General features: G+C 34.8%; 32 protein-coding genes and 1 pseudogene (1 of these 33 running past the window's edge). 22 read left to right on the forward strand and 11 right to left on the reverse strand.

Going from position 1 to position 57,671, the window contains the following annotated elements; translation table 11 throughout:
- From ACP7AV_RS16085 to ACP7AV_RS16095, 3 genes and pseudogenes are all read right to left on the reverse strand, one after another.
- Positions 1-169, reverse strand: a 169-nt coding sequence (locus tag ACP7AV_RS16085; protein ID WP_426092854.1) for a helix-turn-helix domain-containing protein, incomplete at its 3' end; no start/stop codon positions are given.
- 119 nt (positions 170-288) lie between these two features.
- A pseudogene (locus ACP7AV_RS16090) lies at positions 289-516 on the reverse strand (transposase); the annotation flags it as partial.
- A 1,622-nt stretch (positions 517-2,138) separates the two neighbouring features.
- On the reverse strand, positions 2,139-2,336 hold the full coding sequence (locus ACP7AV_RS16095; protein WP_426092817.1) for a hypothetical protein: 198 nt from the start codon (positions 2,334-2,336) through the stop codon (positions 2,139-2,141).
- Positions 2,337-2,965: 629 nt separating this feature from the next.
- On the opposite strand from ACP7AV_RS16095, the gene ACP7AV_RS16100 reads away from it, so the two are divergent.
- The 3 genes from ACP7AV_RS16100 to ACP7AV_RS16110 all read left to right on the forward strand — a co-directional run bounded on the left by ACP7AV_RS16100 (position 2,966) and on the right by ACP7AV_RS16110 (position 12,123).
- Positions 2,966-9,262: a gliding motility-associated C-terminal domain-containing protein gene (locus ACP7AV_RS16100; RefSeq protein WP_426092818.1), complete on the forward strand. Its 6,297-nt coding sequence runs from the start codon at positions 2,966-2,968 to the stop codon at positions 9,260-9,262.
- 61 nt (positions 9,263-9,323) lie between these two features.
- Complete coding sequence (locus ACP7AV_RS16105) at positions 9,324-10,241, forward strand: PorP/SprF family type IX secretion system membrane protein (RefSeq protein ID WP_426063368.1); 918 nt, start codon at positions 9,324-9,326, stop codon at positions 10,239-10,241.
- 19 nt (positions 10,242-10,260) lie between these two features.
- Complete coding sequence (locus ACP7AV_RS16110; RefSeq protein WP_426092819.1) at positions 10,261-12,123, forward strand: OmpA family protein; 1,863 nt, start codon at positions 10,261-10,263, stop codon at positions 12,121-12,123.
- Between the two features lie 77 nt (positions 12,124-12,200).
- Here ACP7AV_RS16110 and ACP7AV_RS16115 read toward each other — a convergent pair whose 3' ends face one another.
- On the reverse strand, positions 12,201-12,782 hold the full coding sequence (locus ACP7AV_RS16115; protein WP_099713544.1) for a tRNA-(ms[2]io[6]A)-hydroxylase: 582 nt from the start codon (positions 12,780-12,782) through the stop codon (positions 12,201-12,203).
- A gap of 110 nt (positions 12,783-12,892) precedes the next feature.
- Here ACP7AV_RS16115 and ACP7AV_RS16120 point away from each other — a divergent pair, with 110 nt between their 5' ends.
- On the forward strand, positions 12,893-14,152 hold the full coding sequence (locus ACP7AV_RS16120; protein ID WP_426092820.1) for a glycosyltransferase: 1,260 nt from the start codon (positions 12,893-12,895) through the stop codon (positions 14,150-14,152).
- Between the two features lie 35 nt (positions 14,153-14,187).
- On the opposite strand, the gene ACP7AV_RS16125 is transcribed toward ACP7AV_RS16120, so the two are convergent.
- From ACP7AV_RS16125 to porU, 5 genes are all read right to left on the reverse strand, one after another.
- Positions 14,188-15,843 (reverse strand): 2-oxo acid dehydrogenase subunit E2, encoded by a 1,656-nt coding sequence (locus ACP7AV_RS16125; protein ID WP_426092821.1) that lies wholly within the window; start codon positions 15,841-15,843, stop codon positions 14,188-14,190.
- A 7-nt stretch (positions 15,844-15,850) separates the two neighbouring features.
- On the reverse strand, positions 15,851-16,849 hold the full coding sequence (pdhA, locus tag ACP7AV_RS16130; RefSeq protein ID WP_091203731.1) for a pyruvate dehydrogenase (acetyl-transferring) E1 component subunit alpha: 999 nt from the start codon (positions 16,847-16,849) through the stop codon (positions 15,851-15,853).
- Positions 16,850-17,005: 156 nt separating this feature from the next.
- A complete protein-coding gene (cdd, locus tag ACP7AV_RS16135; RefSeq protein ID WP_426092822.1) occupies positions 17,006-17,488 on the reverse strand; it encodes a cytidine deaminase in 483 nt (160 codons plus the stop codon).
- 82 nt (positions 17,489-17,570) lie between these two features.
- Positions 17,571-18,740 (reverse strand): type IX secretion system outer membrane channel protein PorV, encoded by a 1,170-nt coding sequence (gene porV / locus ACP7AV_RS16140; RefSeq protein ID WP_426092823.1) that lies wholly within the window; start codon positions 18,738-18,740, stop codon positions 17,571-17,573.
- Between the two features lie 38 nt (positions 18,741-18,778).
- Positions 18,779-22,609, reverse strand: a complete 3,831-nt coding sequence (porU, locus tag ACP7AV_RS16145; RefSeq protein ID WP_426092824.1) for a type IX secretion system sortase PorU — start codon at positions 22,607-22,609, stop codon at positions 18,779-18,781.
- A 208-nt stretch (positions 22,610-22,817) separates the two neighbouring features.
- On the opposite strand from porU, the gene gldJ reads away from it, so the two are divergent.
- Both gldJ and ACP7AV_RS16155 read left to right on the forward strand, forming a co-directional pair.
- Positions 22,818-24,503 (forward strand): gliding motility lipoprotein GldJ, encoded by a 1,686-nt coding sequence (gene gldJ, locus ACP7AV_RS16150; RefSeq protein WP_426092825.1) that lies wholly within the window; start codon positions 22,818-22,820, stop codon positions 24,501-24,503.
- A gap of 67 nt (positions 24,504-24,570) precedes the next feature.
- A complete protein-coding gene (locus tag ACP7AV_RS16155) occupies positions 24,571-25,857 on the forward strand; it encodes a UDP-N-acetylmuramoyl-tripeptide--D-alanyl-D-alanine ligase (RefSeq protein WP_426092826.1) in 1,287 nt (428 codons plus the stop codon).
- 64 nt (positions 25,858-25,921) lie between these two features.
- On the opposite strand, the gene ACP7AV_RS16160 is transcribed toward ACP7AV_RS16155, so the two are convergent.
- Complete coding sequence (locus tag ACP7AV_RS16160; RefSeq protein WP_426092827.1) at positions 25,922-28,792, reverse strand: triple tyrosine motif-containing protein; 2,871 nt, start codon at positions 28,790-28,792, stop codon at positions 25,922-25,924.
- A gap of 347 nt (positions 28,793-29,139) precedes the next feature.
- On the opposite strand from ACP7AV_RS16160, the gene ACP7AV_RS16165 reads away from it, so the two are divergent.
- The 9 genes from ACP7AV_RS16165 to ACP7AV_RS16205 all read left to right on the forward strand — a co-directional run bounded on the left by ACP7AV_RS16165 (position 29,140) and on the right by ACP7AV_RS16205 (position 44,544).
- Complete coding sequence (locus ACP7AV_RS16165; protein ID WP_426092828.1) at positions 29,140-32,250, forward strand: SusC/RagA family TonB-linked outer membrane protein; 3,111 nt, start codon at positions 29,140-29,142, stop codon at positions 32,248-32,250.
- A 14-nt stretch (positions 32,251-32,264) separates the two neighbouring features.
- On the forward strand, positions 32,265-33,773 hold the full coding sequence (locus ACP7AV_RS16170; RefSeq protein ID WP_426092829.1) for a RagB/SusD family nutrient uptake outer membrane protein: 1,509 nt from the start codon (positions 32,265-32,267) through the stop codon (positions 33,771-33,773).
- A gap of 14 nt (positions 33,774-33,787) precedes the next feature.
- Positions 33,788-34,885: a hypothetical protein gene (locus tag ACP7AV_RS16175; RefSeq protein ID WP_426092830.1), complete on the forward strand. Its 1,098-nt coding sequence runs from the start codon at positions 33,788-33,790 to the stop codon at positions 34,883-34,885.
- Between the two features lie 7 nt (positions 34,886-34,892).
- Complete coding sequence (locus ACP7AV_RS16180; protein WP_426092831.1) at positions 34,893-35,849, forward strand: hypothetical protein; 957 nt, start codon at positions 34,893-34,895, stop codon at positions 35,847-35,849.
- A gap of 79 nt (positions 35,850-35,928) precedes the next feature.
- A complete protein-coding gene (locus ACP7AV_RS16185) occupies positions 35,929-37,017 on the forward strand; it encodes a family 16 glycosylhydrolase (protein ID WP_426092833.1) in 1,089 nt (362 codons plus the stop codon).
- Between the two features lie 522 nt (positions 37,018-37,539).
- The gene (locus tag ACP7AV_RS16190; RefSeq protein WP_426092834.1) at positions 37,540-38,982 is read left to right on the forward strand and encodes a glycoside hydrolase family 30 protein; all 1,443 of its coding nucleotides are present in this window, start codon (positions 37,540-37,542) and stop codon (positions 38,980-38,982) included.
- 27 nt (positions 38,983-39,009) lie between these two features.
- Positions 39,010-40,467 carry a glycoside hydrolase family 30 protein gene (locus ACP7AV_RS16195; RefSeq protein ID WP_426092835.1) on the forward strand — a complete coding sequence of 486 codons (1,458 nt, stop codon included), beginning with the start codon at positions 39,010-39,012 and terminating at the stop codon, positions 40,465-40,467.
- A gap of 16 nt (positions 40,468-40,483) precedes the next feature.
- A complete protein-coding gene (locus ACP7AV_RS16200) occupies positions 40,484-42,232 on the forward strand; it encodes a cellulase family glycosylhydrolase (RefSeq protein WP_426092836.1) in 1,749 nt (582 codons plus the stop codon).
- 68 nt (positions 42,233-42,300) lie between these two features.
- The gene (locus tag ACP7AV_RS16205) at positions 42,301-44,544 is read left to right on the forward strand and encodes a glycoside hydrolase family 3 N-terminal domain-containing protein (protein WP_426092837.1); all 2,244 of its coding nucleotides are present in this window, start codon (positions 42,301-42,303) and stop codon (positions 44,542-44,544) included.
- A gap of 99 nt (positions 44,545-44,643) precedes the next feature.
- Here the strand turns inward: ACP7AV_RS16205 and ACP7AV_RS16210 are convergent, their stop codons facing one another.
- Positions 44,644-44,892: a hypothetical protein gene (locus ACP7AV_RS16210; RefSeq protein ID WP_426092838.1), complete on the reverse strand. Its 249-nt coding sequence runs from the start codon at positions 44,890-44,892 to the stop codon at positions 44,644-44,646.
- A gap of 393 nt (positions 44,893-45,285) precedes the next feature.
- Here ACP7AV_RS16210 and ACP7AV_RS16215 point away from each other — a divergent pair, with 393 nt between their 5' ends.
- The 7 genes from ACP7AV_RS16215 to ACP7AV_RS16245 form a co-directional block, all read left to right on the forward strand.
- A complete protein-coding gene (locus tag ACP7AV_RS16215; RefSeq protein ID WP_426092839.1) occupies positions 45,286-46,041 on the forward strand; it encodes an NUDIX hydrolase in 756 nt (251 codons plus the stop codon).
- Positions 46,042-46,705: 664 nt separating this feature from the next.
- Entirely contained in the window at positions 46,706-49,417 is a 2,712-nt protein-coding gene (locus ACP7AV_RS16220) for a substrate-binding domain-containing protein (protein ID WP_426092840.1), read from the forward strand.
- A 230-nt stretch (positions 49,418-49,647) separates the two neighbouring features.
- Positions 49,648-51,006 (forward strand): sugar porter family MFS transporter, encoded by a 1,359-nt coding sequence (locus tag ACP7AV_RS16225; protein ID WP_426092841.1) that lies wholly within the window; start codon positions 49,648-49,650, stop codon positions 51,004-51,006.
- Positions 50,969-52,585, forward strand: a complete 1,617-nt coding sequence (locus ACP7AV_RS16230) for a glycoside hydrolase family 32 protein (RefSeq protein ID WP_426092842.1) — start codon at positions 50,969-50,971, stop codon at positions 52,583-52,585. The genes ACP7AV_RS16225 and ACP7AV_RS16230 overlap by 38 nt, the downstream gene beginning before the upstream one ends.
- A gap of 2 nt (positions 52,586-52,587) precedes the next feature.
- Positions 52,588-55,692 carry a SusC/RagA family TonB-linked outer membrane protein gene (locus ACP7AV_RS16235; protein WP_426092843.1) on the forward strand — a complete coding sequence of 1,035 codons (3,105 nt, stop codon included), beginning with the start codon at positions 52,588-52,590 and terminating at the stop codon, positions 55,690-55,692.
- Between the two features lie 21 nt (positions 55,693-55,713).
- Positions 55,714-57,405: a RagB/SusD family nutrient uptake outer membrane protein gene (locus ACP7AV_RS16240; protein ID WP_426092844.1), complete on the forward strand. Its 1,692-nt coding sequence runs from the start codon at positions 55,714-55,716 to the stop codon at positions 57,403-57,405.
- A gap of 20 nt (positions 57,406-57,425) precedes the next feature.
- Positions 57,426-57,671 carry the start of a DUF4960 domain-containing protein gene (locus ACP7AV_RS16245; RefSeq protein WP_426092845.1) on the forward strand. The gene runs 1,152 nt beyond the window's last position, so the window shows 246 of its 1,398 coding nt (coding positions 1-246); the start codon lies at positions 57,426-57,428; the stop codon falls past the right edge of the window.

Consider the following 57,671-nt stretch of genomic DNA (forward strand, 5'->3'; position numbering starts at 1 on the left):
GCGCTAATTCAGAACTGTATTTACCACTGCGTAAATCGCAATTGCGTTTTAATTCACGTGTTATAACAGATTTGTCCTTATTTATAAGAATTGCTATTTCACTTTTATTGTAGTTTTGACCTAATAATACACCGATTGTGTATCTTTGTTCGCTGGTTAAGTGGCCCATTATTTACAACTTTGGTCAGGAGCAAATAAAGAACATTTATTCCATTCGAGAGAGAGGGCTTTTTAAAAGTCCTCTCTTTTGAAAAAATGTCTTTATCTCCCCCCTAAAAGTTGCATTAATTAGTTGAATCTAGTAGCATAAATATTAGTTAGTCTAAAAAGGAAGAATTCTATTTTTCTAACTCCTCTAAATTGCGATCTAAATGCTTTTATTTTGGCATTGAAACATTCGGCCGAAGCATTTGTACTTCTGTTATCAAAATAGTTCAATATGGTTTGATAATGATTCATTATAGATCTTGAGATTGTATTGAAAGACTTAAACCCAGATTGATTTACTTTCTCGTGCCATTTGGCTAACCTTTAAAGTTCAATAATTTTATCGGTTGTTTTCCCAAAGAAATTTTTTACATCCTTTGCTACATTGTATGCTTTTTCGATATCGGGATACAATTCAAATAATAATGCGTCACGGTCTATTTGGTTTTACTCACATTTTTATTTGAATTTTGGTCTTCGTGATGTGCTTCGCAGTTCTGACCATTTTGATTTGTTTTTACACAGAAAGTATCGGCTTCTAGCCCTTAATTGTAACTATTGTCGGCAAATTGGAAAGTATAGAATGATTATTTCATCAAAGTATTTTTTGGGAATTAAATTGTGGTGACGATTTTCTATAGGAATTAAATTGATCTCTTTTAAGTGAAGATGAAGTGTCTCTATTCCTTTTTTGTAAATGATTATTTCGAAGTAATCAACAATAAGTTCTGGTTATAATAATTTTATAAGTTCATCAAAAGAATCTACTTCGAATGGTTGTATATAAATTTAAATATCCCTTATTTAATATTTCTCTACAACTTTTAGAACTGTTTCAGTAGTACTCAAAAAGATTAAATAATTGGAATAATAAAAAATAAATTTTTAGAACAACTCAAGATACCGATTTAAAAGTTTTGATTTTAGAATTGAAAGATATAGTTTGATCATTAATGCTTTGATAGTCAAAGTAATTTAATTTTGATGGATAATTAATCATTGTTGTGTTAAGGACACTATCAAAGCTCTTTAATTTTGATTTATTTACAATTCTTAATTAGTGCGCTAATTTTAGCATAGCCATATTTTATCATCATATGAATTGTGAATATTTCGTAATTTATGTGATAATTTGTTTACAGTTCTTACAGCAGTATATAACTCAAATAAAAGATGAGCTCTTTCTTCTTGCTTAATTGGTTCACTTATCTTAATTTATAATGTAAATAGCGAATTGTATCTAATTATAGTTGTGCAGTATCGCCTTTATTCAATAGTTGAGTGGTATGTAGTTCATTTTCGGATTTTGCCGGTAATATTAAGTGATTCTTGATGTTCATAGTGTTTAATCGCTGTTTCATCGTAATTTCTTTGAAAGCTATATAGTTAATTTTTGTGTAAGTATATGTTTGGTTTCTTGTATTGGTTTCGGAAAACATTTTCTATGTATTAACTTCACAGAATTACCTATTTTTACCATAACTTTTATAAAGGCTTGTCTTTTTTTAAATCAATTTTCCTGACTTTCGCAATAACTTGTTTATTGGTAGTTCTAGTAGAAATAGCCGGTTACTACCGTTTTTACCTTTTTATATTTATTGATAACAATAGTGTAAAGTTATCATTTAACAAGTGCTACTTCATCAATCGGTAAATGAGTTCCATGTTTTTGGGTAAATAATTACTAGGTGAACATGTTCTGTAGTTTCCCAAGTATTAAATGAACTGTTGTGTTGTTTGGATTGTCATTGGAACGTTTAACCATTAGTACCAAAGAAACTTTGAATAGTGTGTAAGTCAGTTGCTGTATTATCCCTTAGTATTTTTAAAAAAGATAGAAGTTCTCGCGTCATAGGTGGTTTTTATCAACGAACTACAAATGTTTTTTGATGATTTCCTCGATAATTTTATATTTCTAAAGACAACGTTTACTACAAAAAATATACAGTCTTACGTTGAAGAGTGAAATCTTGGATATTAATTTCATCTAAAAAGGCTGTAAATACAAATTCTGGAATATCAAACTTTTTTGTTGCTGTGACTTTTTCTTCGAAATATAGCTGTAGGTTTTCTTCAGAACTAATAGCAGAAACTTTTTCAAAGTCGTTTATTAAAAAATGAGTAAGCATAAATTTTTATAGTTCTATGGGAATTCTATCCACATTATTACAATAATAAATATCTTCTTTTTTATCAAATCCTCCATAGGTTTTGCTCCTTATCGTTAAATAATAATTTAATGTAAAATCAAAAACCAATAGTGTGATTAAATTTCCTATTTCTATAATTTTTTTAAAAATTTAAATTTTATCGGAACAGTTTTAAATCATTTTCTTTCTAATTTAACAAGCAATTAGTATCTATTTGATGTTCGCAAATTATTGCTTTCTCAGAATTATTAAGTTAATTTCTTAATTTTGTTTTAAGATTTTTAAAGACTGTAAAAATTCTCCTTTTGCTTTAATATTTTATTCCTGAGTAATTACTTCTTGTGATGTTAGTAGTCATATAAATTAAAATTTTCTTTAAATACTTGTTTTAGTTTAAATTTATCAATAAAATGTCATTGACATTATGCTGGTTTACATTGTTTATGTATATGATTAACAGTTGTTTAAATATGTTGTTATAAAATAGTTAATTTTTTATTAAAATTTGATTTGTTCAATGGAAATAAAATTATACTTTTATTTTTTTAAATTATTAGTCATTTATTTTAAATTACAAGTAATATTATATTAATTACAAAATTGGGTTTATGAAGAAAAAATTACTTTTATTTTTACTGTTTAGTTTATTATTTGGTTTCTTTTTAAGTTCGAAGAATATTAATAATGATATAAATTTTTACCAGCGAGGTTTTAAGGTTTCTACGAAATCATTACATTCGGATACAATAAAAAAGCAGAAAAAGAATTCAAGAAGTTTAAAAAATTCAAGAATTCTGGCTGTTTTGCCTTCTCCTTTAATAACTGCAGGGAGTTCCTGTAGCGATGGTGTGAATCCGGTACAAGTCAATGTTTATGCTTTTGGAGTAAATGGTAATGAGACTATTGAGTGGTATACTTCTCAATCATCAGGTATTCCTATATATACCGGGAGTGTTTACAGTCCAAGTATTAGTGCTACGAGAACCTATTACGTACAGAGTAGATCTGGAGGAGATACCAGCATTCGAGTACCTGTTGTTGCGTCTGTTTACATTGTTCCTCCTGCAGTCTTCTTGACAGTTTCTCCAGCTAATAGTACTTCTTCTCCTTTGTGCATAGGTACATCAGTCACTTTCACGGCTACTGGAGGAGGTGATTTATTTGAATTTTCAGTAGATGGTGTTGTTAAGCAAGTTATGTCAACAAACAAAATTTTTGTAACTAATGATTTAACAGATGGTCAAGTAGTAAGGGTGCGTACTAGATATGCCGTAAATTTTGATGGAAATGTTACAGAAAAAGCGTGGGGAACGGGTTCTTTAGAAGATAATTTTCTGTCAGTTCCGTTATCTTCCACTGCTTCAACTGGATACATTAATTCTTTAAAAATAAGCTCAACAGAAGATAAATTAATATTTGGCATACTTGGAAAGTCACTTAGTAACAGAAGAATTTTGTTATTTCTTGACACAAAAACCGGAGGGTTCAATATTTCTAATTATGGAGATGAAGCTGGGTCGATTCCTACCGTTAATGCCTTTAATTATTTTAATAATAACCCAAGTACGTTTGACTCTTATTTTCAAGCAGATTATTGCCTTGCTATTGGAACAGATTCAGGTGAAACTAATTATAGTGCGGATATAATTGAATTAAGAACTGGAACCTCAATTAAAACAAATTTAGGAATAGCAGCCACAGGAATTCCTTCTTCTGTAATGGGAGTGAATAAAAATAACGCTGGAATAAAGGACTACAGTTTAGGCTTTGAAGTCGAAATTTTAAAATCACTCTTAGGATATACAACTGGGGATATTAAATTTTTTGCTATGACTTTGGCTGATCAGGATGAAGCGAATTATTTGGTTACAAATTCTTTTTTAAGTCCAGAGAGAAGTGGTAATTTAGATTATGGAAATGGAGCTGTGGATTATAATTTGAAAGACCCAAATCCTGTCGTAGTTGCAGCATCTGCATTGACACCGTGTTACTCAGAGGCTAATATTACAATGAGTTTTGCTGAGAAGCCAACGGTTGCTACTGTTGGCGGAAACCAGTCCAAGTGTATTCTGACAAGTGATCCTTTGGGTGGTAATACACCGTCAGTTGGAACGGGTTCTTGGTCAAAAAAATCTGGACCGGGAACGGTTGCTTTTAGTGATAGTACAAATGGATCTTCAACAGCTTCAGTTAGTGTTGAAGGAGTTTATGTGTTTACTTGGACCATTACAAATGGCCAATGTACTCCATCGTCAGCTGATATCAGTGTAGAATTCAATGTAACACCTTCTCCAGTAATCGATGCAATAACGCAGCCAACTTGTTCTGATAATTCAGGTAGTGTTTTATTGAGGGGATTACCATTAGTAGGTACTTGGATTATAACACCGTCTTCAGGTAGCCCTGTATCTGGATCTGGCAGCACTTATTTATTTGGGAACTTATTAGCATCCACGAGTTATACTTTTACAGTTACGGGAGTAAATAATTGTACTTCTGTTCCATCGTCACCAATATCCATTAATGCGATTCCAACTCCTCCGGTTGTTCCGACAACAACGAGTGTCATACAACCAACTTGTGCGACTCCATCGGGAAGTATCTCAATCACCACACAATCTGGAGTGGAATACAGTTTGAATGGAACAACGTATCAATCTTCGAATATATTTTCAGGATTGGCACCAAATACTTATACTTTGTATGTAAGAAATACAGCGGATAATACTTGTGTAACCCCATCTTCAGCTGCAGTCACGATTAATGCGATTCCAAATCCTCCGGTTGTACCAACAACGGCGAGTGTGATTCAACCAACGTGTGCGACTCCATCGGGAAGTATTTCAATCACCACACAAACAGGGGTAGAATACAGTTTGAATGGAACAACGTATCAAACTTCGAATACATTTTCAGGATTGGCACCAAATACTTATACTTTGTATGTAAGAGATACAGCGGATAATACTTGTGTAACCCCATCTTCAGCTGCAGTCACGATTAATGCGATTCCAACTCCTCCGGTTGTTCCGACAACTTCAAGTGTAATACAACCAACGTGTGCGACTCCATCGGGAAGTATTTCAATCACCACACAAACAGGAGTAGAATACAGTTTGAATGGAACAACGTATCAAACTTCAAATACATTTTCAGGATTGGCACCAAATACTTATACTTTGTATGTAAGAAATACAGCGGATAATACATGTGTAACGCCATCTTCGGGTGCAATCACGATTAATTCGATTCCAACTATTCCGATTGTTCCGACAACAACGAGTGTAATACAACCAACGTGTGCGACTCCATCGGGAAGCATTTCAATCACCACACAAACAGGCGTAGAATACAGTTTGAATGGAACGACGTATCAATCTTCCAATATATTTTCAGGATTGGCACCAAATACTTATACTTTGTATGTAAGAAATACAGCGGATAATACTTGTGTAACCCCATCTTCAGCTGCGATTACGATTAATGCGATTCCAACTCCTCCGGTTGTACCAACAACGGCGAGTGTGATTCAGCCAACGTGTGCGACTCCATCGGGAAGCATTTCAATCACCACGCAATCTAATGTAGAATACAGTTTGAATGGAACAACGTATCAAACTTCGAATGTATTTTCAGGATTGGCACCAAATACTTATACTTTGTATGTAAGAAATACAGCGGATAACACTTGTGTAACGCCATCTTCGGGTGCAGTCACAATTAATGCGATTCCAAATCCTCCGGTTGTACCAACAACGGCGAGTGTGATTCAACCAACGTGTGCGACTCCATCGGGAAGTGTTTCAATTGCCACACAATCTGGAGTGGAATACAGTTTGAATGGAACAACGTATCAAACTTCGAATGTATTTTCAGGATTGGCACCAAATACTTATACTTTGTATGTAAGAAACACAGCGGATAATACATGTGTAACGCCATCTTCGGGTGCAATCACGATTAATGCGATTCCAACTCCTCCGGTTGCACCAACAACGGCGAGTGTGATTCAGCCAACGTGTGCGACTCCATCGGGAAGTATTTCAATTACCACTCAATCTGGTGTAGAATACAGTTTGAATGGAACAACGTATCAATCTTCGAATGTATTTTCAGGATTGGCACCAAATAATTATACTTTGTATGTAAGAAATACAGCGGATAACACTTGTGTAACACCATCTTCAGCTGCGATTACGATTAATGCGATCAAGGTAATTCTTACACCAACTGCTGAAAGTGTTGTTCAGCCTACATGTGCGACTCCATCGGGAAGTATTTCAATCACCACGCAATCTGGAGTGGAATACAGTTTGAATGGAACAATCTATCAAACTTCGAATACATTTTCAGGACTGGCAACAAATACTTATACTTTGTATGTACGAAATACAGCGGATAATACATGTGTAACTCCATCTTCGGGTACAATCACAATTAATGCGATTCCAACTCCTCCTGTTGTTCCGACAACTTCAAGTGTCATGCAACCAAGTTGTTCGACTCCATCGGGAAGCATTTCAATCACCACGCAATCTGGTGTAGAATACAGTTTGAATGGAACAACGTATCAATCTTCAAATACATTTTCAGGATTGGCACCAAATACTTATACTTTGTACGTACGAAATACAGCGGATAACACTTGTGTAACCCCATCTTCAGCTGCAGTCACGATTAATGCGATTCCAACTCCTCCGGTTGTACCAACAAATGTGAGTGTGATTCAACCAACGTGTGCGACTCCATCGGGAAGTATTTCAATCACCACACAAACAGGAGTAGAATACAGTTTAAATGGAACGACGTATCAAACTTCGAATGCATTTTCAGGATTGGCACCAAATACTTATACTTTGTATGTAAGAAATACAGCGGATAATACATGTGTAACGCCATCTTCGGGTACAATCACAATTAATGCGATTCCAAATCCTCCGGTTGTACCAACAACGGTTAGTGTGATTCAGCCAACTTGTGCGACTCCATCGGGAAGTATTTCAATCACCACGCAATCTGGTGTAGAATACAGTTTGAATGGAACAACGTATCAATCTTCGAATGTATTTTCAGGATTGGCACCAAATAATTATACTTTGTATGTAAGAAATACAGCGGATAACACTTGTGTAACACCATCTTCAACTGCGATTACGATTAATGCGATTCCAACTCCTCCGGTTGTTCCGACAACGGCGAGTGTGATTCAACCAACTTGCGCTACTCCATCGGGAAGTATTTCAATCACCACACAATCTGGAGTGGAATACAGTTTGAATGGAACGACGTATCAATCTTCGAATGTATTTTCAGGATTGGCACCAAATACTTATACTTTGTATGTAAGAAATACAGCGGATAACACTTGTGTAACACCATCTTCAGCTGCGATTACGATTAATGCGATTCCAAATCCTCCGGTTGTTCCGACAACTTCAAGTGTTATACAACCAACTTGTGCGACTCCATCGGGAAGTATTTCAATTACCACTCAATCTGGTGTAGAATACAGTTTGAATGGAACAACGTATCAATTTTCGAATGTATTTTCAGGATTGGCACCAAATAATTATACTTTGTATGTAAGAAATACAGCGGATAATACTTGTGTAACGCCATCTTCTGGTGCAGTCACGATTAATGCAATACAAGTAATTCTTATACCAACTGCTGCAAGTGTAGTTCAGCCTACATGTGCCACTCCATCGGGAAGCATTTCAATCACCACACAAACAGGAGTGGAATATAGTTTGAATGGAACAACATATCAATCTTCGAATGTATTTTCAGGGTTGGCACCAAATAATTATACTTTGTATGTAAGAAGTACAGCAGATAATACTTGTTTGAAGTCATCGGCAACAATGATAACAATAAACGCAGTTCCAACTCCTCCGGTTGTTGCAACAACGGCTAGTGTAGTTCAGCCAACGTGTGCAGTACCGTCGGGAACAATTTCGATAACTCCTCAATCTGGAGTACAATATAGCTTGAATGGTACAACTTATCAAACATCAAATACTTTTACAGGATTGGCTCCCAATAATTATATTTTATATGTGAGAAATAGTGCTGACAATACATGTTCCGTACAAAGTACAGGAAGTGTAACTGTTAATCCACTTCCTTTATTGCCATCAACACCAACTCTGGTGCGGGTTACGCAACCAACTTGTTTTGTACCATCAGGAAGTATCGAGATTGCTACCCAAGCAAATGTTCAGTACAGTATAGGTAGTGGTTATCAAAACAGTGCTGTTTTTAATAATTTGGCTCCTGGAAAATATACAATGAGCGTACGATTTACAAATAGTATTGCGTGTATAACTCTAGGTTCTGAAACAATTATAAACGCTATTCCTCCACAAATTCAATTTGAAACCATAGCAGACTGTGAAAACAAAGAATATACTTTAACTGCTAATCCACTATTACGTTCATATGATCCAAACAATGTGTCTTATCAATGGAAAGATAAAGCAGGAAATTTAGTAGGTACTAATTCAAATGTGCTAAATGTAACTGATGTGATTGCGTCGAATCCAAGCGGACAAGTAGTTTTTCCAGTAACATATACGCTTACTGTCACTTCTTTAAACACCGGTTGTGAAACATCAAGTGATGTAATTGTTGAGTCTGTTTATTGTAACATGCAAAAAGGAATTTCTCCTGATGGAAATGGTTCGAATGACTTCTTCGATTTAAGATTGATGGATGTCAAGAAACTGGAAATCTTCAACAGATATGGCATTAAGGTTTACAGTCAGAATAATTATTCCGACCAATGGAATGGTCAGTCAAGCAAAGGAGAAGATCTTCCAAGTGCTACCTATTATTATGTTATAGAATTCAACAGTGGTGAGCCCAAAACAGGTTGGATTTATCTGATCAGAGAAAAACAGTAATTAATATATTTATTAGTCCACAACTATTTTTAGTTGACTTATAAACAGAAAAAATACAGATATGAACAAAATACTATTGATGTCTCTTTTAACTCTCTTCACATGTATAGATGTAAAAGCGCAACAAAATCCACATTATACACAATACATGTATAATATGAATGTTATCAATCCGGCCTATGCAGGTTCAAAAGAGAGTGTTTCTTTTGGTCTTTTATACAGAAAACAATGGGTCAATATTGAAGATTCACCTGCTTCATTTACTTTTTCAGGACATGCGCCAGCAGGAAAAAATGTTGGTATTGGTATCTCTTTCATATCAGATAAAATTGGACCGGTAACAGAGCAAAATGTATTTGGAGATTTCTCTTATACGTTGAAACTAGGAGATACACAACGATTGGCATTTGGTGTAAAAGGGGGAGTTTCTTTTCACAAAGTAGGACTTCGAGACATTCAATCGAGCCTGCCGGACCCCTCGGAAGGTATCTTTGGTGAAGATATTAACGACACATCATTAAATTTAGGAACAGGTTTGTTTTACTATACAGACAAATATTATGTAGCATTATCGCTTCCCAATATGATCAGATCAGCGCATTTAGATTATAATGGACGAGAATATGGCTCAGATGTTTCACATTATTTCCTTACTGCAGGTTATGTTTTCGATGTTAATTATGAGCTTAAATTCAAGCCTTCTTTAATGTTGAAGTCAGCCTTTAATGTAACGCCTTCTTTAGATCTGTCAGCTAATTTTTTATATCAGGAAAAGTTCGAAATTGGAGCAACTTACAGGTTGCAAGACAGTTTTGGCGGAATGATAAATTTTGCAGTGACTCCTGAGTTAAGAATCGGATATGCATATGATCATATCGTCTCAGATTTAAAAGTAACTGCTCCTTCGTCACATGAATTTATATTGTTATATGATTTATTTGAATCGAAAAAAGTGTCCCGTTCTCCTAGATTTTTCTAAAATTTAATTACTCAACGTAATGAAAAAAAATACAATATTACTGTTTTTTGTGCTAGCTAGTTTTTCACTTAGCGCACAAAACAAAGAGACTAAAAATGCTGATAAATTATTTGAAAGCTATGATTATGTTGAAGCTGCCCAAGAATATATCGCATTAGTCGAAAATGGGAATTCCGATACGTATGTGAGCAAGCAACTCGGAAATAGTTATTTTTATACACACAATACTGTAGAATCTGAAAAATGGTATGCTAAAGCAATACAATCTCAGCAAGATGCGGAAACCTATTATAGATATGCTCAAATGTTAAAATCTAATGGCAAATATGCGGAATCAAATACTCAAATGAAAACGTTTGTCAATTTGATGCCTAATGATCAACGTGCCGTAGCATTTACTAACAATCCAAATTTCCTCTCGGATTTAAATGCTATAGAAAATCGATTTGAGGTTGATAGAATTTCAGTAAATTCAGAACAATCGGATTTTGGTGCCGTTCTTTATGGCGATGTGCTTTATTTTGCGAGCGCCAGAAATGAAAGCAGTAAAATGTATGGCTGGAATAATGAGCCGTATTTGGATATTTACCAGTCTACATATAATGCTGATGGAAGTTATGCTGAGCCAATTTCTACTAATGAATTAAATAGCAGGTTTCATGAAGGCCCGTTGACGATGACCAAAGATGGCACTGTTATTTACTTTTCAAGTGAAAGTTTCAAAGATAAATTATTCGAGAGAGATAAAGCACATAAGCTGAAGTTTGGTCAGGTTAATTTGTATAAAGCAGTTAAAGAAATCGGAAAATGGAGTTCTATAACTCCGTTGCCTTTCAACAGTAAAAGTTATTCTACCGGCAATCCATCCATCGATAGGGATGGTAAAGTGCTTTATTTTGCTTCGAATATGCCTGGATCTGTAGGAGGAACTGATATTTGGAAAGTAATGGTGAACGATGATGGAACATTTGGTACACCAGAAAATTTAGGAACTAAAATTAACACAGTTGGTGATGAAAATTTTCCTTTTGTAACTGATGATTCCATTTTGTACTTTTCATCAAATGGATTGATAGGTTTTGGCGGTTTAGACGTTTTTTCTATTGATTTAAAAAAAGATGCGGAACCATCCAATGTAGGAAAACCAGTAAATACGGAGAAAGATGATTTCGCTTTTAGTTTTAACACAGATAAAAATTTGGGATATGTGTCTAGTAACCGCTCAGGGAAAGATCATATTTACAGTGCGAGTCCAATCTGCAATGCTCAAATTTTAGTTGCAGTCAAAAGTGCTATAACTGGAGAAATACTTGCCAATTCCAAAGTCGTAATTTTGGATGCTACTAAAACTATTTTAGAAACCCAAATGTCTGATAATAATGGGGAAGTTCTTTATAATGCAGAATGTAAAAAGCCATACACGATAGAAGTTTTTAAAGATGGTTATGTTACTAAATCATTTTCAGCGTCAAGTAAGCAAGGCAAAATAAGTTTTGAAGCTGCAATTGAGCCAATCGCTGTAATTGTTACAGAAACAGAAATTATATTAAATCCTATTTATTTTAATTCTAATAAAAGCGATATTACGGAACGTGGTGCTGCAGAACTTGATAAATTAGTTTATGTGATGTCGCAAAATGATGCGCTCAAGATTAATGTTAAAGCGCACACTGATTCTAGAGGAACCGATGAATACAATGTGGATTTATCAAGCAGAAGAGCTAAATCAACTGTTGAGTATATTATCTCAAAAGGAATTAATGTTGACAGGTTATCAGGAAATGGATATGGAGAATCTGAGCCTAAAATTAATTGTCAAGATCAATGCACGGAATTAGAATATGCCTTAAACAGACGTTCCGAATTTATAATTTTAAAATAAATTACGTAGTTTAAACAATAAAAAACAGGATGCCCTTAAGCATCCTGTTTTAGTTTAATATGACATTTCATTTTTATCTAACCGTGGATTGTTTCTTGTTTGCCATAATTAGTGATAATCGAAGTTTCAAATTCAATCCATTCCTTCCAGCGTTTGTCTACATCTATATTGTCGGCATATTTTCGTGCAAATCCCAGAAAAGTAGTGTAATGACCAGCTTCGGAAATCATTAAATCTCTGTAAAAAGTAGCCAGTTCAACATCTTTTATGTTTTCTGATAAAACTTTAAACCGTTCACAACTTCTGGCTTCAATCATTGCCGAAAATAGCAATCGGTCACAAAGAGCATCTTTTCGGCTACCGTCTTTTTTCATGAATTTGAAAAGTTCATTTACATAATGGTCTTTTCTTTCCCTACCTAAAGTCAGTCCTTTACTTTTTATTAAATTATGAACCAATTGCAAATGATCTAATTCTTCTTTTGCAATGATTAACATTTCCGTTACTAATTCTTCTAATTCAGAATTATAAGTAACTAAACTTATCGCATTGGAAGCAGCTTTTTGCTCACACCAAGCGTGATCCGTCAAGATTTCTTCTATATTTGATTCAACTATATTTACCCAACGCGGGTCTGTGGCTAATTTTAATCCTAACATAATAATGGAATTTATTTGCAACAAAATTAGTGTTTTATAATCTATTTTTGTTCAAATGAGCGGATTGAACTCAAAATAGCATTATTTTGCATTTGAAATTTTATAATAATATGAATCAAGTTCAAAAGCTTTTAATTATTGGTTTTGTTTGGCCAGAACCTAATTCGTCTGCAGCGGGAGGAAGGATGATGCAATTGATTTCACTTTTTAAAGCGCAAGGTTTTAGCATTACTTTTGCTAGTCCTGCGCAAGACAGTGATTTTATGGTTGATTTACAAGAGTACAAAGTGGAGAAAAAATCAATAGCCCTTAATAATTCCAGTTTTGATGTTTTTATAAAAGAATTAAATCCCTCGGTAGTTCTGTTTGATCGTTTTATGATGGAAGAACAATTTGGTTGGCGCGTTTCGGAAAATTGTCCGAATGCGTTACGATTGTTGGATACTGAAGATTTACATTGTCTGAGATTAGCTCGTCAGAAAGCGTTCAAAGAAAACCGTCCTTTCAATACAACTGATCTGTTTGTTGAAGAGGTAGCAAAAAGGGAAATAGCCAGTATTTTGCGGTGTGATTTGTCTTTGATGATTTCCGAATTTGAAATGGATCTATTAGAATCTGCATTTAAAATAGATAAAGCTTTACTGTATTATTTGCCTTTTTTATTGGAACCAATTGACGATATGCAATTACACGAGCTGCCGTCTTTTGAAGATAGGAAAGATTTTATTTTTATCGGAAATTTTCTGCATGAACCCAATTGGAATGCTGTTAAGTATTTAAAAGAAACCATTTGGCCTTTAATTAAAAAACAATTACCAGAGGCTGTTTTAAATGTGTATGGCGCTTATCCTTCGCAGAAAGTACTGCAATTACATAATAAGAAAGATGGATTTTTAATTAGGGGACGAGCTAGTGATGCACAAGAAGTAGTGAAGGAAGCACGAGTTGTTTTGGCTCCCTTGCGTTTTGGAGCTGGTATTAAAGGAAAGTTATTAGAAGCGATGCAGTGTGGCACACCAAGTGTAACGACTTTAATTGGTTCGGAGTCCATGCATGGTGAGTTACCGTGGAACGGTTTCATCAGAGATGATGTTGTTGGTTTTGTAGATCTGGCAGTACAATTATATCAAGACCAAACAATTTGGCTGCAAGCCCAACAAAATGGCGTGAAAATTATTAATCAGCGATATCTGAAAGATTTGTTCGAAAACAACTTTAAAACTAAAATAGAATTTTTACTTTCTAATTGGCAACAACATCGATTGAATAATTTTATGGGAGCTATGTTGCAACATCATACTTTGAAAAGCACTAAATATATGTCAAGATGGATTGAAGAGAAAAATAAAAAAAATCCCGTCAAGTTTTAGAAACAAGACGGGATTACTATTTTAAAACCGAGTTATTACGCAAGCATCGTAACTGGATTTTCTATAAATTGTTTCAATGTTTGTAAAAATTGAGCTCCAGTTGCGCCATCAATTGTTCTGTGGTCGCAAGCTAAAGATAACATCATCGTATTTCCAACTACAATTTGACCGTCTTTTACAATCGGTTTTTCTACAATAGCTCCTACAGACAGGATAGCAGAATTGGGTTGGTTAATGATTGAATTAAATTCGGTAATACCAAACATTCCAAGATTAGAAACTGTAAAAGTACTTCCTTCCATTTCTGTAGGTAATAATTTCTTGTTTTTTGCTCTTCCTGCAAGATCTCTTATGCTTCCGCCAATTTGAGATAAACTCATAGCATCTGTAAAACGTACTACAGGAACTACTAATCCGTCTTCAACAGCTACAGCAACTCCAATATTTACGTGATGATTAATAAGAATTGAATCTTCTCTCCACTGTGAATTTATTTTTGGATGTTTTTTCAAAGCCATTGCACATGCTTTTATCACCATATCGTTAAAAGATACTTTTGTATCTGGAATACTGTTAATGATAACTCTTGATTTCATTGCTTCATCCATAGTCACTTCAATTACTAAGTTGTAATGCGGTGCCGTGAATAAAGATTCTGCTAAACGTTTCGCAATGATTTTTCGCATTTGCGAATTCTTGATTTCTTCTGTGAAAACTTCTCCTGCTGGAACAAATGGTTTTGCAACGTCTACAGTTTCTGTTTTCGTCGATGCAGTTTCAGATGCCGCTGCCGGAGCAGCTGTAGTTTGTGGGGTAAAGTTTTCGATATCGCTTTTTACAATACGTCCGTTTTCACCAGAACCTTTTACTTGTGTCAATTGAATTCCTTTATCACTTGCAATTTTCTTTGCCAATGGTGATGCTAAAATTCGTTGACCGTCAGTTGATGGTTCTTGAACGATTGGTTCCGAAGCTTTTTCTGTTGAAGCAGCTTCTTTTTCTTCTACTGCATTAGGAGCCGCTTGTGGTGCTCCACCAGTTTTATAATTTTCAGCAATTCCACTGATATCAGTTCCTGCAGGCCCAATGATTGCCAAAAGGCTATCAACAGGTGCAGTATTGCCTTCTTCAATTCCTACATATAATAAAGTTCCTTCGTTAAAAGATTCGAATTCCATCGTTGCTTTATCGGTTTCGATTTCAGCAAGAATATCACCTTCAGCAACAGCATCTCCTACTTTTTTTAACCAAGTAGCTACAGTTCCTTCCGTCATGGTATCGCTCAAACGAGGCATCGTGATAACTACAACTCCTTTTGGTAATGAAGTTGTTGCGGGTGCTGCAGCTTTTGTAATTTCAGGGCTCGTTATTGTTTCTTCTGTAGCTTTAGTTTCTTCTTTAACTGGAGCTGCATCAGCTGGTTTTCCTGCTAGTAAGGCCGAAATATCCTCGCCTTCAGTTCCTATAATTGCTAATAAAGAGTCTACCGGTGCAGTTTCACCTGCAGGTATTCCTATATGTAAAAGTGTTCCTTCATTGAAAGACTCAAATTCCATTGTTGCTTTGTCAGTTTCAATTTCTGCAAGGATATCTCCTTCGCTTACTTTATCACCTACTTTTTTTAGCCAAGTCGCTACCGTTCCTTCCGTCATCGTATCGCTCAAACGAGGCATTGTAATTATTGTTGCCATAATTGATTTATAGTTTATGAGGTAAAAATGGATAGTTCTCTTGTTCGTATACTACATCGTAAAGTTGTTGAATAGGTGGGTATTCAGATTCTTCGGCAAATTTTACACATTCTTCCACTAAATCTTTTACCCTTTGATCAATAGCTTCGATTTCCTCTTCTGTAGCATACTTTTGATCTTTAATTACATCTAAAACTTGAGTAATTGGATCTATTTTTTTGTATTCTTCTACTTCTTCTTTCGAACGGTATAACTGCGCATCTGACATAGAGTGACCTCTGTAACGGTATGTTTTCATTTCAAGGAAAGTTGGTCCGTCTCCACGACGTGCTCTGTCAATTGCTTCAGTCATTGCTTCAGCAACTTTTACAGGATTCATTCCGTCAACTGGTCCGCAAGGCATTTCGTAACCTAAACCTAATTTCCAGATATCAGTATGGTTGGCTGTTCTTTCTACAGAAGTTCCCATTGCATATCCATTATTTTCAACAATAAAAACAACTGGAAGTTTCCACAACATAGCCATATTAAAAGCTTCATGTAAAGATCCTTGACGTGCTGCTCCATCACCAAAATAAGTCATAGTAACACCGCCAGTTTCAAAATATTTATCGGCAAAAGCTAATCCTGCACCTACAGGAATTTGTCCTCCTACAATTCCGTGACCGCCATAAAAACGGTGCTCTTTTGAAAAGATGTGCATGGAACCACCCATCCCTTTTGAAGTTCCGGTAACTTTTCCTAAAAGTTCTGCCATTACGCGTCTAGGATCAACTCCCATACCTATTGGTTGAACGTGGTTTCTGTAAGCAGTAATCATTTTGTCTTTTGTCAAGTCCATTGCGTGCAATGCGCCAGCTAATACTGCCTCTTGACCATTGTATAAATGTAGAAAACCTCTAACTTTTTGTTGGATGTATAATGCTGCAAGTTTGTCCTCAAACTTTCTCCAAAGCAGCATATCTTCATACCACTTTAAATATACTTCTTTTGTAACTTCTTTCATCTGAATTTTTCTTTTGCTAAAGTGTTATTGTATTATCAATTTGTACCTATAACGCAAAACAGTTTCCTCCCACAAATTTGCGCCCCGAAGGGTCGGGATGCAAAAATAAGACATTCCAAGTAAGAACTAAAATTTAATAGGCAATTTTTGGATTTTTTACAAGAATTTTTTATCAAACATAAATGGGAGTAAATTTTTCAGGGATTCCGATTTGTAAATTGTACCTATTTCTCCCATAAAATAAATTTCTATTGGGGTCTTTTGTCGAATTTCATATTCGGCAATTGATTGTCTGCAAGAACCGCAAGGTGGAATTGGAGCTGTAGTTTGGTTTGTGTCCGAAGCAGCGGTAATTGCCATTTTTAAAACCTTGGCATCAGGGTACATGGAGCCGGCATAAAATATGGCGACACGTTCTGCACAAAGTCCAGAAGGATATGCTGCGTTTTCTTGGTTGGAACCTACAACAATTTTACCGTTGTCTAAAACTAATGCAACGCCAACTCTGAATTTTGAATAAGGTGCATACGCATTTTTTCTTATTGTCACTGCTTGTTCCATTAAATCCTGAACATCATTTGGTAAATCAGTGGTGGAATCAAATACTTTAAATTGTGTTGTAATTGTTATTTCTTTCATGCTTTTAAAGGAAAAAAAATCCAAATTTCATCACGAAGCCTCGGATTGAAATTTGGATTGTTAATTATGATTTAATTTAAATTTAATATTCGTCATACTTTTCACCAAAATTGAATGTTAATGAAAAACGAAGTGTATTTTCTAATGGATTTTTTACTTTAGACGCTGAAAATAAATAAGAAACATCTACTTTGACTACGTTGTATTTGAAACCTACTCCAAGAGAGAAAAATTGTTTAGCACCTTTTACAGGACTTTCGTGAAAGTAACCCAAACGCATTGCAAAGGAATTTTGGTACAAATATTCTGCTCCTACAGCATAGGTAACTTCTTTTGCCTCTTCTCCTAATCCATCAGGAGCATCACCAAATGATCTGAAAACACCGGATGTCCAGCCGATAGATCGGTAATCATCATTGTTTTGATTGCGTTCTTCGGATGTTACTGTTCCATCGCCGTTTAAATCTGGATCTTGTGGTGTTGGAACTAATAACTTATTAAATTCAACATTTAAGGCAACCTTATTATAGTCATCTAAAATAAAATCAAAACCAGTTCCTATTTTTAAATTTGCAGGGATGAAGTTATTGTTTAAAATATCATTATCATAGCTAATCTTTGGACCTAAATTTTGGATGTTAAATCCCGCTCTCCATCTTCCGTTGAATTCGTTATACGCTATTTCTTCCGACTGATAAAAACCGGCAACATCAACCGCAAATGTACTTGCTGATGAGGCGTCGTTATTATCAGAAGCTACTTTTAAATTTGAATTTATAAAACGTCCCGCGATCGCCATAGAAAATTTCTCGCTCAATTTTAAGGAATACGATCCGTCAATAGCAAATTCGTTTGGAGAAACTGTTGGAAAGTCTTCTAGAGGATCGCCTGTTTGACGTAATTCAATATCTCCAAAACCAAAGTAGCGAAGGCTTCCTGCAAATGCACTTCGGTCATTCAATTTTTGATAATAGGTTAATTGTCCTAATGAAATATCATTTGCTATATCAGTAAGATAAGGCGTATAGCTGATGGAAAATCCTTGTGCATCAGTTGCAAAAGCATATTTTGATGGATTCCATTGTTGAGAAAAAGCATCTGCAGAAGTGGCAACCCCAATATCAGCCATACCTGCTGCTCTTGCATCAGCTGTGACTAATAAAAAAGGAACCCCTGGATTTATTACCCTTTCTTGTGCGTTAGCAGAAGTAATTATAAATAAAAGGATAAAAAGTGGTATTATTTTTCTCATTTTGATGCAAATATTTATTAAACAAATATAGTATAATATTAAAGTATTACAAGTTTTTCAAATTTTTCAGATTTCTTATTGGTCAAGCTTGATTTTACAGTGAGTTTATACACATAGACGCCTTTTCCTATTCGGTCGCCAAAATCATCTTTACCGTTCCAAGTTATTTCTTTGGATAAAAAGCCTTCTGTTGTGATAATTTGATTTTTTGTCCAAACTATTTTCCCAGTTATTGTCATTACTTGCACCTGAACTTCTAATGGTTCATAAGGTCTGTTGTGGGTAAACCAAAACTCAGTGTAACTAACGAAAGGATTGGGATAATTTAGAACATGTGACAATGTTATCGTTAGATCGCCCACTACAATAAATTGTATTTCCGCAGTTATGGGGTTGTTGTAAACATCCCATGCTTTGAATGTTATAGTGTGTAATCCAGGAGCTAAATTGCGCAACGGAAACCGAAGTGTTCCACTTGTAAAATCATCCAGATTTGTTTGATAATAATCATTTAAAACAAAAGGATTGGTCACATCTCCATCTAAAACGGCAACAATATCATGACCTATTCCACTGGCTGTATTGATGCCGTTTTCATCTTCGAGATGCGCAACCAGAAAGGGAGATTCATTTGTTATGCCTCCCGAAACAAAAGTCTCGTCGTTCATATATAACTTAACTCTTGGGCTAATATTGTCTGCTGTAGCGTTTTCGTTTATTCCGCCTATTTTTATGCTGGAGTCGAAACCAGTTTCATTTTGCAATGATTGATTTTTTTTAGCATAAAAACTAATTCTTCCGTTTGCCAATGGGACTCTAATATCTCTTGGTACAACAAAACTAAATTCAAATTTTCCATTAGTAACTGATGCGTTTCCCCTGAATATTGTTTCTCCTAAAACATTAAAGTTAATTACTGGACTGTTGCCATCATTATTATAGGTAGCTCTGGAGACTGTTTTGTCAAAAATAGTGGTGGAAATTTCGCCATTATAATTGGTCAATGGATTATTATTTTCGTCCGTAACTTCTCCTGTCAGTTTGATTTTTGCCAATGATTTGAAGTCGTCCATAGTTTGGGTAACGGGAACGTCATTTACCTTTGTCAGTCTGATTTTTGGTTTGGCTACTGCAAGCATTATGGCTGGGTCACCAATGTAAAAAACAACATTGGTCGCTGAATTTGGATTGCTGTTTTTGGAAATTCTCAGCGCTTCTGCGATTGATGTGTATTGGTTTGAACCATACGACAACAGATTTTTGGTGAAAGCATCGTTGAAATTTTCTGCGCTAAACTGACCAATGGAGCGTATTGTGGTAATCATTGAAATTGCTCCGCCTTTTGGATTCCAATAGGTATATTCGCCAGCTGTTGGTCTAAACGGATTGTCAAAACGCGAGAACTCACACGTAATGGTTATAAACAAAGGATATTTGAATTGATTACTCAAGTTTTGTCCATCTAATTTTTCCCAAATTCGTTCTGCAGATAAGCCGTCTTCACCACCATGTCCCAAATAATTAAATACCAGAGCACCTTTTTCGAAAGCATTAAAAAAGTCAGTTCGAGCTTTCGGATATCTGGAACCTCCTGCAGAGGCTTCTTGAGCGTAGGAATCTAAAAAAATTTTATTTACATTCAAGAACTGTTTTTGCGAAGCAATTGTGTTTGCAAGACTATTTTGTCTGCTTTGCAAAGTGGCATCTGAAGGAATATCGGAATCATCAGAAACGAGTACAAAGTTATTTCTCCAGCTGCCGTAAGATTTTAAATCATGGTATTCAATTACTTTATTGACCATTTCATCAGCCTGTTTGGTGTCATTAACCAGCATTCTTCCCACCGCAATATCGATTCCGCCAAAATAAGAAACCACATTTCCTTCCGATGGATCCATTAACCCAAAAAAATCATCGGAGGCAAAAGAGGATTCGCCTGTAGTGTTACTGTTTAAGGAATGGTATATAGGTACAACATTTGTATTGTTTATGATCCGGTTTTTGAAATCGTAAGAGGCGTCGCCAAATAGGTTGATAAATCGTACTCTTTTATCCGGTGTTGAAGCATTTTCATAAATGTACTTGATACAGTTTCTTATGGCGGCAACGTCTTGTTTTCCGGAAGAAAACTCTTGATAGATCGATTCTAATGGAATTACTTTTACGTTTAAATGAGAATACGTACGATGAAAACTGGCTAATTTCTCCGCTTGTGAGGTTAAAAAAGAGGGGGAAATAATTACATAATCAATATCTTGAAATTGACCTTGGCTGTTTTTAAAAAGTGTGCCTTTCAGGTTTTGATTCGCAATTTTTGATTTGCTGTCTTTTAATGGTATATAATAATCCGCTGGATCTAATGCGATGTATTTTCTCAGTTCGCCAAGATTTGCTTTAAAATTAAAGGTGTTCTGGTTAGAATTCGCCACATTTCGGATGCTATAAATGTCGGTAACATCCCAAATTTGAGAAATTCCCGTTGCATTTGAAATTTCATAATTTACAATTCCAAGATTAGAAACAGATTGATCGTATTGAAAATGAAATTGTTTTCCGTAGCCTAAAAGTTTTCTTTTGGCGATAAGCCTAATATTGTCCAAGAAACCTTTGGAGCCTGGAACGCCATTGTTATTGTATTTTAATTTTATTTTGATGTTTTCCGCTCCACTGAAATTGCTGTTATTCGGTAAAAATCCAACGATAAATTCGGTTCCTGAATTGCTTTTTAACGCTGGAAATGAAATGGTGCCAGCCGCATTTCCATTTGCGGTAACATTAAAAGAGGTTGGCGTAAAAGCGGCGGCGGCGGCTGTCAGCATGATTTTTACAGGGGTTGAGGAATCGAAATTTGGAAAAACAAAATCAAATTCCTGCTCATTCTTTACCTCAAATGATTCGCCAAACCATTGACGACCCAAACGGGCGATATTTACAATATCCTCTTCATGGAATTGATAATCGTCAAAAGAAGTTAAGGTCAGCGTGCTGTTTCCGGTAGGTTGTGTCAAAGGTGCGATTCTTTTTCCATCGGAGCCTTGTACAGTTATGTAGTAACAAGATTTTTTATCATACAAATTTAGGTGCGTTCTGCTTTCCTGATTCCAATTGTCAACTCCTTCGCCATAAAAAAGGATGTAATCTTCATTATTGAAAACTCCGTCACTTTCACCGTTAATTTGAATAGCATTTTCGATCAAATCCTTTGGGTAAAAAATGTTATTAGACAGTGGTAGCATTCGACCTCCATTACCATATATTTTTATTTTCCTTGGGTCAACAGCACTAACATCAAGTCCCAGTTGTTGTAAAAAGCTTTTGGAGAGTTTGTAAACTCCTGATTTTTCGACATAAAATTGAAACCAATTACCAGTTGCTAATACTGAATTAGAAATGGTGTTAGCGGTTTTGCTGGATTGCGGGATTCTGGAGGTGTTGTTTTCGATTTCATACGAAAAGGATTTAATTCGTTTGAATCCAAAATCGTCCTTAATTATAGGTGAAAGGGTAATAAATGCTTCTTTAAAATCTCTTGAATTAGAAACTTGCAGACTTGCATTTGTTGTTTTTAAAATGTTTTCGGAAGATAAGTCGCCAAGCTGAGAGAGAGTCATTGGCTCATAAATGACATTTGTAATCTGCACCTTTGCTTCGTCAAAAGTTACGGACTGTTTTGTGTTTAAAGTAAAAACAAGCGTTTTATTGGAAGCATCATAATGAAAACTGTTTCCTGTAAATTGAGGAATAATAACCTTAAAATCACCATAAGACATTTCTTTTTTTTCAAGCCATTCAAGGGTAACATCACCTTTAATTTGAGCCAAAGAAACGATCGGAATTAGGGCTAAAATAGCCAAAAGTATTTTTCTCATTGTTTTTTTAACGTGATTAATAGTGCGTTATTATTAATCAGTAAAAATAAATCATTTCGTGTAATTGTAAATAATAAATATTATAAATTTGCGTTAGGATAGATAATTTAATGTTAAAGTTAGATTTATAAATTTATTAAAAAAGTTAGATGCTGATTAATTGTTAATTATTATATTGCGGCACTAAAATTATTACCCACTAAAGAGTATGAAAGCAAACAGAATTATGGGCTTACAGGTGTTACTAACAATCATGCTGATTGTAGGTTTCTCCAGTTGCAGTAAAAAATCCAGCTCAAAGAACACTTCAAGAGCGACGGGTTGGAACATGGACAGTAAAAAAGGCTCAAGCAAGAAAAAGCAAGAAGCAGGACCAGGTTTGGTTTTTGTTGAAGGTGGAACGTTTACAATGGGTAAAGTGCAGGATGATGTTATGCATGATTGGAATAATACACCCACACAACAACACGTTCAGTCCTTCTATATGGATGAAACTGAGGTGACCAATTCAATGTATTTAGATTATTTAGATTGGTTGAAAAGTGTTTATCCGCCAACAGAGGAAAATTACAAAAATATATATGAAGGTGCCTCACCAGATACTTTAGTTTGGAGAAATAGATTGGGTTATAATGAAACGATGACCAATAATTACTTGAGACACCCGTCTTATGCTGAATATCCGGTTGTTGGGGTTAATTGGATTCAAGCGGTAGAATTTAGTAATTGGAGAACGCAACGTGTAAATGAAGCGCTTTTAGAAAAAAACGGATACTTAAAAAAGAATGCAAAAACGCTTGATGTAACTGCTGAGAGTAATTTTGATACTGAAACCTACTTAAATTCACCTACTTCAGCTTATGGAGGAAATGAAGAGATAGTATTAAAAGGAGGAAAAGGAGCCAAGAAAACTCCTAAAGCTGGAAAAGACGGAACTGTCGCTGAAGCAAAAAATGTATATGCACAACGTTCTTCAGGAATTCTTTTGCCCGAGTATAGATTGCCAACTGAAGCAGAATGGGAGTACGCAGCCGCTGCAGATGTAGGTCAAAGAGAATATAATATCTATAAAGGACAGAAAAAATATCCTTGGTCAGGTGGATACACCCGTTCAGGAAAAAGACAAAGTCAAGGAGATCAATTGGCCAATTTCAAACAAGGTAATGGTGATTATGGTGGAATCGCAGGCTGGTCTGATGATGGTGCTGATATAACAAATGAAGTTAAAAAATATCCGGCTAATGATTTTGGATTGTATGACATGGCAGGAAACGTAGCAGAATGGGTACAAGATGTTTACAGACCTATTGTTGATAATGAAGCCAATGATTTTAACTATTTTAGAGGAAATCAATACACTAAGAACAAAATTGGTTCTGATGGAAAAGTGGAGATTGTTACCAAAGACAACATGAAGTATGATACTTTAAGTAATGGTAGAATTGTTGCCAGAAACTTTCCAGGTCAGATTGCTCAAGTTCCAGTTGATGAACAAGAAACGTATTTAAGACAGAATTTTGATAAAAGCGACAACGCAAATTATAGAGATGGTGACAAACAATCTACCAGATATTATAATTTTGGAGATGCTGAATCTGATGATGATAAAACAAAATCAGAGAAAACAATGTACAATTCTCCTAAACACAATGTTACAACAGACAGTTTAGGTAAAATGGTTAGAAAGTACGACAGATCTAGCAAAAGAACTACACTGATAAATGATGAATCTCGAGTGTATAAAGGTGGTTCTTGGAGAGACAGAGCGTATTGGTTAGATCCTGCACAAAGAAGGTATTTTCCTCAAGATATGGCTACGGATTATATTGGTTTTAGATGTGCTATGTCAAGAGTAGGACCAAAAGCAGATAAGAAAAGATCACCAAGAAATTAAATTTTTAATATATAATAAAAATAAAAGCCCTTTGATTAGGGCTTTTATTTTTTTAAAATCATTATAAATGGATATCAAGTACATTCATAATTTGTTTTTAAAATGTAGTTCAGTTTCGATCGATACACGTAAAATTGAGCCAAACTCATTATTTGTTGCTATAAAAGGAGAGCGGTTTGATGCTAATATATTTACAAAAGAAGCATTAAAAAAAGGTGCTTCATATGTTATAATTGATGACGAATCGTATCGCATTGATCACAGAACAATTTTAGTTGAAGACAGTTTGGTTGCACTACAGGAATTAGCAAAATTTCATCGTGATTATCTAAAATTGCCTATAATTGCTCTTACGGGAAGTAATGGAAAAACGACTACTAAAGAGCTTATTAATGCCGTGCTTTCTAAAAAGTATAAAACGAAGGCGACCATTGGGAATCTCAATAACCATATTGGAGTTCCGTTGACATTGCTTTCTTTCACTTCAGAAACTGAAATTGGAATAGTTGAAATGGGAGCGAATCACAAAAAAGAAATTGAATTTCTTTGTGAATTAGCAAAACCGGATTACGGTTACATTACTAATTTTGGCAAAGCTCATTTAGAGGGTTTTGGTGGAGTTGAAGGAGTGATTGAAGGAAAAAGTGAAATGTATCAATACCTTTCGGCCCATGATAAGAGTGCTTTCATTAATTTGGAAGACCCAATTCAAGTTGAAAAGTCAATTGCGTTAAAAACGTATTCTTTTGGTATAAATAAAGCAATTGTGGATGTTAATATTTTATCAGTTAAAGCGAATCCGTTTGTTGAGATAGGTTATTCCGGGTTTACAATACAATCCCATTTAATAGGGTTGTATAATGCAAATAACATTAACGCAGCGGTAACGATAGGAAAATATTTTGGAGTTGCTGATAGTGAAATAAAATCGGCCTTGGAAAATTATATTCCTGAAAATAATAGATCACAATTGGTGCAAAAAGGCTCAAATCAGATTATACTGGATGCTTACAATGCAAATCCAAGTAGTATGAAAGTAGCAATTGAGAATTTTCTACAATTAGAGAATTCTAGTAAGGTTATGATTTTGGGAGACATGTTTGAGCTTGGAAAGGAAAGTTTACAAGAGCATGAAGCAATTGTTGCCATGTTGTCCAACGATGAAAATGTTAAGTGTTACTTTGTTGGCTTAGCATTTTACGAAAATAAAATAGAGAAAGATAATTTTTGGTTCTACGATACTTTTGAAAGTTTTTCAAATGATTTTTCAAAAACGAAATTAACTTATTCTACAATTTTAATAAAAGGTTCACGAGCAATGGCATTAGAGCGAACCTTGGAATTTATTAAGTAGTTATTATGAAACAATTCAACTAAAAAGTCCATCAAAATTTAAGTTGATGGACTTTTTAGTTGAATTAAATACTCATTAAAAAACCAGTTAGATTTTCTTTTTTATTAAGGTCTAATTTTTTTCTTAATCGGTAACGTGCTAATTCCACTCCGCCACTTGAAATATTCATGATTTCTGCAATTTCTTTCGTTGACATATTCATTAATAAATAGGTCGATAAATCCAATTCTCGGGGAGATATTGTTTGATATTTTTCTTTCAATCTTTTGAGAAAATCAAAATGGACATTCTTAATGTGTTTTTCTAAATCTTTCCAGCTTTTGTCCGCATTAACTTCTTTGGTGATGCTTTTGTTCAACTTTGAAAATTGAAATTTGATAGAATCATCGAAGGATTCAACATTGATGTCTTTTAATTTGTAAATGATTCCATTAAGGATTTTGTTTTTCTTGACTACTTGCAGCGAGTTATTGACTAATTCTTTATCTTTTGCTAAAATCTTAATTTGCAGCTTGTCGCTTTTTAATTTTTCAATTTCTTTTTCCAGTTCATACTGTTCCTGTCTTATTTTAGATTCTTTCTCTAAATAAAGCCGTCTTTGTTCAATTGTTTCATAATATTTATTTTTTCGTATTTTTATTTTAATTCTGTTTCTAATAAAAAATATTGAAGCAACTACAACTAGAACGTAAAACAAATAAGCTAAAAAATGCCTATAAAATGGAGGGGAAACGGTAAAAGTTGCAAAAGCTTCTTCAGATTGAATGCCGTAACTGTTTCTAACTTTTAATTTCATTGTGTAATCACCTTCTTTTAGATTGGTGTATTCTTTTATGGCAGCTGTTGACCAATTGCTCCATCTGTTGTCAAAACCTTCCATTTGATAGGAAAATTCTATGTTTTCGAGATTTTCATAAGTCGGGGATGAAAAGGTAAATTTTAATTGATTTGAGGCGTACGGAATTTTTAGGTTTTCAATTTTATTTTGCCCGTTTCCCAAAAGCAAAGTGTCTCCGGGGTAGGAAAAGCTTCGGATAAATGCCTTGGGTTTTGTAACTAAATTATTAGATAATTTAGTGTTATAATGCGCTAAACCATCATTTAAGCCTATGAATATGTTTTCGGAATTTATAGTATTTATGGATAGGTAATTGTTAACTAAATTGCCTGTTAAATTTGAAAATGGAGTTAATGCGTTTTTATATTTATCATTCCGGCTCTTCATTAAAACGCCTAATGATTCATTAAAGAGGTACCAGATGTTACCGTAGTCATCCTCTGTCAAGGAATAGATTTTTGGAATTTCCTTAAATAGGGCGCTAATTTTTTGATCCTCAAAAAACAAATCTAGTTCTTCGGAGTATTTATAAAAACGGTTTTTTGTCTGAAAGTAAATAGTGTTTCTTATACGCTGAATACTTCCAATTCCTGGAAGTGAATTTGATAAATTCTTGTGTGTTTTAATTGATTTAAATTTTTTTAAATCTGCGGAAATTCTCATTTGATAGATTAACTCATCTTTTTTTAGCCATAAATTTTTTTCATCTAATTCAAATGCATTGGCTGATTTATCAAAACCTTCAATTTGGTTTTTGTATTCCAAGCTATTTACTGTTTTTTCAAATACAGTAAATCCGTTATAAGTAGAACCAATGATATAATTTGGACGATTTGGAATTGACTTAAATCCAAAATGTCCTTTATTATTTAGTGTTTTAACCACTTTTTCACCCGATATCAGTAAAGCACCTTTATTGTGTGCGCATATTAACTGGTCGTCAATCACTTGGATGTTCCATGCCTGACCAGTTGTTCCTTCGACAAGTGTAAATTCATTTTGTGTAATAGTGTTGTGCCAAGAATGATAAAAAAGACCTTGATTGGTTGCCACGTAAAGATTTCCTTTATGAACAACTGATGCGTAAACGGTGCTTAAACCAAAACTAAAGCCAAAATAAGTAAACGGAGAATTTTCATTTATAAAGGCAATTCCGTTGTCCAGCCCGAGCCATAGATTGCTTTTATTATCAAGGAAAGAGGTGAGAGCCGTGTTGTTTTGAAGTCCTTTTTGATGATTGATGTGTTGAATTATTTTACCGTTTAAATCGCAGATAATAACACCATCTAAAACAGAATTCAGTACGATGAACTTATCCTTTATTGTTACTCCGCCTAGAGAACTATTCTTTTTAATGAAAGTATTAGCTTCCGTATTCCATGAAGTCATTTTTTCTCCGTTATACAAATACAATCCTTTGTCTAAAGTGGTAATGAGTATTTTATTTTCAGGCATAGGAAACATTCCCCAAATCTCGGTATTGTTTAAAGTTGCAGAGCCTTCCAGAGGTTGTAATTGTCCGTTTTCATATTTCATTATGCCTTTAGATACATCCTGAAAATAAAGTTGATTTTTCACTTGAAATGAAAATTGGAATTTATTAGGTGCTTCAAGTAATTTGAGATTATTTTTTTTGAAAATATATGCTCTTGCAAAAGATTGGAAAATAACTTCATCGTCTTCCAGGTGTATTTTCCAGATGAAGTCAATTGTTTTAATATTTTTACGGTTTACTAATTTTGAAATGGAGAAATAAATTAGTTTTCCTTTTGAGTTTGATTCGAAATAACCAAATTCGTCGTAACCACCGACAAATATTTTCCCGGAGACACCAATTTTTAAACATCTAATAGCGGAAAAATTAGGCAAAGTGTATTTTCTCCAAGTAGATCCGTCAAATTGAAGAAGGCCATTATTATTAGCAAAGTACATATTGCCATATTTGTCTTGGTCAATATTCCAGTTTTGGGTGCCTCCTTTGTAATCTGTTCTTTTGTAATTTCTAATTTCTGGTAGGCCAATATTTTTTACCTGGCCATAGGTTGTTACAGAGTATAGAATCAGAAAAATTAGGATTTGAAGTTTAGAAAATTTCATTATTGAAGTCTAAATATGTTGCGTTAATAATCTTTTAAAAAGAAGATGAATAGTATTTATAAATACATAGAGATTGGGCTGTATTCTAATGAATTCTATAAATAAAGTACAAGATTTATTTATTTTATAAATGTAGTGGTTTTAATTTAAATTAACATTTAAATAACAATGATAAAAAATATATAAACTATTAATATACAATAATATATAATTTATTTGATGTGTTTTTGTTAAGTAATAAAAAAGAGTTTGATGTGTTTTTGTAGTAAATAATTAAAATGAATATAGAAAAAATATTGCTACTATTGTTTCAAATTACTAATCAATTAACCAAAATTTTTAGAAATATGAAAATTACAAAACTGTTTGTTTTTTGTCTTTTATCTATTCTATTCTCAGTTTACGCGCAAGCACAAGATGTTACTGTAAACGGAAAAGTATACGATGAAAACGGGCTTCCAATCCCAGGAGTCTCTATTTTAATTAAAGGAACTTCGAAAGCTGTAGCAACCGATTTTGATGGAAATTATCAAATTATTGTCGATGCAAAAGGTACTTTAGAATTTAGCTATGTAGGATATACTACAGTAAAAGAGCTAATCAACGGAAGGACTAAAATTGATGTAACACTAAAACCTTCAACAGAAAGTTTACAAGAAGTAGTAGTTGTTGGTTATGGAACTCAAAAGAAAAGTGTTGTAACAGGAGCAATATCTAGCGTGAAAGCAAAAGATCTTGAGAAAGTTCCAAACGGACGAATTGAGCAAGCATTACAAGGAAGAGTTTCTGGGGTTACTATTGCTGCCAGCTCAGGTCAGCCAGGTTCTGCATCTACAATACGTGTTAGAGGTGTAACCACTTTTGGCGATGGCGGTAATAATCCTCTTTGGGTTGTTGACGGCGTTGTTGTTGATGGTGGCGGAATTGGATTCCTAAATCAATCTGATATTGAATCAATTGAAGTATTGAAAGATGCTGCTTCTGCTGCAATTTACGGTACGCGTGCTGCGACAGGAGTAATTTTGGTGACAACCAAAAAAGGAAAATCAGGAAAAATTTCTGTTAATTACAATGGATTTTCAGGTTTTTCTGCACCAGAAAAAACGTTAAATTTACTAAATGCCACGCAATATGGTGCGTTGTTAAATGAGAAATCAGTCGCTGCTGGCGGTCCTGCTATCTTTCCTAATTTATCCGCGTTAGGTGTTGGTACAGATTGGCAAAAAGCAATTTTTAACACCAGTGCCTTTCGTTATTCTCATGAATTAAGCATCAGTGGGGGATCTGATGTTTCTAATTTTTATGCTTCTTTTGGACTTCAAGAACAAGAAGGAATTGTTGCAACAGAAATATCAAATTACAGCAAAAAGAATTTCCGTTTAAACTCGACACATAAAATATCTAAAATATTTACTTTTGGTCAAACATTAGGTTTTTCGAGACAAAAAACAATGGGAATTGGAAATACAAACAGTGAGTTTGGTGGACCGTTAAGTTCAGCAATCAACTTAGATCCAACTACTCCTTTGATAGAAACGGATCCAGTAAAAGCGAATGCTGCGCCCTACGCTACGAATCCTGTAATTCGTGACGCAAATGGAAATCCTTATGGAATCTCAAGCCTGGTGGGTCAAGAAATGACTAATCCTTTGGCTTATGCTAAAACTAGATTAGGAAATTATGGAACTTCAGATGATATTGTGGGTAACGCTTATATCGAAGCCGCTGTAACAAGTCATATTAAAGTAAGATCAACTTTTGGGGCCAAATTATCTTCGTGGGGAGGACAAGGATTTACGCCTGTTTTCTATTTAAGTGCTACTTCTAATGTGCTTAAAAATAACTACAGTAAATATGAAAACAAAAATTTTGCATGGAATGTTGAAAACATATTGACATACACCAATCAATTTGGGGATCATAATGTAACAGTATTATTAGGTCAAGGATCTTATGTTGAAAATATTGGTGGAGGTTTAGGTGCTACATTGTTTGGATTACCAGTAACTAATTATAAAGATGCTTCTTTCAATTTTGATATACCACAATCTGACAGAAGCAGTTATTCGTACGAGTCTATTCATCATAAATTAAATTCATTATTTTCACGTATCAATTATGATTATAAAGAAAAATATTTATTTACAGGGATTATTCGTCGTGACGGTTCCAGTCGTTTTGGTGGAAACAACAAATTTGGTGTATTCCCATCGTTTAATTTAGGGTGGGTGTTAACCAAAGAAGATTTTTGGAAAGAAAATAAAGTGCTTAATACTTTTAAAATTAGGGGTGGATATGGAGTTGTTGGTAATGATGCCATACCAGATTTTAGATACCTTTCGCTTGTTGAAGGCGGTTATAATTATTCATTTGGTAATTCTGGAGCGATTACCACGGGTTATGCTAACCTTACACTTGATAATCCAGATTTGAGATGGGAGGAAACTTCGCAGACCAATATAGGTTTTGAATCGAAATTTTTTAATGACATAAGCCTTACAGTAGACTTATACAAAAAATCGACTAAAGGGATTTTACGACCTATAAACATACCTGGTTATGTTGGTGTTACTTCTAACCCAATTGGGAATGTTGCTGACATGGACAATAAAGGAATCGAGGTGGAATTAGGGTATAAAAAGGCTTTTGGCGATTTTAATTTCTCTGCCAATGGGAATGTAGCATACTTAGAAAATAAAGTTACGTATGTGGCTTCAGATTCTAATTATTTAGTGGGTGATGCTTCTTTTCAAGCAATGGGAGCCGTAACAAGAACGCAAGTAGGGCAGTCGTACAATTCATTTTACGGATTTAGGACAGCCGGTATTTTTCAAAATCAAGCAGAAATTGATGCATATAAGAATTCATCAGATGGTTTAATTCAGCCAAATGCACGTCCAGGCGATTTCCGTTGGGTTGATACAGATGGTAATGGTTCAATAGGAGATAATGACAAGCAATTTTTAGGGAGTAATATTCCAAAATACACTTTTGGACTGACGTTGAATTTGGATTATAAAAACTTTGATTTGATGGCATTTGCTCAGGGTGCAGCAGGAAATAAAATTTTCCAAGGTTTGCGTAGATTGGATGTCGGAAATGCAAACTATCAAACGATAGCTTTAAGCAGGTGGACCGGTGAAGGAACTTCAAATGATTATCCTAGATTAACTAATGATGATACCAATGGTAATTTTGGAAAAATGTCGAATTTTTATTTAGAGGACGGTAATTATCTTAGGTTGAAATTAGTACAACTTGGATATTCATTGCCTAGTAATGTGGTGAGTAAAATTGGAGCCAGTAAAGTACGCTTTTATATAACTGCCGAGAACTTATTGACTATAACAAAATACACGGGTTACGATCCGGAAATTGGTGGCGGTGTATTCGGGATAGACAAAGGGATTTATCCACAAGCAAGAACATTTATGCTTGGAGCTAATTTACAATTTTAATACAATCAAGAATTATGAAAACGATACAATTTAAATATTTACTTATTGCAGCAGCTGTAATTTCATTCGGTTCCTGTTCTGAAGAATTTGTAGAGGTAACTCCAAAGGGGTCATTTCTTTCGGATAATTATTATGCAAATCAAGGCCAAGCTACCGCCGCTTTGGTGGGCGTTTATGACCCAATTAGAAAAAACACAAGTGGTTTCGAAAACATGGTAGGTATGATGAATGCTGGTTCAGATGATCATTTTGCAGGTGGTGGTGGCGCTACGGATGGAGCAGGTATTCAAGGTTTTTCTACACATACCCTAACAAGTACAACTGTTCCTGAAAGTTTTTGGAATGATCATTACCAAGGAATTTTCAGGGCCAACACGTTATTATTGAAATTACCGGGTGTTGCTATGCCCGATGATGTGAAAGCTCGATTTGCCGGAGAATCCAAAGCTTTGAGGGCGATGTATTATTTCAACTTGGTTAGAATATTCAAGAATGTTCCATTATTATTAGATCCTTTGACAGCAACTAATATGTATGATGTTGAGCAAGCAACACCCGATGCGGTCTATGCTCAAATAGAAAAAGATTTAATTGATGCAATCGCCACTTTACCTTCAACGGTTCCCGCTGATACAGAATCTGGACGTTTTACAAAAGGTGCTGCGCAAGCTTTGCTTGGAAAAGTGTATTTACAAGAGGGTAAAAAAACGGAAGCAGCAGCTATTCTAGCCTTATTAAATGGTACACCAGGCGGAACCAATCAATATGGGAATAAATTGTTGACCAATTTTAATGATTTATGGATAGTTTCTAATAAGTTCAACAAAGAGTCACTGATTGAGGTTTCTCATACCAGTGCCGGTAATTCTGACTGGGGATTCTGGGGTTCTGGTCGAGACGAGGGAAATTCGTTGAATGTTATGGTCGGTCCTAGAAGTTATTCAAGACCTTCAGGTTCTACAGCGCCGGATTTACCTTCGGGATGGAGTTTTAATGTTGTTACACAAGATTTATATGATGCCATTAAGTTGGATCCTAGATTTGGTGCTACAATATTAGATTTGAAAGCTTTAAAAGCTGCTGGTAAAGCGGATTATATTGGAGGATATCAAGATACAGGATATTTTTTAAACAAATTTCTTCCACGCAAAGAAGATGTAAGAACGGGTGGTGGAGCTGCAGAATTGAATTATAAACAAAATTCTTATGTCATCAGATTAGCGGATACTTATTTAATGGAAGCCGAAGCATTAGGTTCAGGAGCAAGAGCACAAGCTTTGCTAGATGCAGTTAGATCAAGAGTTGGTTTGCCTTCTGTTCCCGTTACACTTTTGGCCATTAAAAATGAAAGAAGAATGGAACTTGCAGGGGAAGGACACCGATTTTTTGATCTTGTTCGATGGGGCGATGCAACTTCTAAATTATCAAACAGAGGTTTTGTTGCCGGTAAAGATGAAATTTTCCCTATACCACTCAGAGAACTGCAAGGAACAAAATTGAAACAAAACCCAGGCTACAATTAATAAAAGACAAAATTATGAAAAAGATAAAATTAATTTTCAGCTTTATACTAATGCTGGTTGTAGCTGTAAGTTGTACCGTAGAGGGAATTAACAATGATACGGCTCTTTTAGGCACAGAATCATCTGCTAATCTTAATAAAATATTTGATATCAGCACTGATAATTCAGGAAAAGTAATAATCACACCTACCGCAGATGGTGCTGTTTCGTTCAAAGTAGACTATGGTCAAGGAACGGTATCGCCAGTGACGGTAGTACCTGGAGCTAGTGCAACCCATATTTATCCGGAAGGGAAGTATACTGTAAAAATTAGTGCCAAATCAATTTCTGGAGCCACAACTGAGCAAACATTTCCATTAGATGTTGTCTATAGAGCACCTGAAAACGTAACTGTTACTTTAAATAAAAGCATTCACAATTTAAAAGTAAAAGCCAAAGCAGATTATGCAAAATCATACTTAGTTTATTTTGGGGATGTTATTAATGAAGTTGGAACGCCATTATCTAATGACGGAGAAGTTTCTCATGATTATGCAGTTGCCGGAACTTATGGTGTAAAAGTTGTTGCGTTAAGCGGTGGTGCCGCCAAAACAGAAAAAACGACATCAACAATTATATACAATGCGTATGGGTTACCAATCACCTATGAATTAGCGACTCAAAATTATGGAGTGGGTGGAACTTTTGGAGGGATTTCAACAGCCGTACTAGCCAATCCTTTTCCAATAGGGTTAAACACTAGCGCCAAGGTTTGGAAATATACTAAGTCTTCAGGGGCAGAAACTTGGAGCGGAACTTATTCTCCATTGGATACTCCAATAGATTTTGCAACGGGAAAGAAAATCAAATTATTGCTGTATGCAACCGAAGTTGGCAAAAGTCTAAATGTAGAATTAGAATGGGCCGTAGGTGGAACGCCTGCAAATGGTGTTGCTGTTTTAAAAGTAGCGAATACTTTAGCCAATTCTTGGGAAGAATTAGTCTTTGATTTCAGTGCTATTGCGGCAATTCCGGCTAATGCCAAATTTACTCAACTTGTATTTAGATACGATGATTCAGCGAAAGGATCAGGAGAAGTAATTTATATAGACAATATTAGATTAACTAATTAAAAAAAATATGAAAACAAATATCAAATACATTTTAGGGCTTTTCATAATAGCACTAACATTTAGTAGCTGCAACGAAGAAGAATATACTTTGGGCGATTTATCGGCACCTGCAAATGTTGTAATCAATACTGAGGTTGTCGGCGTAGATGCAGCGCATCCAAATGGTGATGGTTCAGGAAACGTAAAAATTTCTGTAACTGGAGACAATGCTCTTTCGTATAAAATTGATTATGATGCCAGTACTCCAATGGATTTAGTTTATTTACCAACGGGTAAGACTACTAAAAAATATACGTCTGTTGGGATAAATACGTATAGAATCACAGTTATTGCTTATGGTAAAGGAGGAACTTCGACTAATCTTACTAAAGATATAACGGTAAGAAGTGATTTTACTGCTAATCCAGAGATTGTTACTGCTTTAACGAATAATGCTTCAAAAACATGGGTAGTAGATAAAAGTGTAGCAGGACATATTGGTGTTGGTCCTTGGAACGTTGCTTCTATCAGACCAGAATGGTGGGCCGGTGGTGTTAATGAAAAAGTAGCTTCAGCAAATTGTTTTTACACCGCTACTTTTACTTTTGCCAAAGTTGCCGTTTCAGGAACGTTCTCACTGAAAGTTTCTACTCCGGACGGTGCGTTCACAAAAACAGGTTCATTGACAACACTTCCGGGTATTCCCGGTTCAGGAGATGAAGGATGTTATAGTTATGGTGGTGGAACTTCTGTTTTTAGTTTCATCCCAGCATCATCGGGAGCGCCAATAGTACCAACTAATAAAGATAATTCTACTTCTACTCAAACCAGTATTTTATTGTCTGGCGTAAGTACTTTCATAGGATATGGTGCAGTTCAAAAGGAATATGAAATTTTGGTTGTAACACCAACCTATTTGTTTCTTCGTGTACAAGGAACCGAAACTGGAAATGCTTGGTATCTAAAATTAAAACCGGCCCTTTAGTAAATAATAAAATGTAAGCTCAGATCTGTAAAAAGTTTGAGCTTTATTGTACGGATTAATCGTAAAAACTTTTTAAAGGATGGGAAATACTATGGCACTTCAATTTTCAAAAAATAAGAATTGTTTGTTTTTATTGGCTTTAACTAATTTTTTCCTATTGTTTTCCTGCAGTGGAAGCAACAATTCGGAAGACGGAACCGTGACTGCGCCTTCAAATCTCATGGTGTCAGCAACAGTAGCTGGTGCATCAGCACAAAATCCAAACGGCGATGGTAGCGGAACAGTTAATTTCAACATAAGTGCAACTAACGCCTCTTCCTATAAAATTTTACTTGGTAACGGAGAAACCAAAGAATTAACAAACGGAAGTTTTACTTATAACTATACAACAGCCGGTACAAATACTTATGTTATATATGTGTCAGCCTATAATTCAGTGCAATTTGTTTCTTCGACTGTTTCAGTAACGGTTTTCGTAGGTTCTGTTTTGGTGTGGTCAGATGAGTTTAATACCAATGGGTCACCCGATAGTTCAAAATGGGGTTATGATTTAGGCGCAGGTGGTTGGGGGAATAATGAATCCCAATATTACACTAACCGACCCGAAAACATAATTGTTCAAGATGGTTTGTTAAAAATTAAAACGCTTAAAGAAAGTTTCAGTGGAAGCAATTATACTTCGGCTCGAATCCTTACAAAAGATAAATTTTCGTTCAAATACGGAAGAGTAGAAATTAGAGCAAAACTGGCTTTGGGTGCGGGAACTTGGTCTGCTTTATGGATGTTGGGAAGTAATATAAGTACTGCGGGTTGGCCGGCTTGTGGAGAAATTGACATGATGGAACACGTTGGCAACGATCTGAATAGGATTCATGGAACCTTACATTCTCCCGGACGTTCGGGAAATTCACTCGATTCAGGAAAGGTTCTAATTTCAAATGCTGCCACTGAATTTCACGTTTATTCTACAGAATGGTCAGCAACATCAATCAAGTTTTACGTTGATAGTCAACTGTTTTATACATTTGTAAATTCGGCTAGTTTTCCTTTTAATCAAAATTTTTTCTTAATCATAAATTGTGCAATGGGAGGAAATTTTGGCGGAGCAATAGATCCTAATTTTGTGGCTTCCACTTTTGAGGTAGATTACATTAGGGTTTATAATTAATTATATTTTTGTTTAGTTAGGACTTCATTAAGAGCTTCTGCTTGTAAGTTGGACAGAAGCTCAAGTGAAGTTTTATACGCAATATCAACTATAAATTCAGCAAAACTGTATAAATAAATCAGGTATAAAAATAAGTGTTTCGGTGGTTTGTTTGCATAAGAAATTTGAATTATTCAGACGAAAATTAAAAAACTCAACGCCAAAAAATCACCCTTTTATTTTGATGGCGTTATAAACAAATATTCTACAGTAAACAGCATAATAAAGGTTAAAAAAAAATGGATGAATGCCGCGATGCTACACAAGTACAACTTTTCGGGTTCTGTGGAAAAGTCACGAGTTTTAAGCACAGCGAATCCGTAAATAAATCGATAGATTTTTTTTCTTTCGAAGAATATTATTTTGAATGTCGACAAAAATGTGGTTTTATGAGATGCAAAAGATTCGGAATATTTATCAGATCATTTACTGGTTTATGTCGAAATAAACTTTAAATAAATTATGAACACTATAAAAAATTGTATGAAATTTTTAGCTGTATTAACCTTAACGTTGCTTATGTCAAAATGTTCTCCATCAGGAGAGCCTGTTGATCCAGCGCCAACTCCAACTCCAACTCCGCCAGTGGCAGTAACAAATCAAATGGATTTTTGGTTGACCAAAGGAAATCAAAGTGTGGCACTTCAAAAGCAAACCTCAATTTTAGCATTTGGCACAGCTTATAATAATTATGCAAATATTGAAGTCGACGATACTAAAACGTTTCAAACAATCGATGGTTTTGGATATACTTTAACGGGAGGCAGCGCACAGGTTATTAATCAATTAAACGCGCAAAAGAGACAAGAATTGTTGAAAGAATTGTTTGGGAATAATGATAATTCAATTGCAATTAGCTATTTGAGAGTTAGTATTGGCGCCTCAGATTTAAATGCCGCGCCATTTACCTATGATGATTTGCCAAGCGGACAAACGGATGTAAATTTGGATAAATTTAGTTTGGCACCAGATAAAACGGATTTAATTCCAATGCTAAAAGAAATCGTAGCAATAAATCCTAATATTAAAATCATGGCAGCTCCATGGTCGCCACCAGTGTGGATGAAAGATAATAATGGATTTGTAGGCGGAAGCTTAAAACCGGAATTTTACGCCGTTTATGCAAGATATTTCGTGAAATATATTCAAACAATGAAAGCCGAAGGAATTACCATTGATGCCGTTACGCCACAAAACGAACCGTTGCATCCAGGCAATAATCCTAGTATGTTGATGATTGCGTTGCATCAGGCTGATTTTATAAAAAATCATTTAGGTCCCGCTTTCAAGACTGCAAATTTGTCCACTAAAATTGTAGCATATGACCATAATTGCAACAAACCGGAATATCCTATTGCGGTACTGAATGATCCGGGAGCGAATCGTTATATTGACGGCTCAGCATTTCATTTGTATGAAGGAGATATAAGTGCTTTATCTGCAGTTCATGATGCTTTCCCTAATAAAAACATCTATTTTACGGAGCAATACACGTCTTCGACAGGCAGTTTTGAAGGGGATTTAAAATGGCATGTAAAAAATGTAATTATTGGTTCCATGCGAAATTGGAGTAAAACAGCCTTGGAATGGAACTTAGCAAATAATGCTTCTTTTGGACCAAATACTCTCGGTGGTTGCACTACTTGTAAAGGTGCATTGACGATCAACAGCAGTGATAGTTTTACAAGAAATGTAGCCTATTATATAATTGCTCATGCTTCCAAATTTGTTCCTGCTGGTTCAGTGCGAATTTTGAGTAACTTTAGTGGAAATTTGAATAATGTGGCATTTAAAACGCCTGATGGCAAAAAAGTTCTAATCGTTGAGAATGATGGAAGCACTTCTGAAATTTTTAATATTAAATACAATGGAAATTGGATTACAACTTCACTGGAAGCAGGATCAGTTGCAACGTATATCTGGTAAAATAGCAATCGCATAACAATGAATATCATGAAAAAAATAACCGCAGTACTACTTTTGGCAACGTCTTTTTTAGCTTTTTCGCAGCAAAAGAACCAAGCTAAACTTAAATATTTTTCTACCAAAGACAAAACGATTACCGTTTATACGACAGCTGAAAATACAGATTTACGATTAACAGAAACTGATAAATTGAGCTTTGGTACTTCAAAACAACCTTTGGAAACAGAGATTTCTGTTTTTGTTGAGCCAACAAAAATGTTTCAAAAATTTATGGGAATTGGCGGAGCAATCACCGATGCCAGCGCTGAGGTTTTTGCAAAATTAAGTAAAGAGAAACAACAAGAATTTTTAAACGCTTACTATGATAAAGAAAAAGGAATTGGGTATTCCTTATTAAGAACCACCATTCACAGTTCTGATTTCTCGAGCGGAAGTTATACCTATATCAAGGACGGAGACAAGGATTTAAAAACGTTCAATATTGATCATGACAGACAATATCGTATTCCAATGCTGAAAGAAGCCATAAAAACGGCTGGCGGAAAATTATTGCTTTATGTTTCGCCATGGAGTCCCCCCGCTTTTATGAAAAGCAATGGTAGCATGCTAAAAGGAGGAACCTTACTTCCGGAATATTACCAATCTTGGGCAAATTATTACACAAAATTTATCAAAGCTTATGAGAAGGAAGGAATGCCAATTTGGGGATTGACCGTTCAAAACGAACCAATGGCAACACAAACTTGGGAATCCTGCGTGTACTCTGCGGAAGCTGAAAGAGATTTTTTGAAAAATTTTCTGGGGCCAACAATGAAAAAAGAAGGTTTAGGAGATAAAAAAATAGTGGTTTGGGATCACAACCGTGATTTGATGAATCAGAGAGCCAATGTTATTTTCTCTGACCCGGAAGCTTCAAAATATGCATGGGGAATGGGATTTCATTGGTATGAAACTTGGGCAGGAGGAGCCCCAATGTTTGATAATGTTCGAAAAGTACACGAAGCCTATCCCTCGAAAAATTTACTATTTACCGAAGGTTGCGTCGAAAGATTTGATGCTAAGAAATACCAATTATGGGCAAACGGAGAACGATACGGCACTTCTATGATAAACGATTTTAATAATGGAACTGTGGGTTGGACGGATTGGAACATTCTTTTGGACCAAAATGGCGGACCCAATCACGTAGGAAATTTTTGTTTTGCACCTATTCATGCCGATACAAATTCGGGAGAATTAATCTATACGCCGTCGTATTATTACATTGGGCATTTCTCAAAATTTATTCGACCAGATGCTAAAAGAATCAGTACAGCAGTAAGCCGAAGCAGTTTGATAAGTACGTCATTCCTGAATAAAGACGGAAAAATGGTTACAGTGGTAATGAATCAAAGCGATAAAAAAGTCACATATAATTTAATTATCGCTACCGAGAAAACGGTTGTTGAAATTCCGGCTCACGGGATTCAAACATTAGTGTATTAATTTTAAAACCAACTTTATGAAAAAAATAGTTTTAATAGCCTTTATTTCTTTTTCATTTGCCTCGTTTGGACAAGGTTTTTTGCATAGAAAAGGACAAGAAATTGTCGATGGGAATGACCAAAAAGTGATCTTGCGAGGTTTAGGATTGGGTGGATGGATGGTCCAGGAAGGATATATGCTTCAAACCGGTTCGTTTGCTGGTCCTCAACATATGATTAAGCAAAAAATAACGGATTTAATTGGTGCCAAAAATACCGAAGAATTTTATGATGCTTACAAAGCAAATGGAATAACGAAGAGTGACATCGATTCATTGGCGGCTTGGGGATTTAATTCCGTTCGCTTGCCGATGCATTATAATTTATATACGTTGCCTCTTGAACAAGAAGCGGTTTCAGGTCAAAATACTTGGCTGGAGGAAGGTTTTAAAATGACCGATGATTTATTGAAATGGTGTGCTGCCAATAAAATTTATTTGATTTTAGATTTGCATGCAGCTCCCGGCGGTCAGGGAAAAGATGCCAATATCTCAGATCATGACCCCGAAAAACCATCACTTTGGGAAAGTACAGCAAATCAGGATAAAATGGTGGCACTTTGGGAAAAGTTAGCGGTGCGTTACAAAAACAATCCTTGGATTGGAGCTTATGATATTATCAACGAGCCCAATTGGAATTTTACGGGAACGAATCAAAATGGTTGTGATGAAATGTCGAATGCGCCTTTAAAAGCGTTACAAGTTAGAGTTACAAATGCGATTCGAGCTATTGATACAAATCATTTAATTTTCATTGAAGGAAATTGCTGGGGAAATAATTACAATGGTATGTTTCCGCTTTGGGATGAAAATATGGCGGTGAGTTTTCACAAATATTGGAATCAAAATGACACCGCGTCGATACAAAAAATGTTGGACTACAGAACCCAATACAATGTGCCAATTTGGTTGGGAGAAAGTGGTGAAAACTCAAATGTTTGGTTCAAGGAAGCCATCTCTTTAATGGAGTCTAATAACATTGGTTGGGCTTTTTGGCCAATGAAAAAAATTGAAAGCTTAGCTGGAGTTACGTCAGTAACAAAAACTCAGGAATACGATCAATTGCTGGAATATTGGCAAAACGGAGGAAAAAAGCCAACAGTGGATTTTGCTAAAAACGCCTTACTGCAAATTGCTGAAAACTTCAAAATGAAAAAACTGACCATTAGGCATGATGTGATTGATGCAATGTTCAGACAAGTTCAAACAACTGAAACAAAGAATTATAAAAATCATTCGTTGCCGGGTCGAATATTCGCAACAGAATATGATTTAGGACAAAACGGTTACGCGTATTTGGATAAAGATGTAGCTAATTATGATGGTACTAAATTTACCAAATGGAACAAAGGCGGAATGATGCGAAATGATGGGGTTGATATTCAATCTTGTAACGATGCAATGACAAATGGATTTCATGTTGCGTTTATTGAAGATGGCGAATGGCTGCAATACACCGTTGAGGTGAACGCCAAAACTACCTTTGATGTTGCTATTCGGTATGCAAGTGCTGTCGCTGGTGGAAAACTTTATTTGGAAGATGAAAATGGTAGAATTTCTGAAACAATAACAATTCCATCTTCAGGTGAAATAAATAATTGGAAAACCGTAACATTAAAAAATGTTGTTTTAAAACAAGGAATGAATAAAGTCAAAGTGCATTTTGAAAAAGGAAATTTCAATTTGAACTTTTTAGAATTCAAAATTCCAGTCGAGTTAAAAAAATGAAAGGTTATTTCCTATTCTTTGGATTATGAGATAAATGAATTTGATTATAAAAATAATAGTATTTAGAAATGAAAAAAATAGGAACTATAACTCTTTTATTGACCTGCTTTATTGCGTTGTCACAACAAAAAACAATAGACCAAAAAGTTAATGCGTTGCTGAAGCAAATGACACTTGAAGAGAAAATTGGGCAACTCAATCAATACACGGGAAATAATCAAGCGACAGGACCCATAACGATAAATCCAAATAAGGAAACCGAAATCAAAAAAGGTTTAATAGGCTCGATGTTGAATGTTATTGGTACTAAATATACCCGCCAATATCAGGAATTAGCGATGCAGTCGAGATTGAAAATTCCTTTGTTGTTTGGTCAGGATGTTATTCATGGGTACAAAACTACTTTTCCAATTCCTTTGGCGGAAGCAGCAAGTTGGGATTTAGTCGCGATGGAACTTTCGGCAAGAATTGCCGCTGTCGAAGCATCGGCAAGTGGAATTCATTGGACATTTGCACCCATGGTTGATATTGCTCGAGATCCGCGTTGGGGACGCGTAATGGAGGGCGCGGGAGAAGACACCTATTTAGGTTCGAAAATTGCTTATGCCAGAGTGAAAGGTTTTCAAGAAAAATTAGGCAATGTCAATTCGGTAATGGCTTGCGTGAAACATTTTGCGGCTTACGGCGCTGCAATTGGCGGGAGAGATTACAACTCAGTTGATATGAGCGAAAGAATGCTTTGGGAAACGTATTTGCCGCCTTTCAAATCTGCTTTGGATGCTGGTGCGGCCACTTTTATGAATTCATTTAATGACCTTAACGGAATTCCTGCAACCGGAAATAAATATTTACAACGAGATATTCTAAAAGACAAATGGAACTTTCAAGGTTTTGTAGTTTCTGATTGGGGTTCGATCGGGGAAATGGTCAATCATGGATACTCAAAAGATACCAAAGAAGCAGCATTACAAGCTATTGTAGCAGGAAGTGATATGGATATGGAAAGCAATGCTTATCGCTACCATTTGGCGGAATTGGTTCAAGAAAATAAAGTGCCAATTGCCTTGATTGATGACGCTGTAAAAAGAATTTTACGTAAGAAATTTGAATTAGGACTTTTTGACAATCCGTATAAATACTCCAATCTTGATAGAGAACAAGCCGCAATGAATAATCCGGAGCACAGAAAAGCAGCAAGGATCGTTGCAGCAAAAAGCATCGTATTATTAAAAAACGCTAACCCGCCAGGGAGTGAGAAAAATATTTTACCCCTTTCCAAAGACACGAAAACAATTGCTTTTATTGGCCCTTTGGTAAAAGAACACAAACAAAATATGGGTTTTTGGGCGGTAGAATTACCAGAGTTGGATTATAATACACAAGTTGTTTCACAATGGGAAGGACTGCAAAATAAGGTAGGCAGCTCCAGTAAATTGCTTTACGCCAAAGGGTGTGAGATCGATGGGGATAACAAAGATGGTTTTGCAGAAGCAATAGCCATTGCCAATCAAGCGGATATCGTAATTTTGAGTATTGGTGAAAGAGCGGATATGAGTGGTGAAGCTAAAAGTCGTAGTAATATTCATTTGCCAGGCGTTCAGGAAGAATTGGTAAAAGCAATACAAGCGACTGGGAAGCCGGTTGTGGTTTTAATTAACGCAGGAAGACCGCTCGTTTTTAATTGGACGGCTGATAATGTTCCCGCAATCCTTTATACTTGGTGGTTGGGTAGTGAAGCAGGAAATGCTATCGCGGATGTTTTGTTTGGCGATTACAATCCATCGGGAAAATTGCCAATGACTTTTCCAAGAGCAGAAGGACAAATTCCTATTTATTACAATCACTTTAATACAGGAAGACCCGCTCCAAATGACACCGCTTTTAATTATGTTTCGGCCTATACGGATTTAAACAACAGCCCTAAATTTCCTTTTGGCTATGGATTAAGTTATACTACTTTTGTATATTCAGATTTAAAACTATCTAAAAATAAGATAAAAATTACGGAAAAAATCACGGTTTCATTACATGTAAAAAATACAGGAAATGTGGCTGGAGAAGAGGTGGTACAGCTATATCTAAGAGACAAAGTAGGATCTGTAGTTCGGCCAATTATTGAGTTGAAAGATTTTCAAAAGATACAACTTAATCCGGGTGAAACTAAAGTGTTGGAATTTATCATAGACAAGGAAAAATTATCTTTTTACAATGCAGCTTTACAGTGGATTACTGAACCAGGAGATTTTGATTTAATGATTGGCTCATCTTCGACAGATATTCGTTTAAAAAACACTTTTGAATTAGAAAAATAAAAAACCTCAATCGACAATTTACCTATAAGTCCTGTCGATTGAGTTTTAAATACTTTTACAACAACATTTTATAATAATTTTAATTTTGGCTTATAGCCGTCAAAAGACCATCAAGAACTGCGTCTGCAAATTTCCCTCCTGATAAAAAAAGAATTTATTTCTTGGCCCATAGGCTAATATAGCTTGAAAAAAGTAAGTTGCTTTTTTCCCATATTCCATTTCTAGTTTTTTTGTGGCACTTATAAAACGTTGAACTCCATAAATAAAACCATTAGCAATTTCTTCTCGCAAAACTAGAACTTCAGAAAAATATTGCCAGTTTCTTCCTCCAATTAGGGCGTACTTCATGCCTAATCTGAATACGTAACTAGTTGAAAATTATTCACTTTAAATTCAATTCCGAAAGGTTTATCCATTTTTTATGCCGTAACAGTATTCTAGGAAGCGGCAACTGATAATGTTGTTGAAAAACAATCCTAAATTACTTAATAATTCATGCGTGGGTATACGAATGTGATTCCAGTCCTAGTCCAATAATTAATTAAATGATTTTTTTAGCTGTAATTCACTATAAATATGTTTTTTAATCGAATGGATTTGTTTCTTTGTCCAATATTTTTATCTTAAGGTAAAAATAATGAATGATGCGTTTTTAAAATCAAATGTTCCTTAACTTTCTTAAGAAAAGTGAATTAAATCGTGAGACTAAAAATTATATTTTAATGACTAGAAAATAAGCAGATGTTAAAAAATATTTTAGATAATAAGGAATTATACCAACCGGGTTTGTCGATAGATTGTGTGATTTTTGGATTTCATGACAATCAGCTCAAAGTGTTGTTAATAAAAACAAAGTATAGTGATAAATGGGCTTTGCCCGGGGGGTTTGTGCCTATAAATGAAGATATTGATCAGGCTGCAGTAACTGTTTTAAATTGTAGAACTGGATTGAAAGGAATTTTTCTGAGGCAGTTTTCGACATTTGGCGCAGCCAGACGGACCAATATTGTTACCAGTAATTCAGTACTGGAATTTTACGGAATACCTTTAGACGAAGGGAAATGGTATGCTAGCCGTTTTGTAACGGTTGGTTATTATGCCTTAGTCGATTTTTTGCAAACAATTCCGCAGCCTTTAGATAACAACGAAATTGTAGAGTGGATTGATCATAATGCGGTGCCAGAATTGATTTTAGATCACAGACAAATTCTGGATACAGCATTGAAAACCCTTCGTATGGAATTAAATTTAATGCCGGTAGGATATAATTTATTACCCGAAAAATTTACGATTCCGGAATTACAAAAATTATATGAAACTATCTTAGGTAGAAAACTCGACCGTAGAAATTTTCTACGTAAGATAACGGCAATCGGGATTTTAACAAAGCTGGATGAGAAGAAAAGTAATGTAGCTCATAAAGCGCCAAATTTATACAGTTTTGATAAAGAAAAATACGAAGAAGTCGTTAAAAACGGATTGACGCAGGGTTGGTAATTTAAAAAAAAATATAAAAAAACTCCATTATTTCTAATGGAGTTTTTTGTATGTCGCTATTTTTTTCTTGTTGAGGTTATCTAATCTTTTTGTACAACCCGCAACTTTTAAACTTAGTCCTATTTTAGGATGGGACAATATTAGACATAAAAAAACTCCATTATTTCTAATGAAGTTTTTTGTGGTCCATACGGGACTGTTTACGAACCATTTTATGCAGGATTTGAAGAAATTGAGGAAGTTGTAAATCAAATTAATTTGGTTCAAATCCAATCATGGTCTCTAATTTACTTTATTCTAATATTGACCCTGTCGGGACAATTTTCGAACCATTTTTTAGAAGATTTGAAGCTTTTGAGTATGTTATAATTTGTTTAATCAAACTAATCGATAACATTAAGTTTATTCTTAACCCCATATTCACTTTAACTTAGTATGTCCAAGGTTAATCATTTTATTTGGATATATGTCGTTGCTAATTTGTCTACGTAAAATAAAAGTTTAATTTTACTTTTTTATTCATATATCTCATTCATGCTTGTCATTGCAAAATAATTCTTCCTAGGTATTTTGGCAAGTTGTTGGTTTAAGAAGGTATTTTCAGAAATCTTTTTTATTTACATAAACTTATAATTTCATGTCTCAATTTATAAAAATTATTTTGATGCTTTTTTTAGTATCAATAAGCTTAGTTTCTTGTGAACAAAAGAAAGGATACAAAATAAGAGTTGGATTTTCTCAAGCCATGACTACAGATGATTGGCGTAAACAAATGAATAGCTCTATAAAAATTGAAGCTTCGTTACGACCAGAAGTAGATTTAAGTATTAGTGATGCCGATAATAATATAACGAAGCAGATCAATGATATTGAACGATTTATAGCCGATAAAGTAGATGTTATAATTATATCTCCAATTCAATCTAAACCCTTAACAGCAATTGTCGAAAAATCAATAAAAGCAGGAATTCCAGTTCTTGTGGTAGACAGAAAAATTGATAGTGAAAACTACACCGCTTATCTTGGAGCCGATAATATTGATATTGGTAGGATTGCTGCCAGATATATTATTTCTCACAGTACAGGTTCTGGTAAAATTATTGAAATTACGGGAGCTAATGGTTCATCGCCAGCGTATGAACGTAGCCTTGGGTTTGATCAAATAATCAATGAAAACAAGCGTTGCAAAATCGAAAACACTATTGATGGTGATTGGGAAAAAGAATCGGTTAAAGCACCATTAAAAGCAATTCTTTTACAAAACCCAGACATTGAATATATTTTTGCTCATAACGATCGTATGGCCTTAAGTGCTTGGGAAACTGCTAAAACAGTAGGATTAGAGAACAAAATTAAATTTATTGGTGTTGATGGACTCAATACCTTTAATGGTGGCATCGAGTTAGTTAAAAGTGGTGTTTTACATGGTACCATTTTATATCCAACAGGAGGAAATGAAGCATTAAAATTAGCGCTAAAAATATATAAAAAAGAGCCAATCTCTAAAAATAATATACTGAATACAATTGTTATTGACCAGAATAATGCTGAAATTATTGAAAATCAAATGAATAAAGTTGATCAGCAACAAGCAATTATTGAGTCGCAGCAAGGAGCAATAAAGGTACAAGAAAGTGAATATGCTTCGCAGAATAATCTGGTTCGTTTGCTGAGTTTTTTCTTAGTCATTATTTTAAGTTTGACCATTTATAGTATTTATTCCACTATTTCTATTTCAAGAAAGAAAAAACAACTTGAAAGGATTAATCAAACGGTAATTGATCAGAATAGTGAAATTCAAGAAATGGCTACGATTGCAGAGAGAAGCAATGAAGCTAAATTGAATTTTTTTACGGGACTATCGCATGAATTTAAAACACCTATAACTTTAATTATGAGTTATGTGGAATCGTTGATTGAAAACGAAAAAATTAAGGGAACTGCACTTATCGACGAAGTAAAACTGATTTATAAAAATTCTGATAGATTGTTGCGATTAATAAATCAGTTACTTGATTTTAGAAAAATTGAAGAGCAAAAATTTACATTAAGAGCTTCAAATACTAAAATCTTCGATTTTACAAACGAAGTGATGACCAACTTTAAAGGGGAAGCTGCACGCAGAAATATTGACTTTCAGCTTACTTGTAAAAACAAAAATTTGGAGTTGTTTATTGATAGAGGTTTAATGGATAAAGTGTATTTCAATTTGCTTTCTAACTCTTTTAAATTTACACCTGATAACGGAAAAATAAATATTTTGGTAATTGAAAATCAAGATAATACGGTTAAAATTTGTTTTAAGGATTCTGGAATTGGAATACCTGAAAATGAATTATTTAACGTTTTTAATCCTTTTTTCAGAGCTTCAAATAACAATAAAAATAGTTCTGGAATAGGGCTTTACCTGTCCAAAGAATTTGTGCTTTTGCACAAAGGAATAATAGAATTAAAATCCAAACAAGGAATTGAATTTGTTATTACTTTACTAAAAGGAAACAACCATTTGCAGCCTTCTGAAATTATTAATAATGCAGAAAATCTAAACATACCTTCAAGTCTAATAACAGATAATTTAGATATTGAATCTAGTTTTAATGAAGTAAACCTACTTGCAGAATCAGAAAAACACACTCTTTTAATTATAGAAGACAATGTAGATTTGGTTACATTTTTAAAAGCTAAATTATCGAACGAATATGTAGTTTATGCCTCTGACGGAAGTGATGCCGTTGAGAAAACCATAGAAATTGTTCCCGATGTCATTATTTGCGACATTAATTTGGTTGAAAAAGATGGTTATGAAATTAGCAAAGAATTGAAAAAGGATTTACGTTCTTCGCATATTCCAATTATTATTTTAACTGCGCAAAGCGATAAGGAATCTGTTTTAAAAGCATTGCAGATTGGAGTAGATCAATATCTTACTAAACCTTTTAGCCTTTCGATTTTAAAGCAAGCTATTTCGAGTTTGCTTTTCAATAGAGAAAAACTTCGGTATTATTATACTAATAACATTTATCGTGTGGAGCCTGAATCAAAATTTGGAAATCAGGAACAATCATTTATTACCAAGATGAATGACACCATTAAGAAAAACGTTGAAAATCCAAAGTTCTCTGTTGAAGATTTAGCAGTAAAGCTTGGGGTTTCTAGAGTTCAGTTGTATCGAAAAGTAAAAGCAATTATCGGAATCAATATCAGCGATCATATTAACAATGTAAAATTAGAAAAGGCCGCTCAGCTTTTAAAGTCAAATGAGATGAATATTTCTGAAATTGCATATTCTCTTGGCTTCTCTTCTCCCAACTATTTTTCTACAGCTTTTAAGAATAAATTTGGAATTTCACCAAAGGAATACAAATCTTCAAATTAGTATTAGTTCAAAATTGATACAAAAGAGGTTACAATTTTGAACCTTTTGTAACAAAATCAAAACTACACCGTTTTCGTAAATGAATTTTAATTTACGTAAAACCTTGATAACAAATGTTTTGCTGTTTTAATATCATACTACCAATAATAGTAGAATTAAATTGTAACATCATTAAAAATAAGTTGTTTTTTTTGCGAATATCTTAGCAACAAGTTTTTAAAACATTTACAATGAATAAAATATTGATTTGGTCTGTTACTGCTGCATTAGCAGGTTTCCTGTTCGGTTTTGATACCGTAGTTATTTCTGGAGCTGATAAACAATTACAGCTTCTTTGGCATTCATCTGATGCTTTTCATGGATCTGTTGTTATGGCAATGGCGCTTTGGGGAACCGTAATAGGAGCTATTTTTGGAGGAATTCCAACTAATAAAATTGGTCGTAAGAAGACATTATTTTGGATCGGGATATTATTTTTGGTTTCTGCTATAGGTGCTGCTTTTGCAAATGATCCTTACGTTTTTGCTGCTTTCAGATTTATAGGAGGTTTAGGAGTAGGTGCTTCAACCATTGCAGCTCCTGCTTATGTTTCGGAAATTGCTCCTGCGGACAAGCGCGGTCGATTGGTATCGTTGTATCAGTTTAATATAGTGTTAGGAATTTTATGTGCCTTTATTTCCAATTATTTCTTGAAAGATATCGGAGAAAATGCTTGGCGCTGGATGATTGGAGTTCAGGCCATTCCTTCATTTATTTATTTATTTTTTATACTTATTATTCCAGAAAGTCCACGGTGGCTGCTGTCTAAAAATCGTATTGATGAAGCCCGTTTGATACTTTTCAAAATCGATCCTAGTGCAGATATAAAAAGTCTGGTAGATGACAGTATTGAAAATCGTACGAAAAAGCACGAAAATATTTTTATGAAAAAATACCGCTTCCCATTAATGTTAGCTTTTTTCATTGCTTTTTTTAATCAATTTTCTGGAATCAATGCCTTTTTATATTATGCCCCCAGAATTTTTGAAGAAGCAGGCTTAGGACAAAACACAGCTTTATTGAGCAGTATTGGCATTGGGATTACGAATCTTATATTTACTTTAATCGGAGTAGCATTAATTGACAAATTAGGAAGAAAGTTGCTAATGTACATTGGTTCTATTGGATATATTATTTCTTTAGGGTTGGTCTCTGCTTCTTTTTACTACAGTTGGGGAGGATTATCAGTACCCATTTTCCTTTTCTTATTTATTGCTTCTCACGCCATTGGTCAGGGGGCGGTGATCTGGGTATTCATCTCGGAAATTTTCCCAAATCATATTCGTGCTTCAGGACAAGCTTTTGGAAGTTCAGTGCATTGGGTTTTGGCAGCGATTATTCCATCTTTAATACCAATGTTGTTTACGGAAATTGGACCGGCAGTCGTATTCTTAATTTTTACATTGATGATGGTGTTGCAATTACTGTTTGTAATTTTTATGATGCCGGAAACCAAAGGAATTTCTCTAGAAATACTAGGTGAAAAACTAACAAAAAAAAATACCAAAAAAAATGAAAACAAAGAAACTTCTACCATTAGTGCTCTGTAGTGCAGTACTACTTTCTATTGGGGGTTGCAAATCCAATTCTCCTTTAACCCAAAATACGGTTCTTCCAGTAGCAACTTCTGTAGAGGAACAATTGTATCGTCCTAATTTTCATTTTACTCCTAAAAAAGGGTGGATGAATGATCCTAACGGAATGTTTTATGCTAACGGATATTATCATTTGTTCTATCAGTATTACCCAGACGGAAATAAATGGGGGCCAATGCACTGGGGCCATGCTATTAGTAAAGATTTAATTAAATGGGAGGAACAGCCAATTGCTATTTATCCTGACAATGACAAATACATTTTTTCAGGAAGTGCTGTTGTAGACACGCATAATACTTCGGGGTTTGGTGTTGGAAATAAGGCTCCTATTGTGGCAATTTATACTTTGCATGATATGACAAAGGAAAAAGAAAACAAAATTGATGTAGAGCAGCAAGATATAGCATATTCTAATGACAACGGTTTTACATGGCAGAAATTTGAGCAGGGAAATCCTGTTGTGAAAAATCCTGGAATTCGTGATTTTCGTGATCCAAAAGTGACTTGGGATGAAGCGCATAAACAATGGATAATGGTGTTGGCGGCACAGGATAGGTCTCAGTTTTACAAATCTAAAGATCTTAAAAACTGGGAATATGCATCAGATTTTGGAAAAAACATTGGAGCTCACGGAGGTGTTTGGGAATGTCCGGATTTCTTTCAGATAAAAGTGCGAGGAAGCAATGAAACGAAATGGGTTTTAATTCAGAGTTTAAACCCAGGCGGAGCCAACGGAGGTTCTGGTACACAATATTTTATTGGTGATTTTGATGGAACAACTTTTACTTTGGATTCCAATTTTGCCAAAAGAGTAGCACAGGAAAAAGCCGTTTGGATTGATTATGGGAAAGATAATTATGCAGGTGTAACCTGGAATAATATTCCGAATGCCGATGGAAGAAGATTGTTTATCGGATGGATGTCTAATTGGGAATATGCACAGCAGGTTCCAACAAATGCATGGAGAAGCAGTACTACAATTGCCCGTGAAATTCAGTTAATAAAAAAAGGAGATAACTTTAGTTTGATTAGTAATCCGGTGAAAGAAATTAATGAATATATTTCTAAAACAATAAAAGGAAAAAGCCTAAAAGGAGAAGGTAAACTCTCGATGCTGAAAGCAGGAAAAATTGATTTAACTCAGGCGATTATTGAGTTCAATTTAAAAAACTTAAAACAAGATACCTACACTTTTACGCTTTCAAATGCCGTGGGAGAATTTTTGACTTTTGGACTTAACAATTCAGATCACTATTTATTTCTGGATCGTTCGAAATCAGGAAAAACAGATTTTTCAGATAAGTTTGTTGGATCATTTACCAAAGCAACCTTAGAAGGAAACCAACTAGAAGGCGCTTTTAAAATCATTTTAGACAAAACTTCAATTGAAATATTTTACAATAATGGTGAAAAAGTAATAACCGAAATCTTTTTCTCAAACCAGCCATTTACCTCAATTTCGGCTTCTTCAAACGAAGGAATAGAAATTTCTAATCTCGTAATTAACCAATTAGATACTAATAAAAACCAATAACTATGAAAAGTAAAATTATTTATTTTCTATTTCTCTTCTTTCCAATGTTGATTATGACAGCGCAGGAAGGAGGGATTAAAGGAACGGTAATTTCGTCTGATGATGGAATGCCATTACCAGGAGCAACTGTACTTATCTCAGGAACTAATACCAGTACCATTACCGATTTTGACGGAAATTTTTCTTTCCAAAAAATAAATCTTGATGCTACTATTGTGGTTTCTTATATCGGATTTGCTCCACAATCTATTTTAGTTAGAAATCAAAAAGTAATCAATATAACATTACAAGTAGATGATAATAAACTAAATGAAGTTGTTGTAACAGGATACTCTAAACAAAAGAAAGGTGATATTACAGGTGCTGTTGCTGTTGTAGATATGAAGGATGTTATGAAACAGCCAGAACCTAATCCTATTAAAGCATTACAGGGAAGAATTGCTGGGGTTAAAGTTTCATCGGATGGTTCTCCAAGTGGAGCAAACACAAAAGTGGTGATTCGGGGAGTGGGAACCTTGAATAATACCGATCCTCTTTATGTAATTGATGGTATGCCAACAAAATCAGGAATGCATGAATTGAATCCGAATGATATTGAAACAATTCAGGTTTTAAAAGATGCTTCATCAGCCAGTATTTATGGTTCTCGCGCTTCAAACGGGGTTATTATTATTACAACAAAAAAAGGAAAAGCAGGTAAAATGAGAATCAACTTCAGTGCCTATTCCTCTTTTTCTGATTATTCAAGAAAGCTTAATGTTATGAATGCCAATCAATTTGGTCAGGCTTTATGGCAAGCGAATATTAATGACGGACTAAATCCAAACAATAATAACTTAAGTTATCAATTTGATTGGTCAGTAAACAATAACAAACCGCAGTTAAACAAAGTTTTGGTTCCTGAATATTTAGATTCAGAGCAAACAATAAGAGCGTCTAATACAGATTGGTACGATGCGATTTCACAAACAGGAATAGCAAATTCGTATGATTTATCAGTTTCAAATGCCTCTGAAAAAGGGAATTATGTTTTTTCATTGGGATATTATGGAAATGAAGGGGTTGTAAAAACAACTGATTTTGAAAGAATTTCTGCCAGAATGAATAGTTCGTATAAATATTTTGATGGCAAATTAGTTATTGGAGAAAATTTCAGCTTCAATCGTACAAAGGAAATTACTGATCCCGGAGTTCTAGATCCGGCACTTCGTGCCTTGCCAATTATTCCGGGACATACCGTTGACGGAAAAGGCTGGGGCGGACCAGTTGGGGGAATGAATGACAGACAAAATCCGGTTCGTCTTTTAGAATATAATAAGGATAATAAATACGATTATTTACGTCTTTTCGGAAATATGTATGCCGATTTAGAGATCATCAAAAACTTGCATATCAAAAGTAGTTTTGGTATTGATTATAGTTCTTATAAAAAACGCACTTTACAAAGAAGTTACCAGTCAGGTTATTTGCAAAATGATCAATCATCGGTTACTATTGACCAATCGGTGAGCGATAAATGGACGTGGACTAATACTGCAATTTATAGTTTAAATCTCGGAAAAAGCAATTTGAATTTGATGGCTGGAACTGAAATGTACAAAGATATTTACGACACAACTACTTTGCGTAAAAATGACTTTTTGATCGAAACGCCTGATTATATGTATCCAGATGCAGGAACAGGAGAATCGTTTACCAGCGGAACTTCGACGGGATATTCATTGCTTTCTTATTTTGGAAAAGCCGATTATGAGTTTGACAATCGGTATTTAGTTTCGGCTACAATTCGTCGTGATGGTTCTTCCCGTTTTGGTAAAAACAATCAATTCGGAACTTTTCCAGCGGTTTCTGCGGGATGGAGAATCAGCAATGAAAATTTTATCAAAAATAACGCTTCTGTTTTTTCAGATTTAAAATTGCGTGCAGGATGGGGACAAACTGGAAATCAAGAAATTAGTAATACAGCAGTATACAGTCTGTATTTAGCAAGTTATGCTGGCGGAAGTCCAACTTGGGCAACTTCTTATGGTACTGCTTACGACATTGCAGGAAACGGAAACGGATTGCTGCCATCAGGTTTTATCGCAACACAATCTGGTAATGATGATTTGAAATGGGAAACGTCAACACAAACTAACATCGGTTTGGATTTTGGATTATTCGATCAAAAACTGAGTGGTTCAGTCGATTACTATATTAAAAAAACAGAAGATATTTTGGTTTTGCCAGCTTATTTAGGTGTAATTGGCGAAGGAGGAAATCGTTGGGTAAACGGTGCTTCGATGGAAAATGAAGGATGGGAATTTACGTTAGGATATCACGATGAAACTTCATTTGGATTAAAATATGATATTTCAGCAAATATTTCGGCAAACCAAAACAAGATTACAGAATTGCCAGACGAGGTAATAAACAATTATGGAGGAGACGGATTAAACGATAACATTTTAGGACGCCCAATTAACTCCATGTATGGTTACGTAGCTGACGGATTGTTTAGAAGTCAGGACCAAGTTGATAACTCGGCCAATCAAGAAGGAAAAGGCCTTGGAAGAATTCGTTACAAAGATTTAAACGGTGACGGAATTATCAATGATAAAGATCGCACCTGGATAGGAAATCCAAATCCTGGATTGCTTTTCGGGTTTAATTTAGGATTAGAATATAAAAATTTCGATTTCACTACTTTCTGGGAAGGAGCTAGTGATGTTGATGTAATTAATAATACCAAATACCAAACTGATTTCTGGAGTGTGGATGATGTAGGATCTAACAAAGGAACCCGTTTATTGAATGCCTGGTCTTTAAATAATCAAAATTCAACTATTCCGGCTTTAACGACAGTAGACAAAAATGCAGAATCTAGATTTTCAACTTATTATGTAGAAAATGGAAACTACCTTAAACTACGTGTATTGCAATTTGGATACAGTTTACCAAAAGATGTATTGAAGAGATTAAGTTTGGAAAGTTTTAGATTTTACATCAGCGGACAAAATTTATTGATCATTAATGCTAAAAATTTCACTGGTGTAGATCCTGAAAATGCTGGATTTGGATATCCACAGCCAACCACTTTTACGGCCGGTCTTAATTTTACATTATAACAAAATTTTAAATTAAAAAACATGAAAAAGATACTATATATAGCAGGATTTTTAATGCTGGGAATCATTTCTTCCTGTTCCGATTTTCTGGAAAATGAACCTCGTGGCGTATTATCGGAAGATGATATTGTAACACCAGAATCAGTAGAAGGATTTATGAATGCAGCCTACGCACAATTAGGCAATGACCATTACGATTCACCATATAGTTTGTGGCCTTTCGGAAATGTTCGTTCTGATGATGCTTACAAAGGTGGTAGCGGAACTAATGATCTTCAGGATTTTCACTTTTTTGAAGTCTCTAATAATATCAGACCAGATTTTGGTGAATTAGACAATTTTTGGTACATCAGTTATGTTGGAGTTTCAAGAGCCAATAAAGCTTTGAAAGCATTGGAACAAATTTCTGAAACCGATTATCCGTTAAAAAAAACACGTATTGCGGAAATGCGTTTTTTAAGAGGACATTTTTATTTTATGCTGAAAATTATGTTCAGAGATGTTCCTTACATAACAGAAGATATTCCGGTAGAAGCGTATAACACCATCTCAAATAAAGCACTTTCAAACGAAGCACTTTGGGATAAAATTGCAGGAGATTTTCAGGCTGCTGCCGATGATTTACCGGAAATACAGCCACAAGTCGGTCGTGCTACCCAAAAAGCGGCTTATGCTTACTTAGCCAAAACACGGTTATATCAGGCTTATACCCAAGACGAAACGTTTGCCGTTACAGGAATCAATCAGCAGCATCTTCAAGAAGTAATTACTGCAACAGATAAAGTAATTGGAAAAGCATCTTTGGAACCTGATTTTGCTAATAACTTTTTGCCAGGAACTTTTGAAAACGGTTCAGAATCTATTTTCTCTATTCAATTTTCAGATAATGATGGAACTTTATACGGAAGGTTAAATTTTTCGGATGTTCTTTCTACTCCTCAAGGATTAGGGTGCTGCGATTTTCATAAGCCAAGTCAAAACCTAGTAAATGCATTTAAAACAGGTACTAACGGCTTGCCAGAATTCGATACTTATAACAATCAGGATTTTGATTATAAAAATATAGATGCCAATACTGTTGATCCGAGATTGTATCATACAGTTGCAATGCCAGGTTTGCCATACAAATACGATCCAGAGTTTTTATATGTTGAAGCATGGGTAAGATCTCCGGGAACTTATGGCTATTTTGCTTCTTTAAAGGAAAATGTAGCGCCAAGCTGCAGCTGTGTGGTGAATATTGATCCCTTTTATGGAAATTCAAAAAACAGAATCCAAATTCGTTATGCCGATGTGATTTTAATGCGCGCCGAAGCTTTGATTGAATTAGGAAGACAAGCCGAAGCTTTACCGTTAATAAATGAAATCAGAGCTAGAGCAGCTCAAAGTACAGGAAGGCTTCCGTATGTGAGCAACTTTAAAATCAATACTTATGTAGATGGAGTTAACAGCAATTGGACAAAAGATTTTGCTCGAAAAGCATTGCGCTGGGAACGCCGTTTAGAATTGGCTATGGAAGGAAGTCGCTTTTTTGACTTGGTTCGCTGGGGTGTAACTGATGAAGTTATGAATGCGTTTTATGATAAAGAAAAAACAAAACGCAGCTATTATCAAGATGCTTTTTTTGATGCACATAAGGAAGAGTATTGCCCAATTCCGTTGAAACAGATCAATTTCAGCCAAGGACTATACAAACAAAATCCAGGTTATTAATCTATTTTAAGAAAAGCACTATGAGAAAACTTATAAATAAATATTGGGCCAAAATGTTAATTATATTGGCGATGGTCATTATGATTTCTGCCTGCGAAGATAGTTTCATAAATGACGGTTTTGAGGTGAATTCCCCATCTAATGTTACTTCTTTTAAGGTAAAAGGAATAGCAGGTGAAATTGATCAGAAAACAGGAAAAATTAGTGTAACGATGCCTTATGGATCGGATATTAGTGCCGCAGCGCCAGAGGTTGTTTTACAGTCA

This window comes from Flavobacterium sp. DSR3-2, from assembly GCF_049896525.1.
GTDB lineage: Bacteria > Bacteroidota > Bacteroidia > Flavobacteriales > Flavobacteriaceae > Flavobacterium.

Bases quoted from the DNA above. Each gene is read 5' to 3' on its own strand.
- ACP7AV_RS16095 (WP_426092817.1), bottom strand. From the start codon at position 2,336: ATGCTTACTCATTTTTTAATAAACGACTTTGAAAAAGTTTCTGCTATT.
- ACP7AV_RS16100 (WP_426092818.1), top strand. From the start codon at position 2,966: ATGAAGAAAAAATTACTTTTATTTTTACTGTTTAGTTTATTATTTGGT.
- ACP7AV_RS16105 (WP_426063368.1), top strand. From the start codon at position 9,324: ATGAACAAAATACTATTGATGTCTCTTTTAACTCTCTTCACATGTATA.
- ACP7AV_RS16110 (WP_426092819.1), top strand. From the start codon at position 10,261: ATGAAAAAAAATACAATATTACTGTTTTTTGTGCTAGCTAGTTTTTCA.
- ACP7AV_RS16115 (WP_099713544.1), bottom strand. From the start codon at position 12,782: ATGTTAGGATTAAAATTAGCCACAGACCCGCGTTGGGTAAATATAGTT.
- ACP7AV_RS16120 (WP_426092820.1), top strand. From the start codon at position 12,893: ATGAATCAAGTTCAAAAGCTTTTAATTATTGGTTTTGTTTGGCCAGAA.
- ACP7AV_RS16125 (WP_426092821.1), bottom strand. From the start codon at position 15,843: ATGGCAACAATAATTACAATGCCTCGTTTGAGCGATACGATGACGGAA.
- pdhA (WP_091203731.1), bottom strand. From the start codon at position 16,849: ATGAAAGAAGTTACAAAAGAAGTATATTTAAAGTGGTATGAAGATATG.
- cdd (WP_426092822.1), bottom strand. From the start codon at position 17,488: ATGAAAGAAATAACAATTACAACACAATTTAAAGTATTTGATTCCACC.
- porV (WP_426092823.1), bottom strand. From the start codon at position 18,740: ATGAGAAAAATAATACCACTTTTTATCCTTTTATTTATAATTACTTCT.
- porU (WP_426092824.1), bottom strand. From the start codon at position 22,609: ATGAGAAAAATACTTTTGGCTATTTTAGCCCTAATTCCGATCGTTTCT.
- gldJ (WP_426092825.1), top strand. From the start codon at position 22,818: ATGAAAGCAAACAGAATTATGGGCTTACAGGTGTTACTAACAATCATG.
- ACP7AV_RS16155 (WP_426092826.1), top strand. From the start codon at position 24,571: ATGGATATCAAGTACATTCATAATTTGTTTTTAAAATGTAGTTCAGTT.
- ACP7AV_RS16160 (WP_426092827.1), bottom strand. From the start codon at position 28,792: ATGAAATTTTCTAAACTTCAAATCCTAATTTTTCTGATTCTATACTCT.
- ACP7AV_RS16165 (WP_426092828.1), top strand. From the start codon at position 29,140: ATGAAAATTACAAAACTGTTTGTTTTTTGTCTTTTATCTATTCTATTC.
- ACP7AV_RS16170 (WP_426092829.1), top strand. From the start codon at position 32,265: ATGAAAACGATACAATTTAAATATTTACTTATTGCAGCAGCTGTAATT.
- ACP7AV_RS16175 (WP_426092830.1), top strand. From the start codon at position 33,788: ATGAAAAAGATAAAATTAATTTTCAGCTTTATACTAATGCTGGTTGTA.
- ACP7AV_RS16180 (WP_426092831.1), top strand. From the start codon at position 34,893: ATGAAAACAAATATCAAATACATTTTAGGGCTTTTCATAATAGCACTA.
- ACP7AV_RS16185 (WP_426092833.1), top strand. From the start codon at position 35,929: ATGGGAAATACTATGGCACTTCAATTTTCAAAAAATAAGAATTGTTTG.
- ACP7AV_RS16190 (WP_426092834.1), top strand. From the start codon at position 37,540: ATGAAATTTTTAGCTGTATTAACCTTAACGTTGCTTATGTCAAAATGT.
- ACP7AV_RS16195 (WP_426092835.1), top strand. From the start codon at position 39,010: ATGAAAAAAATAACCGCAGTACTACTTTTGGCAACGTCTTTTTTAGCT.
- ACP7AV_RS16200 (WP_426092836.1), top strand. From the start codon at position 40,484: ATGAAAAAAATAGTTTTAATAGCCTTTATTTCTTTTTCATTTGCCTCG.
- ACP7AV_RS16205 (WP_426092837.1), top strand. From the start codon at position 42,301: ATGAAAAAAATAGGAACTATAACTCTTTTATTGACCTGCTTTATTGCG.
- ACP7AV_RS16210 (WP_426092838.1), bottom strand. From the start codon at position 44,892: ATGAAGTACGCCCTAATTGGAGGAAGAAACTGGCAATATTTTTCTGAA.
- ACP7AV_RS16215 (WP_426092839.1), top strand. From the start codon at position 45,286: ATGTTAAAAAATATTTTAGATAATAAGGAATTATACCAACCGGGTTTG.
- ACP7AV_RS16220 (WP_426092840.1), top strand. From the start codon at position 46,706: ATGCTTTTTTTAGTATCAATAAGCTTAGTTTCTTGTGAACAAAAGAAA.
- ACP7AV_RS16225 (WP_426092841.1), top strand. From the start codon at position 49,648: ATGAATAAAATATTGATTTGGTCTGTTACTGCTGCATTAGCAGGTTTC.
- ACP7AV_RS16230 (WP_426092842.1), top strand. From the start codon at position 50,969: ATGAAAACAAAGAAACTTCTACCATTAGTGCTCTGTAGTGCAGTACTA.
- ACP7AV_RS16235 (WP_426092843.1), top strand. From the start codon at position 52,588: ATGAAAAGTAAAATTATTTATTTTCTATTTCTCTTCTTTCCAATGTTG.
- ACP7AV_RS16240 (WP_426092844.1), top strand. From the start codon at position 55,714: ATGAAAAAGATACTATATATAGCAGGATTTTTAATGCTGGGAATCATT.